The sequence below is a fragment of the Thermobaculum sp. T2p genome, assembly GCF_059335935.1.
In genome coordinates this window covers 1-57671 of sequence record NZ_JANZYQ010000007.1, presented here as the reverse complement: position 1 = coordinate 57671, position 57671 = coordinate 1, and the positions used below count along the sequence as shown (strand labels likewise).

Annotated in this window: 35 protein-coding genes (1 of these 35 running past the window's edge); 23 read left to right on the top strand and 12 right to left on the bottom strand. The window is 58.6% G+C overall.

What is annotated here, in order from left to right; translation table 11 throughout:
• The 5 genes from N2245_RS03570 to drmB form a co-directional block, all read left to right on the top strand.
• Positions 1-1335, top strand: partial view of an Eco57I restriction-modification methylase domain-containing protein gene (locus tag N2245_RS03570; RefSeq protein ID WP_494535359.1) — the end only. Its footprint begins 2718 nt before the window's first position; 1335 of the gene's 4053 nt are visible here — the last part of the coding sequence; the start codon falls outside the window, past its left edge; its stop codon occupies positions 1333-1335.
• Between the two features lie 1237 nt (positions 1336-2572).
• Complete coding sequence (locus tag N2245_RS03565; protein WP_494535358.1) at positions 2573-3592, top strand: hypothetical protein; 1020 nt, start codon at positions 2573-2575, stop codon at positions 3590-3592.
• Positions 3589-5115: a DISARM anti-phage system protein DrmE domain-containing protein gene (locus tag N2245_RS03560; RefSeq protein ID WP_494535357.1), complete on the top strand. Its 1527-nt coding sequence runs from the start codon at positions 3589-3591 to the stop codon at positions 5113-5115. The genes N2245_RS03565 and N2245_RS03560 overlap by 4 nt, the downstream gene beginning before the upstream one ends.
• Positions 5116-5132: 17 nt before the next feature.
• A complete protein-coding gene (locus N2245_RS03555; protein ID WP_494535356.1) occupies positions 5133-8714 on the top strand; it encodes a helicase-related protein in 3582 nt (1193 codons plus the stop codon).
• On the top strand, positions 8714-10588 hold the full coding sequence (drmB, locus tag N2245_RS03550) for a DrmB family protein (RefSeq protein WP_494535355.1): 1875 nt from the start codon (positions 8714-8716) through the stop codon (positions 10586-10588). Before N2245_RS03555 ends, drmB begins: the two co-directional genes overlap by 1 nt.
• A 145-nt stretch (positions 10589-10733) precedes the next feature.
• Here drmB and N2245_RS03545 read toward each other — a convergent pair whose 3' ends face one another.
• On the bottom strand, positions 10734-11042 hold the full coding sequence (locus N2245_RS03545) for a hypothetical protein (protein ID WP_494535354.1): 309 nt from the start codon (positions 11040-11042) through the stop codon (positions 10734-10736).
• A gap of 877 nt (positions 11043-11919) precedes the next feature.
• Here N2245_RS03545 and N2245_RS03540 point away from each other — a divergent pair.
• The 11 genes from N2245_RS03540 to N2245_RS03490 all read left to right on the top strand — a co-directional run bounded on the left by N2245_RS03540 (position 11920) and on the right by N2245_RS03490 (position 33748).
• Positions 11920-12735: a type I restriction-modification system subunit M N-terminal domain-containing protein gene (locus tag N2245_RS03540; RefSeq protein ID WP_494535353.1), complete on the top strand. Its 816-nt coding sequence runs from the start codon at positions 11920-11922 to the stop codon at positions 12733-12735.
• 75 nt (positions 12736-12810) lie between these two features.
• Complete coding sequence (locus N2245_RS03535) at positions 12811-16383, top strand: DUF8742 domain-containing protein (protein WP_494535352.1); 3573 nt, start codon at positions 12811-12813, stop codon at positions 16381-16383.
• A complete protein-coding gene (locus N2245_RS03530) occupies positions 16380-19928 on the top strand; it encodes a DUF1156 domain-containing protein (RefSeq protein ID WP_494535351.1) in 3549 nt (1182 codons plus the stop codon). Before N2245_RS03535 ends, N2245_RS03530 begins: the two co-directional genes overlap by 4 nt.
• Positions 19925-21475 carry a Cas10/Cmr2 second palm domain-containing protein gene (locus N2245_RS03525; protein WP_494535350.1) on the top strand — a complete coding sequence of 517 codons (1551 nt, stop codon included), beginning with the start codon at positions 19925-19927 and terminating at the stop codon, positions 21473-21475. The genes N2245_RS03530 and N2245_RS03525 overlap by 4 nt, the downstream gene beginning before the upstream one ends.
• Positions 21468-23423: an RAMP superfamily CRISPR-associated protein gene (locus tag N2245_RS03520; protein WP_494535349.1), complete on the top strand. Its 1956-nt coding sequence runs from the start codon at positions 21468-21470 to the stop codon at positions 23421-23423. The genes N2245_RS03525 and N2245_RS03520 overlap by 8 nt, the downstream gene beginning before the upstream one ends.
• A gap of 2 nt (positions 23424-23425) precedes the next feature.
• Complete coding sequence (locus tag N2245_RS03515) at positions 23426-25354, top strand: hypothetical protein (protein WP_494535348.1); 1929 nt, start codon at positions 23426-23428, stop codon at positions 25352-25354.
• Entirely contained in the window at positions 25354-27618 is a 2265-nt protein-coding gene (locus tag N2245_RS03510; RefSeq protein ID WP_494535347.1) for a hypothetical protein, read from the top strand. The genes N2245_RS03515 and N2245_RS03510 overlap by 1 nt, the downstream gene beginning before the upstream one ends.
• Positions 27615-29096 carry a hypothetical protein gene (locus N2245_RS03505; protein WP_494535346.1) on the top strand — a complete coding sequence of 494 codons (1482 nt, stop codon included), beginning with the start codon at positions 27615-27617 and terminating at the stop codon, positions 29094-29096. The genes N2245_RS03510 and N2245_RS03505 overlap by 4 nt, the downstream gene beginning before the upstream one ends.
• Before the next feature lie 3 nt (positions 29097-29099).
• Positions 29100-32585, top strand: coding sequence for a Swt1 family HEPN domain-containing protein (locus N2245_RS03500; RefSeq protein ID WP_494535345.1), 3486 nt, complete (start codon positions 29100-29102; stop codon positions 32583-32585).
• 45 nt (positions 32586-32630) lie between these two features.
• A complete protein-coding gene (locus tag N2245_RS03495; RefSeq protein WP_494535344.1) occupies positions 32631-32843 on the top strand; it encodes a hypothetical protein in 213 nt (70 codons plus the stop codon).
• A 695-nt stretch (positions 32844-33538) separates the two neighbouring features.
• Positions 33539-33748, top strand: coding sequence for a hypothetical protein (locus N2245_RS03490; RefSeq protein WP_494535343.1), 210 nt, complete (start codon positions 33539-33541; stop codon positions 33746-33748).
• 560 nt (positions 33749-34308) lie between these two features.
• On the opposite strand, the gene N2245_RS03485 is transcribed toward N2245_RS03490, so the two are convergent.
• Complete coding sequence (locus N2245_RS03485) at positions 34309-35052, bottom strand: tyrosine-protein phosphatase (protein WP_494535342.1); 744 nt, start codon at positions 35050-35052, stop codon at positions 34309-34311.
• 86 nt (positions 35053-35138) lie between these two features.
• Between N2245_RS03485 and N2245_RS03480 the strand changes: the two genes are divergently transcribed.
• Positions 35139-36110, top strand: coding sequence for a proline iminopeptidase-family hydrolase (locus N2245_RS03480; RefSeq protein WP_494535341.1), 972 nt, complete (start codon positions 35139-35141; stop codon positions 36108-36110).
• A gap of 33 nt (positions 36111-36143) precedes the next feature.
• Here the strand turns inward: N2245_RS03480 and chrA are convergent, their stop codons facing one another.
• On the bottom strand, positions 36144-37310 hold the full coding sequence (gene chrA / locus N2245_RS03475) for a chromate efflux transporter (RefSeq protein ID WP_494535340.1): 1167 nt from the start codon (positions 37308-37310) through the stop codon (positions 36144-36146).
• A 191-nt stretch (positions 37311-37501) separates the two neighbouring features.
• On the opposite strand from chrA, the gene N2245_RS03470 reads away from it, so the two are divergent.
• The 3 genes from N2245_RS03470 to N2245_RS03460 all read left to right on the top strand — a co-directional run bounded on the left by N2245_RS03470 (position 37502) and on the right by N2245_RS03460 (position 46175).
• Positions 37502-39481: an NHL repeat-containing protein gene (locus N2245_RS03470; protein WP_494535339.1), complete on the top strand. Its 1980-nt coding sequence runs from the start codon at positions 37502-37504 to the stop codon at positions 39479-39481.
• Positions 39482-39734: 253 nt separating this feature from the next.
• Positions 39735-44831 carry a DEAD/DEAH box helicase gene (locus N2245_RS03465; protein ID WP_494535338.1) on the top strand — a complete coding sequence of 1699 codons (5097 nt, stop codon included), beginning with the start codon at positions 39735-39737 and terminating at the stop codon, positions 44829-44831.
• A gap of 21 nt (positions 44832-44852) precedes the next feature.
• Positions 44853-46175: a glycoside hydrolase family 140 protein gene (locus tag N2245_RS03460; protein WP_494535337.1), complete on the top strand. Its 1323-nt coding sequence runs from the start codon at positions 44853-44855 to the stop codon at positions 46173-46175.
• Between the two features lie 43 nt (positions 46176-46218).
• On the opposite strand, the gene N2245_RS03455 is transcribed toward N2245_RS03460, so the two are convergent.
• The 6 genes from N2245_RS03455 to N2245_RS03430 all read right to left on the bottom strand — a co-directional run bounded on the left by N2245_RS03455 (position 46219) and on the right by N2245_RS03430 (position 50642).
• Positions 46219-46674, bottom strand: coding sequence for an arsenate reductase ArsC (locus tag N2245_RS03455; protein ID WP_494535336.1), 456 nt, complete (start codon positions 46672-46674; stop codon positions 46219-46221).
• An 11-nt stretch (positions 46675-46685) separates the two neighbouring features.
• The gene (locus tag N2245_RS03450; RefSeq protein ID WP_494535335.1) at positions 46686-47687 is read right to left on the bottom strand and encodes an inorganic phosphate transporter; all 1002 of its coding nucleotides are present in this window, start codon (positions 47685-47687) and stop codon (positions 46686-46688) included.
• A gap of 9 nt (positions 47688-47696) precedes the next feature.
• Positions 47697-48086, bottom strand: coding sequence for a hypothetical protein (locus N2245_RS03445; protein WP_494535334.1), 390 nt, complete (start codon positions 48084-48086; stop codon positions 47697-47699).
• A 105-nt stretch (positions 48087-48191) separates the two neighbouring features.
• Positions 48192-48554: an ArsR/SmtB family transcription factor gene (locus tag N2245_RS03440; protein ID WP_494535333.1), complete on the bottom strand. Its 363-nt coding sequence runs from the start codon at positions 48552-48554 to the stop codon at positions 48192-48194.
• An 89-nt stretch (positions 48555-48643) separates the two neighbouring features.
• Positions 48644-49765, bottom strand: a complete 1122-nt coding sequence (locus tag N2245_RS03435) for an ABC transporter permease (protein ID WP_494535332.1) — start codon at positions 49763-49765, stop codon at positions 48644-48646.
• A 19-nt stretch (positions 49766-49784) separates the two neighbouring features.
• The gene (locus tag N2245_RS03430; RefSeq protein WP_494535331.1) at positions 49785-50642 is read right to left on the bottom strand and encodes an ABC transporter ATP-binding protein; all 858 of its coding nucleotides are present in this window, start codon (positions 50640-50642) and stop codon (positions 49785-49787) included.
• 90 nt (positions 50643-50732) lie between these two features.
• Between N2245_RS03430 and N2245_RS03425 the strand changes: the two genes are divergently transcribed.
• The 3 genes from N2245_RS03425 to N2245_RS03415 all read left to right on the top strand — a co-directional run bounded on the left by N2245_RS03425 (position 50733) and on the right by N2245_RS03415 (position 54318).
• Positions 50733-51803: an ATP-binding cassette domain-containing protein gene (locus N2245_RS03425; protein ID WP_494535330.1), complete on the top strand. Its 1071-nt coding sequence runs from the start codon at positions 50733-50735 to the stop codon at positions 51801-51803.
• An 85-nt stretch (positions 51804-51888) separates the two neighbouring features.
• Entirely contained in the window at positions 51889-52662 is a 774-nt protein-coding gene (locus N2245_RS03420) for a cyclase family protein (RefSeq protein WP_494535329.1), read from the top strand.
• 3 nt (positions 52663-52665) lie between these two features.
• The gene (locus N2245_RS03415; RefSeq protein WP_494535328.1) at positions 52666-54318 is read left to right on the top strand and encodes a thiamine pyrophosphate-binding protein; all 1653 of its coding nucleotides are present in this window, start codon (positions 52666-52668) and stop codon (positions 54316-54318) included.
• A 299-nt stretch (positions 54319-54617) separates the two neighbouring features.
• Here the strand turns inward: N2245_RS03415 and N2245_RS03410 are convergent, their stop codons facing one another.
• The 3 genes from N2245_RS03410 to N2245_RS03400 all read right to left on the bottom strand — a co-directional run.
• A complete protein-coding gene (locus tag N2245_RS03410) occupies positions 54618-54833 on the bottom strand; it encodes a hypothetical protein (protein WP_494535327.1) in 216 nt (71 codons plus the stop codon).
• 78 nt (positions 54834-54911) lie between these two features.
• Positions 54912-55784 (bottom strand): cytochrome c oxidase assembly protein, encoded by an 873-nt coding sequence (locus tag N2245_RS03405; RefSeq protein ID WP_494535326.1) that lies wholly within the window; start codon positions 55782-55784, stop codon positions 54912-54914.
• 60 nt (positions 55785-55844) lie between these two features.
• On the bottom strand, positions 55845-57671 hold a 1827-nt coding region (locus N2245_RS03400), incomplete at its 5' end, for a chloride channel protein (RefSeq protein ID WP_494535325.1).

The window sequence follows — 57671 nt, the reverse complement described above, 5'->3', positions numbered from 1 at the left end:
TTCTGCCTGCTCACGCTCGCCGGCGACGAGCAGCGATCGCGCGCCGCGGAGTTCGCCTTCTTCCTGCACAGCGTCGAGGAGCTGGATGATTCTACAAGGCGCTTCACCCTCACGCCCGAGGACTTCGCGCTGCTCAACCCCAACACCCGCACGTGCCCGATCTTCCGCTCCCGCCGCGACGCCGAGATCATCCGCGATATATACCGTCGCGTGCCGGTCCTCGTCAACGAGGCGACAGACAAGAACCCCTGGGGAGTTACGCTGACAACGATGTTTCATATGGCCAATGACTCCCACCTATTTCGCACGCGGGAGGCGCTGGAGGCTAAGGGTTACACGCTCGTGGGCAACGTGTTCGTGCAGGAGGACGACCTGCGGGCGTTAGGGAAGATGACGGAGATCCCACCCCACCAGCTCCTGGAATGGCTGCGATCCAGGGAGGACGTCTACCTGCCGCTCTACGAGGCCAAGATGTTCCACCAGTTCAACCACCGTTGGGCCACCTACGAGCCCAAACACACATCGTCCCGTGACACTGCCCCCTACGGGACTGATGCTCCCAAGACCCGCTACACCGATCCCTACGAGCTATCTGACCCCAACTTCGTCGTCATGCCCCGCTACTGGGTCGCAGCCTCCGAGGTGGAGAAGAAGCTTTCAGGCCGCTGGCAACACCCTTGGCTGCTCGGCTGGCGTGATATCACAAACTCTACAAACGAACGCACCACCATCTCAAGCATATTGCCGCTTGCAGCGTGCGGAAACAAAGTGCCACTCATGTTGCCGGATGTCGAGCAGAAGTGCTTGATACCGTTGTTGGTTTCCTGCTTAGATAGCTTCGTCCAGGATTTCGCTGCCAGGCAAAAGGTAGGTGGCACTAGTCTGACATTCCATATCTTCAAGCAGCTCCCAGTGCTGCCGCCCGAGACCTACGATAGGCCCACGCCTTGGGCCGTGGAGGTCTCGCTGGCGGGATGGATCACGCCCAGGGTAATGGAGCTGGTATACACGGCGTGGGAGCTGCGGCCGTTTGCCCAGGACATGGGGTACAACTGCCCGCCCTTCCGGTGGGATGAGGAGCGGCGCTTCCTCCTGCGGTGCGAGCTGGATGCCGCCTACTTTCACCTCTACGGCATCCGGCGCGAGGACGTCGAGTACATCATGGATACCTTCCAGATCATCAAGCGCAAGGATCTGGGGAACCATGGTGAGTACCGCACGCAGCGGGTGATCCTGGAGATCTACGACGAGATGGAGCGCTGCATGCAGACGGGCACATCCTACGCCACCCGGCTCCAACCACCGCCTGCCGATCCATCCCTCACGCACTCCTAGGATCGGCTTGAGGGGAGGCGCTTGAGAAAGGTGCTCGAGGTGTGTTAGTCTCGCAGGGGGGAGGTCACCTTCACGCCCAGTCCCGAAAAATAATCCCCTGAAAGGTGGCCTCCCCCAGATTTTAGGCAACAGAGAGCCCGGCGTTTGGGATGTTTGAGCTCTGTTGCGGGGAGGATAGACGCCGGGCTCTACGTTAGGTGCGGGGATGCCTCCCTCCACAGCGTTAACTACGTCCCCTCCAGGAAGGTTACGAGCGCAACTTAGAGGTTGGTGCCCCTTTCCCTCAACACGACTTATATTAACACAACGTTGCAGTATATGGCATCAGAAATAATGTGCAATTAGCAGATGAGTATCGACTTGGGTCCAACGCTTGGGGGAGTCCTCGAGCACCGGACCCACAGCTACGGCAGGAAAGGCTCGACGCATACCGCCTGCGAGAAGTTATTGCCGGTGGATGTCTTGCTGTCTCAATTGTCGTTGGTGCTATCATCGCCCCCTGTCCCACTGTTTCCCAGGGCAGAGCCCCCCACAACCGCTACGCATAGCAACGCCAGGAACGTAGACAGAGCCGAAAAGATCTTACGCATGACGGTCCTCCTTACAAATACACGGTTTGTCCCCATGGAGTGGATCCTTGGAGGCTCGAGGGCTGGGTCAGGGCCCGCGGCGGCTCCGACGGCGAGCGCCGGGACACGACCGCGGACCCTTTCGCCCAGTCCCAAAACCAATATAGGAAGTGGTGTTGTCAGCTAGTGTGTCATAACATGTCAAAATTCAAGGGAAAACTTCTCAGCTAGTTGTTGGTGTGGGACCGCAGCAGCTCCAGGAAGACCTCCAGCGCTCGGGCACGGTACTTTGTTTCGTGTAAAACTAGGCAAAACCTGCGCTTGAATAGCCTAATTCCCCACCCGTAGTCCGCTGTGGCGATGGCCAACCAGCAAGTTGATCCACGGGTAGCCGACACCACTACACATACCAAAGGGCACCCTTGCTCGATCCTCTTACCGGAGATCTCTTTACCTCCTCCAGACCTACATCCTCACGAGTACCTCAGCGGATCTCTGAATAAATTGTCAGGAAAGTTATTACGAAATGACATATTAGCTGTCATAAAGGTCAACTTATTATGGTAGATAGAGGTTCCGACTGCCTATAGAAGCAAAACGTGAGGATAGGTATTCGTATGCTTTATAAATCGTGCTACAATCCAGTTCGACAGCCACGAGGTGCAGCAATGGGAATCGCAGCCGGTAGGCGGAAAGCCGGTCGTAGTGAAACCGTTGTCACAGATGTTGATCCCAGCTCCTGGCAGATCTTGGAGAGCGACGGCTGTGTGCACATGCCAGCATGGGCGCTGTTCTTCCTGGAGCTGGGGCAAGAGATCGCTTGCTACGAAGTCGGGGACTGCGTGCCGGTAGTCGCGGTCTCTTTGCCTACCAGAAGCTACGCGGCGCTGTTTGCAGCCGTAGGTGTGGTACGATCGCGCGCCAAGATCAACACCATAGCGGATAGCGAAGAGTACTTCGAGCAGCTATGGAATATGGCCGGCGGCCGTGACCGGATACCTGTGGAGTACAGGGAGGACATGAAGCGCATCCAGGGCTACCTGACAGGATGTAGCCAGGATGGAGAAGTGCGGCGGGTGCACCTCGACCTTGGAAAGGAAGGCGTGCGCAAGATCACCCCCCAGATCGCCCACAAGATATTTCTCAAGGAGAAGATAGGCAAGCAGGGGAGGGGCAAATCTAACCGCAACCCGGCACTGAGCGCAGTGCTTGCCCTATCAGACCTCGCCGACTTCCTCGGGCGCACTCGCTTGGACTGCGTCATCGTTGCCCAGAAGAACGAGATCAAGCAGGAGGCCCAACTCTGCATACGTCCTGGCCAATCTGCAGACATAAAGAAGGTAGAAATCAACAATGTCCTGAGGGTGCATGAATGGATCGCAGAGGGAAACACGTACCATACATGCATCATCTCCGACAGGCTGATGGAAGACGGCAAAGTGCCACAGAAGCACCTACGATACTCTCCAGTCGCGATCTTTGACGGCGCTAAGGGGTTCATCAAGCGGAGAGAAGAATTCTTTGGGCTGCCTTGGCTGATCCTTCTAGATCGTACGGAACAAGATTATAGAGATGCCGTCCAAGTGGTAGATGACCTAGACAGCACCCGCGTGGGCAACGCGGAGAAGCTAAGGATACCACACATACCTCAGGGAGTGGAGCTGGTCGCCTTCGAGGTGCGAAGATGATAGCACGGATAGCAGATATAGACCTGTTGTACGAGCTGGCGGGACAAGCTGAGATACATCGCCACAGGATATCCTACCAACCACTGCGAGACTACGCGCGCAGTGTAAGACAGCTAACGCGCGCGGTAGGTGGCCAGCAGGAAGGTTCGGCTTGGAGCGACTTCGTTCGTCGGGCAAGAAGCTACTACTACAAGTGCATCAGCACCCCACTGCCGTTTCATCACGAAGCCCTTGGAGGTGAGAGGACGCTCGCAGCTTTGAGGGAGATATTCAAAGAATCTCCCGAGATCAGATACTCGGAGCATGACCACAGGGCCTCGGAGGTGATACAGCGCCTAGAAGACCTTGTGACCCGTAGAGATAACCCTCTGCTGGAGAAGATCCTCGAGATAGCTGAATCTGAGCGAGGGAAAATGGCTCTGGTCACGAGAGAGGCTAATAAGATGCAAGAGCCCATCATCAAGGAACTGAACAATTATTCAGGAACACGCCAGATGAGGGTTGTATCCCCGGAACGGCTTCGAGATCTCATAGCCTTCGACGTCCTGTACGTGCTGGGCGCGGCATCCTGGTACGAGCTGTACAAGCAAGAATACATATTCACGGCTCCGAGAGCCAGGGAGATCCATCTCCTGCGCTATAGCTTCCAAAGAGACAGCTGGGAAGAAAAACAGTCGTTTGCTCGGCTCAGCAGGGACAGCAAGAAGAAGCTCAAACTGCTGTCGGACGAACCTGAGGAAGAGTACGTGGAGCTCGAGCCCGAGATACCCAGCACCAGCATAGCGGAGATAGCGCGAAGGTCCGCTGCCAGGGATAGCTTCGACGAAGACGTGCAAGCATTCGCGGTCTTCCTCGAGGGCAACAGGGCCACCCTGCTTGAGCGCGACGAGGATTCCGAGGTGTTCATCATCGACCCCAAGGAGGAAGGGGACGAGCGCGTCCGGAGGGTTTCATCCAGCAGCGTGGAGCCAGGAATTTTCCTCCTGCTGCGCATAGACTCGAAGGAGAAGGACTACATAGTGCCGGTAGCTGATTCCATACTTGGACCGGAAGCCGAGGAGCTCCGAAAGGCGCAGCGTATGTGGAAGGAGAAGCTACGCGAGCGGATCAAAGTGTACGGACACGCTTGGGTCGCTGAAAGAATAAAGGAGTTGGGATGTGAGATATCCAACCCCACGAACGTGCGCAACTGGGCTTCCGAGAGGTTCATCCGTCATAACAGCGAGCAGCACTTTGCAATCGTCATGCGATACTTGGGTTTCGGTCGCAAGACCGAGGAGCTGTGGGAGATGATGAGCCGGATCAGGCAAGCCCACCAGCATGCTGGGCACAAGCTGCGCAAGATGCTACTTCGGGATGTAGCGTCGATGGATCTGTCCGTCCTGCTGGACAAGGGTTACATGGAGTTTAAGCTGCCGGAGTACCAGGACTTCCGGATGGGGGCCTTCAGAGTGATAGAAGTGGACAGGAAACTCGAGGAGGTACCCGAGTCACAGATCGGCAGGCTGATAGATCTCGAGTAAACTAGCGGGAGGGAGTAATGGAAACATATCAACTGTGTGATCGCACATCCAAACAGCAGATGACCGGCAGGGAAGCTAGAGACCAGGTGTACGAGTTCCTTCGCAGGGAGCTGATGGGACCAGCTCCTTATGGGGATCCCCTGGACATTAACCAGCCGATCTCCTTTCAGTCTTGGGATGAAGCTGCCGGCCCTTGGCTACAGCAGGACACCGGCGAGGAGATCCTGTGGCGTGACCCACCGCTGGTACGCTACAGCGTAGGGGTGCTGTTCCCAAAGGGCATGCTCCGGGACGAGGTAGAGCAGCAGCTGGAAGAGACCGTAGAAGAGGCTATAGAAGAGCTCACTACACCGGAAGAATCCTTCGCGCAGCAAAATGGCAAATCGCAAAATGGTAAATCGAAGGAAGATGTCGATAAAGATGTCTATCAAGTGGCACATGATCCGTTAGAGGAGGAAGAGGGAGGCGAGATATCCCCCTCGAGGGGAAGACACCCCTCGAGCATGGGCATCAGCTTCCTGGCGAGACTCCGCCATGGCTCCCACTTAGTAGTCACTGTTACCGGGGCGCAGTACTCCTTCAAGGAAGTTCAAGTGAACGGCGAACAACGTCCCATGTACCTCAGGCGACCAGTCAAGCTGGTGGCCGAGGCGGGACATGAGGACGTAGCTCAAAGAGGTATCCACAAATTACGACCGACCACAAACGAGACCCATGGACTCAAGCTCGAGACGTTCGTTACCTCACGCCCTATGGGAGACAACCAGTACCTACTGACCGTATCATTAGTCAATAACACCCCCTACAAAAGCTCCTCCAAGGACGAAGATGGGCGCTTCAAGTCCGAGAGGTGTCTCTTCCAGTCACGTTTAGAGGTCGAGGTACAGGGGGATGGTGACTCAGGCATATTGCCCTACCCTTCCAAAAAACTGCAATCGATGGTCGATGATGAAGAGGAGTCCATTAGGCTGCTGTACCGCAAGCATCAGGTCTTCGGCGTGGGGCACGGCTGCGCTGCCGACTGGGAGATAGAAAGCTCAGGTGAGCGAGCGCGCAAGGTCATAGCCGAGTGCATGCCCAAGGTGGAGGTGCCGAGCGTCACTCCCGACATCCGGCTGGCAGATGGTTCGCTGCTGGAGATACCCATGACTTCGCTAGCGGGATTGGTGCCAGGCGACGACGGCCTGCGCTCACTGGAGAAGATGCTCGACCTCTACGCTAGATGGATCGCAGACCGCAAGCGGGAGATCGAGACGCTGGCTGCCGAATATCAGCAGGCAGCTCGCAGGCACATGGAGGAATGTGAGCGCTGCCTGGCACGCATGCGGGAGGGTCTGCATTACCTGCGGGAGAACAGCATGGCCAGAAGAGCCTTCCAGCTTGCAAACCACGCCATACTCCTCCAGCAGATAACGTCCCGCAGGCCGACGCGCACAGCCAAGATCACCGAGGATAATCGCCTGCAGTTCGAGGGTGAGTACACCCCTCCGGATCCTGCATCGCCACCGGAGGGTATAGGAAGGTGGCGACCCTTCCAGATAGCATTCATCCTGATGACGCTGCGCTCTATCGCCGAGGGGAACCATCCTGATCGCGAGACGGTGGAGCTGATATGGTTTCCCACCGGTGGCGGCAAGACCGAGGCCTACCTTGGGCTGACGGCGTTCTCGCTCTTCCTGCGCCGGCTAAGGGACCCGGAGGACCATGGAGTCCACGTGATCATGAGGTACACCCTGAGGCTGCTCACCACCCAGCAGTTCCAGCGTGCCTCGAGCCTCATCCTCGCCATGGAGAAGATCCGCAGGGAGAACTCCGGAGAGCTGGGGCAAGCACCCTTCTCCATAGGCATCTGGCTGGGCCAGAGCACAACGCCCAACACCCGTGAGGAAGCCGTCAATAGCTTAAATAAACTGCAAGATAAAAACACCGAGAACCCCTTCCTCCTACAGAAGTGCCCCTGGTGCGGCGCACAGATGGGGCCCATAGATCAGGGCAACTCCAGCAAGAAGAGAGAGAAGAACACCAGGCGCGTACCGGGCTACGAGAGGCGGGGCAATACCGTAGCCTTCCTTTGTCCAGATAACAGATGCGAGTTCTCGAATAGACTACCCATCTACGTCATCGACGAGGACATCTACGAGTACCGCCCGTCACTGGTGATAGGCACGGTCGACAAGTTCGCTATGCTGGCTTGGCGCCCAGAAGCCAGGGCCCTATTTGGGTTGGACGAGCAAGGTCAGAGGATCCTGTCTCCACCAGGACTTATCATCCAGGACGAGCTCCACCTCATATCCGGTCCCCTTGGGTCCATGGTAGGACTCTTCGAGGCCGTAATAGAAGACCTCTGCACCGACAGGCGCGGCGCTCAGCCCATCAAGCCCAAGATCATAAGCTCCACCGCGACCATACGTCGCCACAAGGAACAGATCAAAGCGTTGTACAACCGTGATCAGGTGACCCTGTTTCCGTCACCTGGGCTGGAAGTGAACGAGTCCTTCTTCAGCAGCATCGATAGACTGGATGACGGCAGCCTTGCACCCGGCAGGATGTACGTGGGGGTGTTCTCTCCAGGTACCAGGACCTTGGTCACCACCAGCGTGCGGGCATTTGGCTCGCTGCTGCAGGCAAGTTACGAACTGCCTGAAGACAAGCGCGACCCATGGTGGACCCTGATGATCTTCTACAGCAGCTTAAGGGAGCTGGGAACCGGTCTGTCCCTGTTCGATTTCAGAATTGGAGAGTACATCAGGGCGATGAACATGCGCCGCGGCCGGAAAAAGAGCACACGGTTCATCTACCGCAATAGAGTCATCGAGCTCACCAGCCGCATCCGCAACGACCAGGTCCCTCAAGCGCTCGAGGAGCTGGCCAGAAGCTACAGTCCTGCGGACATGAAGAGCGACAGGAATCGTGCCCTGGATGTCTGCCTGGCGTCGAGCATAATCGAGGTAGGGATCGACATAGAGCGGCTGTCGCTCATGGCTGTGGTCTGCCAACCTAAGGCCACAGCCCAGTACATTCAAGTGACCGGACGTGTGGGTCGCCGCTGGCGAGACCAACCAGGACTGGTCGTGATCTTGTACAATCCGGCACGTCCCCGGGATCGCTCGCACTTCGAGCACTTCCGTTCCTACCACGAGCGCCTATACGCTCAGATAGAGCCGATGACGCTCACGCCGTTCTCCCAACCTGCGATGGAGAGGTCGCTTCACGCCGCACTCGTGGCCTATGTGCGGCAGTACAGCAGGATCGACCAACCTCCTTCGCCTTTGCCGGAGGACCTCCTCGCCAGCTTCCAGTCCTTGATGCGAGAGAGGGTCAAGGCTGTAGACCCAGATGAGTTGCCAGCCATGGAGAAGATCCTGGAGAGGTGCCGCACGCAGTGGAGGGTCTGGGAGCCCGAGCGCTGGGAAGTAAAGCAGGGCGATCAGGGACTCATGTATCGTGCTGGAGAGTACATCGATCCCGAGATAAAAAGCATCTCCTGGGAGGTACAGCAGTCTATGCGCAGCGTCGATGCTGAATGTCAACTGAAGATCACGTATGCCTACATGAAGGACCACGAGTCCGAACTGCAGAACGTTTCGGAGGACAGCTAGTGAACCAAATACCTATACGACGATCCCAACTCATCAAGACTTCCGGCGTGGGCAGCATGGTCACGGGCACGGACGGCACATCCCTGCTGGTTGCCGGCCTGGACCACTGGTACGAAAGTCAATACGGTCAGCCCAACCCACAGGAATTCGAAGTCAGGGAATGGAGGCTGGAACGCATGCTAGGGGTCAGCCACTTCCGCCTGCCTCCAGACTTTCGAGAGAGCGGAGATAACAATCGCTACATCAGCATACCGGCGCTGCGCTTCCCAAGGTGGCATAGATGCCTCTTATGCAACAAGCTGGTCAAGCGCAAACTAACCGACTCTTCACAGGGCAAAAGCCTCAAATGCCCGAAGAACAGTGGCCGCCCATGCCGGCTTTACCAGGTGCCAATGGTCGCTGTGTGCTCCAATGGGCACCTGGAGGACTTCCCTTTCATGGAGTGGGTGCACAGAGACATGCACCCCAAATGCCCTGAAGATCTGGAGATGTGCGCTACGGGCAAGGGGTTCTCTCTAAGCTCTATAGAGATCAAATGCAAGAAGTGTGGCAAGGAACGTACCCTATATGGCTTGGTGGAATCGGACATCTACCATGCTATAAAGATCTCGGACGATGAATACTACGTGTGTCAGGGGCACAAGCCGTGGCTGGGGGATGAAGCCCCTACCAGCAAGTGTGAGAACCCCATGTTTCTATCCATGCGCACCGCCACCAACGTCTACTTTCCTAACACCATCGCCTCACTCTTCATCCCCGAGGACCTCAACACGGACTATCTCCGACATATACTTGAGTCTACTCAATACTTAAAAATTATAGAGACCCTGCTACGTACCGGGGTAAAGCCTACTGCGCAGGTGCTAAGAGATAACCAGCAAACCGATCCCCTCAAACCATACACGGACGAAGAGATAGACACAGCCCTGCAACAGGTCATTGAAGATATACTCTCAAAACCATCAATGGAAAAACCCAAGCTCGAAGGAGAGCAACTTCTGCTGGATGCAGAGTACAGTGTTCTCAGCGAAGCCAAGAGCAGAAAAACCTCCTCAAAGAGCCAGGATCTGATCACCGAAAGGATGGATCTAGACACCTACGACGCTAAGGTCGCGGAGTACCTCGAAAGCGTGGTATTGGTCAAGAAGCTACGTGTCACCAGAGTGTTCATAGGCTTCAGCCGTTATCAGTACTCGGAGGCCCCACTCGACCCAACCATGCTCTGGCGCAACCCTCCCGATCGGGAGAATATGTGGCTGCCAGCCGACGTCACGTACGGCGAGGGCATATTCCTTGCGCTCAACAGCGACAAGCTGCAACAGTGGGAGTCGATAGAGGCTATCAAGCAGAGGGTAAAACTGATCAAGAGTAACATCCCCGAAAGCTCAAACATATACCATCTCAGACGACTTGCCTATCCTAGGCACGTGCTCCTGCACACCTTGGCCCATCTGCTCATGCGCCGCCTGGCATTCGAATCTGGCTACAGCCTCGCATCCCTGCACGAGAGGATATACAGCAGGGGTAACATGGCCGGCATACTCATATATACTTCTGAGGGGGATGTAAAGGGAACGTTGGGAGGATTGGTGCGCATGGGACTCCCCCGGAAGCTAGAAGGAGTCTTCTTGCGCGCGCTGGATGAGGCCACATGGTGCTCATCAGACCCTGTGTGCATGGAGTCCGTAGGCAACGACAGTTCAGGACTAACAAGCTTCAACCTGGCAGCCTGCCATGCATGTGCGCTGTTGCCAGAAACATCTTGTGAGCACATGAATCACCTGCTGGATCGAGCCCTGGTGGTCGGTACCCCTAGGGACCCAGACCTCGGCTTCTTCAAGGACCTGGTAAGCGTTGCAGCAGCCGTTCCCTAGGATACGAGGCAGCCCATGAAAGTTGGGGCTGCCTTTCCCCAACTCCTGCCATGCAAACTGCAGAAGCGATATTTGTATGCAGGTATTGCATAAAGGGAAAGCCTCCAACTTCTGTCACACAAACTGCAGAATGAAATGATAAGACCTACATGAAAGGTATATCCCAAAAGGATGGGATCACTCCTAAATCACACAGCACATCCTGCACGTACTCCCAGAAGTCGCTGGTATCGACGAAATCAAATCCCTGGGTCTCTATATCTACCTGCTGGAGCACGCTGTAACTGCGATCGACGTTCACCCTGACGAGTATGTTGTAGTCTTTGAGGTAATCTAGCACCATATGCTGGAGCATCAGTAGCTGGAAGTCATCGATAACTCCTCCCACAACGGTAAGCGTCAAGATACCCTGAGGCTCATACATTATCACCAGGTCGTCCTCATGCCTCCACATAACGTACCTCCTCCAATAAAACCTGGACAGAACCAAACACTGGCCTAATTACCAATGTTTCCCACCCATGTGACAGCTATTATGTCAATGCACCCAAAATAGATCGACGTTTCGTACAAAACACAAAAGTATATGTACGGATCATATAAGTGCTGGAAGCTCCCAGCGCCAGATCTCGCCGCGGCGGGCAGTACCCAGCTGCCCCTCGCCCCCTCATAGGAGATCAGCTGTGAAGAACGCTCTAGCTAGAATCCGCTCTAACTCTGGCCTCACGTATTTTTCAAGAAATACGTCTTGCAAAGATAGTTCGTCACTAACTAATTGTTTTTGATACCACTTTGTTAGTATCCACTTAGTTAAGGTTTAAGCTATACTTGTGTTGACGTAGAACAAAAACGTCAAATGGTCGTGGTGGTTGAGGAATACTATAGACATCTACTTCTCCTATTTGTTGGCAACAAAGCTCGACGAGGTTAATTTCGCCGATCTGATTGGCAAAAGAGAGGGATTAACCTAAGACATAGAAAGTTGACCCATAAGACCCTGGATGGCTTCAACTCCAAATATAAACATTTCCAGAAAGTGATGAATAATTATCCATCTTTTAGAATATTCCCTATCTACTTAGGACACGTAGCCAGCGCCAAGGTTATTGGTGTAGTTTCTAGTTTTCAAAGTAGATCTAAGTGGCAATCAGTTATAAGCAAATACGGGCAACCTTTCCTGCAAAGATTGACCACAACGTGTAAAGACTTACCCTCCATAAACCCCACCCAAGCCACTTTGTGCTTTGCAATCAGTATTCTAAGTTATGGTGGTCGCCAGACTACCTATTTGGGGCCACCACGCTTGGAAAGACGAGAGTAGCGAGTTAGGAATGGCGAAACGGGAAGACGGCAACAGAACATTAGTGAGGAATACTGACACTAACCTCGGCTTCAAAGCCCAGGTCTGGCAGGCAGTCGATGACCGGCGTAGCAGTACGGATGCTGCTGAGTACAAACACGCCGTCCTCAGGTCAATATTCCCCAAATACACCTCTGAAGCCTTCGAGGAGCACCATGCCAAACTCGAATCTGAGAGCGGCCTGGGTGCCGATCCAGAAGATCCAGATGAATACCACGCGACTGACATCTTTTGGATACCACTCGAGACCTGCTGGGCGTACCTCAAGGCACAGGCCAAGCGGCCCACCATAGGCCAGATTGTGGAAGAAGCCATAACTGCCCTTAAGCGCGACAACCCCACCCTGGGCAGCGCGCTCCTCAGGGACTACACACGACCAGAGATGGACAAAATGCGTTTAGGTCGGCTCATAGAACTGATCAACAACATCCGAGTGGGCGATGAGGACACCCATACCAAGGATGTTTTGGGGCACGTGTATGAGTGTTTCCTGTCGCAGTTCGTCAGCGCTAAAGGCAATAAGAGTGGCAAGTTCTGCAACCCACGCTGCGTGTTGAAGCCACTTGCGGAGATGCTCGAGTCCTACCGCGGCCTGGTCTATAACCCGTGCTGCTACCCCACTGATATACACGTGCAGTCGTTAGCGTTCATCCTCACTCACGCTAGCAGCAACGGCAATTTTTTCAACCACTTTGAGGACGGGCTCCGGCAGGGCAAAAGCCGACGTCTCGATCTAGGACAGGAGAGCAACCAAACTGCCTGGCGTCTGGTCCAAAGGTGCTGTTAGTTAGTTTCGATGAGGAAGATTGCAGGTACACTACATTCAGATGAAACCTAATGGCAAGGAGAGAGGCTTGACACAATGAAGCTTGAAGATATCCGACCCCATATCTCTGTGCGTGGTATAGTTCCTGACGCTACCGTCACCGTTGTGTCTGTCCAGTGGTTTGGCTCTGACGTTCTCGAACTCACCTACAAGGATCCCGCTGGCCGGGTTGGGCAGATGCTACTCTACCGCAGCGATGAGCCGCGCCTGGAGGTCGTCGAACCAGGCCTCCCATGGAGTTTCGACGGCGACGGAGCCCTCTTTAGGCTGGTCTCGGAAGCCCATCGCATCCGACTGGCCTACCTCTTCGATCCTCTCATCGCCGTGCACACCTCCCTTATCGAACCATTACCCCACCAGATCACAGCTGTCTATGAGAAGATGCTGCCCCGCCAGCCGCTGCGCTTCCTGCTGGCCGACGATCCTGGGGCGGGCAAGACCATAATGGCCGGGCTGCTAATCAAAGAGCTCATCGTGCGCGGGGATGTGCAACGTTGTCTTATAGTCTGCCCTGGCAACTTAGTGGAGCAGTGGCAGGACGAGCTATCCCAGCGCTTCCAGCTCTCTTTCGAGATCATGACCAAAGACAAGCTAGAGGCGACGCACACTGGGAACTGGTTTCTGGAAAACGACCTTGCGATCGTGCGACTCGACAAGGCTGCTCGCGACGAATCCGTCCAGGCTAAAATGGCTGCCCCCGAGTGTCGGTGGGACCTGGTGATCGTGGACGAGGCCCACAAGATGTCCGCCACCTTCTTCGGCGGCGAGATCAAGTACACCAAGAGGTACAAACTGGGGCAGCTCCTCTCCAGCATCACCCGGCACTTCCTGCTTCTCACAGCTACACCGCACAATGGCAAGGAGGAGGACTTCCAGCTCTTTCTAGCGCTCTTGGATAGTGACCGCTTCGAGGGCCGATTCCGCGACGGCGTACACCAAGTAGACGTCTCAGACCTCATGCGCCGGATGGTCAAGGAGAAGCTGGTCCGGTTCGATGGTAGACCGCTCTTCCCCGAGCGCTTCGCCCACACAGTTCCCTACCGCCTGTCGGATCTGGAGGCGCGCCTGTACAAGGAAGTTACGGAGTACGTGCGGGAAGAGTTCAACCGCGCCGAAGAGCTGGACGACGAGAAGCGCAAAGGCACCGTCGGGTTCGCCCTCACAACCCTGCAACGCCGCCTGGCATCAAGTCCGGAGGCCATTTATCAATCTCTGCACAGAAGGCTGGAGAGGCTTGAGAGTCGTCTGCGGGAGGTGGAGCTCTTACAGCGAGTCGGTTCGGTAACAGTGCCCGCATCCCTAGGCCCTACAGTGGAGCCCGAAGAGTTGGAGGAGTTGGAGGAAGCCCCAGAAGCCGAGATCGCTAAGAAGGAAGAAGAGATCCTCGACCAGGCCACTGCAGCCCGCACCATCGAGGAACTGCGGGCGGAGATAAACACTCTGAAGCGGCTGGAAGCCCTCGCCCAACAGGTCCGCACCGGTGGTGAGGACCGCAAATGGCGCGAGCTGGCCAACCTGCTCAGCGAGCTCTTCACTCCGGCCGTCACTCAAAGCCGGCTTGCTGAGCATACAGCAACCTACGGGGAAGATCCTCCCCGGCCGGTGGCCTCGCCGCATCAGAAGCTCGTCATCTTCACAGAGCACCGCGACACCTTGAACTATTTGGTGGAGCGGATCTCCACGCTGTTGGGGCGCCCGCAGGCGGTAGAGTGGATTCACGGTGGCATGGGCCGCGAGGAGCGACGCAAAGCCCAGGAGGCATTCCTGCACGACTCTGATGTGCGTGTACTAGTAGCCACAGACGCCGCTGGTGAAGGCATTAACCTTCAGCGCGCGCATCTGATGATCAACTATGATCTGCCCTGGAATCCTAATCGCATTGAGCAACGCTTCGGCCGCATCCACCGTATCGGCCAAAGCGAACCCTGTCACTTGTGGAACCTGGTAGCCATCGAGACCCGAGAGGGCGACGTCTACCATACCTTGCTCAAGAAGCTCGAAGAGGCTCGCGCCGCCCTCGGCGGCAAGGTCTTCGACGTCCTAGGCAAGCTACAGTTCGAGGGCCGTCCCCTTCGGGACCTGCTTGTTGATGCGATTCGCTACGGCGAGCGGTCCGAGGTCAGGGCGAGACTGAACCAGGCGATCGACCAGGCCCTGGACGTCGAGCACCTGCAGAACCTAGTGGAGGAACGCGCCCTGGCCCAGGAGATCATCGACTCAGAGCGGCTACAGCGCATCCGCGAGGACATGGAACGTGCCGCAGCCCACCGCCTCCAACCGCACTACATCGAATCCTTCTTCCTCGAAGCATTTCAGCGTTTGGGCGGGAAGGTGCACCAGCGCGAAACCCGGCGTTACGAGGTCACCCACGTGCCCGTTACGATCCGTCAGCGGGATCGACTCATTGGAACACGGGATCCCATTCTACGCCACTATGAGCGCATCACTTTCGAGAAGGACCTCATAGCTCCAATGGGCCAGCCCCTGGCAGCTTTCATCTGCCCTGGACACCCACTCTTGGACGCTGTGGTCGACCTTACCCTAGAGTGCCATCGCGACCTACTGCGCCGCGGCGCAATCCTAGTGGACGACCGCGATCCAAGCGACCAGCCCCGAGTTGTAGCCTACCTAGAGCATGCCATCCAGGACGCCAGCACCACCCGCACCGGGGAAAGGCGGGTGATCTCCCGCCGCATGCTATACGTGGAGCTAAACGCCGATGGCCAAGTCCGCGACGCCGCCTATGCACCATACCTAGACTATCGGCCACTGCGAGACGATGAACCCGGCCCGGACGAGATCCTACGCCGACCAGAGTGCCATTGGATCGCGCAAGATCTGGAAGGCAAAGCTGTGGCCTACGCCGTGACGCAGGTGGTGCCGCTCCACTTGGAAGAGGTCCGACGCCGACGTCTGGAGTGGATTCAGAAGACCCGGGCCGCAGTGAAGGACCGCTTGACCAGAGAGATCGCCTACTGGGACCACCGTGCTGAAGAACTTCGCTTGCAGGAGCAAGCAGGCAAGCACAACGCGCGATTGAACTCGCAAGAGGCACGGCGCCGAGCCGACGAGTTGGAAGCCAGGCTCAAGAAGCGGATGCAGGAGCTAGACCTGGAGGCACAGATCTCACCCCTGCCACCTATAGTGATGGGTGGCTTCGTGGTGATCCCGAGGGGGCTGCTTGCCAAGATGCGGGGCGAGGGCATGACGGCAGCCACTTCCGCCGCGGACACTCAAGCCATCGCCGCCCGCGCCCGTGCCATCGTCATGGAAGCCGAACGCCGACTGGGGTACGAACCTGTGGACTGCGAGTTTGGCCACCTCGGCTACGATATCGAAAGCCGTGACCCCCGCACTGGACGGCTGCGCTTCATCGAGGTGAAGGGCAGGGTAGCCGGTGCGGATACCATCACAGTCACCCGCAACGAGATCCTGACCTCCTTGAACAAGCCCGAGGACTATATCCTGGCTATCGTCAAGTTTCTCGACGACGGAGGGCATCGTGTATACTATATCCGCCACCCATTCCATCGAGAGCCAGACTTCGGGGTGACAAGCGTGAATTACGAATTGTCTTCGTTACTTTCGCAAGCTGAGGAAATCTTATGAAACGACGCAAGAAACTCATCGAAGTGGCCCTCCCCCTCGAGGCCATCAACCAGGCCTCGGCCCGCGAGAAGTCCATCCGCCACGGCCACCCCAGCACCCTACACCTGTGGTGGGCGCGCCGCCCGCTGGCGGCAGCCCGCGCGGTGATCTTCGCCCAGATGGTGGACGACCCCGCGAGCGTGCCCGAGGAGTTTCCCACCCCCGAGGCGCAGGAGCACGAGCGCCGGCGGTTGTTTCGGATCCTCGAGCAGCTCGTGCAGTGGGAGAACACCACCAACGAAACCGTCCTGCAGGCCGCCCGCGAGGAGATCTGGAAGAGCTGGCGGCGCGCCTGTCGTGACAACGCAGGTCATCCACGTGCCGCTGAGTTGTTCAACCCGGACAAGCTCCCGGCGTTCCACGACCCCTTCGCCGGCGGCGGCAGCATCCCGCTCGAGGCGCAGCGGCTGGGGTTGGAAGCCTACGCCAGCGACCTGAACCCCGTGGCGGTGCTGATCAACAAGGCGATGATCGAGATACCGCCCCGCTTCGCCGGACAGCCGCCGGTGAACCCCGAGGCGAGGCACGAGCAGCGTCTGCTCGCGCGCGAGTGGCGGGGTGCGCAGGGCCTGGCCGAGGACGTGCGCTACTACGGCCAGTGGATGCGCGATGAAGCCGAGAAGCGCATCGGCCACCTATACCCCAAGATTGAAGTGACGCCGGAGATGGCCGCCGACCGCCCGGACCTCAAACCGCTGGTCGGCCAGAAACTCACGGTGATCGCCTGGCTGTGGGCGCGAACGGTCAAAAGCCCCAACCCGGCCTTCGCCCACGTGGACGTGCCGCTGGCTTCCACGTTCATGCTCTCCACCAAGCCCGGCAAGGAAGCCTACGTCGAGCCGGTGATCGAAAACGGCGGCTACCGCTTCACGGTGAAGGTCGGCAAGCCCAAGGACCCACAGGCGGCGAAGAACGGCACGAAGCTCGCTCGTGGGGCGAACTTCCGCTGCATCATGTCGGGGACACCGATCGCGGGCGACTATATCAAGGCTGAGGGCCGCGCCGGGCGCATGGGCGCGCGGCTGATGGCGATCGTGGCCGAGGGGCCGCGCGGGCGCGTGTATCTGCCGCCCACGCCAGAACACGAAGCGATTGCGCGGGAGGCGAAGCCTAAGTGGAAGCCGGAAAACGAACTCATCGGCAAGTGCCGCGATCAACTTCCGCTTTACGGCATGAACACTTTCGCTGACATCTTCACCCCCCGTCAGCTCGTGGCGCTCACCACCTTCTCTGACCTCGTGGGCGAGGCGATGGAGCGGGTCAAGCACGACTACCTGAGGGCGCGGCTGGGTGCGCTGGGTACGCGGGCCTCTGGCCCGCACAATGCGGACGAGACGTCCCTAAGTGCGCGAGCCTCTGGCTCGCTAGGCTCGCTAACTCCCGACGCCAAGCTACGCGAACGCATCGCGAAATACGAAGACGCTGGCCACGGCGCCTGCTGGCTTCGCGATCCGCGCATCGCAGCGCTGGTCGAAGAAGCGCTGTTGCATTTTGATGGTGAGCACTACCGACTGCTCGAATGGTGCATCATGCCCAACCATGTGCATGTGCTCATCGAGACCGTACCGGGGCATTCGCTCTCCGACATTGTCCGATCGTGGAAGACCTACACCGCACGCGAGGCCAATCGCATACTCGGCTGGGAGGGTCCGTTCTGGATGCCCGATTACTTCGATCGCTTCGTGCGCGATGAGTGCCATCTCGAGGCCGTGCGCGCGTATATTCGGGAGAATCCGGTCAAGGCGGGGTTGTGTGCAGACGCCGGAGAGTGGCGGTGGAGCAGTGCGTGGAAGGGAGAGCGGGGAGAGGAGCGGGCCGGAGGCCCGCGCACCCAGGAGGAAGAAGAGCGCGCCAAAAGCCCGCACACCCAGGAGGTGCGCACCCAGGACGCCCCCCTCCGCGACGGCGGCACCGGGGCCACCGCCTACGCCGAGGCCGTGGGGGTGTATTTGGCGTTTGCAATAAACAAGCTTGCAGACAGAGGCTCAACGATTTGTGGCTGGGATTCCTCTAGGGATAGCCTGAGAAACACTTTTGGGCGACAAGCCATACCGATGGTATGGGACTATGCGGAAGCAAATCCTTTTTCCAAGTCTTCCGGAAGCTACGACAACGCGGTTGATCAATCCGCAAAAATAATTGCCGAATACTTGCCTGCTATGGTAGGCGGCACTTCATCTCAAGCTGATGCAGCGCTTCAATCAGTATCTGCTGGGAAAGTTATCTCCACCGACCCGCCCTACTACGACAACATCGGCTACGCCGACCTCTCGGACTTCTTCTACGTCTGGCTGCGCCGCTCGCTCCGGCCCGTCTTTCCGGACCTGTTCGCCACGCTGGCCGTGCCCAAGGCCGAGGAGCTGGTCGCCACGCCCTACCGCCACGGTAGCAAGGAAAAGGCCGAGCAGTTCTTCCTCGACGGCATGACGCGGGCGATGCACCGCCTGGCCGAGCAGGCGCACCCGGCCTTTCCGGTCACCATCTACTACGCCTTCAAGCAGCAAGAAACCCTGGGTACGCGGTCGGGTGTGCGGCTGGGTGCGCGGGCCTCCGGTCCGCATGAACAAGTTGCAGACGAGACGTCCGCGCACCCAGGGACGACCTCCACCGGCTGGGAGACCTTCCTCGACGCCGTGATCCGCGCTGGCTTCGCCATCAGCGGTACCTGGCCGATGCGGACCGAAATGAAGGCCCGCCAGATTGCGATGGGCACCAACGCCCTGGCCTCGAGCATAGTCCTGGTCTGCCGCCCGCGTCCGGCGGATGCGCCCACCGCCACCCGTCGCGAGTTCGTGCAGGCCCTCAAGGCCGAGCTGCCCGCCGCACTCGCCGAGCTGCAGAAGGCCAACATCGCGCCAGTAGATCTAGCGCAGGCAGCCATCGGGCCGGGCATGGCAGTCTACACCCGCTACGCCAAGGTGCTCGACGCCGAGGGGCGGCCTGTCTCGGTACGCGAGGCGCTCGCGCTCATCAACAGGACCCTCGACGAGGCGCTGGCCGAGCAGGAGGGCGACTTCGACGCCGACACGCGCTGGGCGCTGGCGTGGTTCGAGCAACACGGCTTTAGCGAGGGCGAGTTCGGGGTGGCTGAGACGCTCTCCAAAGCTAAAAACACCAGCGTGCAGGGGATGGTCGAGGCAGGTATCCTCGAGTCCCGGCGTGGTAAGGTACGCTTGCTTACGCCCGGCGAACTCCCGGCGAATTGGGACCCCGAGCGCGATGCGCGACCCACAGTCTGGGAGGCGGTGCATCACCTCGTGCGCGCACTGGAAACCGGCGGTGAAAGTGCGGCGGCGGATCTTGTGGCCAAGCTCGGCAGCCACGCCGAGATCGCACGCGAGCTGGCCTACCGGCTCTACACCATCTGCGATCGCAAAAATCGTGCTGCCGAGGCCCTTTCGTACAATGCCCTGGTGCAGAGCTGGCCGGAGATTGTGCGGCTGGCACGGGAGAACGATATGCCACACGCCGCACAGACGACATTGTTTAGAGGAGATGAAGTATGACAGCCGATGTTTCTCACTCGAATCAAGAGTTAGAGGCAGCCCAACGTGTGCATATCGAGCTACGGCGCGTGCAAACGTGGCTCTTTGCAGTTCCTCGGCTCCGTGCGATGGTCGGTGCGAACACAATGCTCGGCGAGATGCTTCGCATGAAACTGCCAGAACTGGCACGTGGCGGAGAGGATAAGTGGCAATTGAAGCCGCTTACAGGTTCATATCCCGCGGCCGACACTGCTGACCCCCTGCAGCAACACGACGATCCGAGTGCCGACGCGAGATATGGCATCCTCTCGCGCGACGGTGGGCACTTCGAGGCACAATTCGAGCACGGTGCCGACGAGTTTGCTCGTGCTGCCGCAGAACTTTTGCGCCGTAAACTACCGGGTTTGCGTTTTCACATCTGGATTGATGACAAGGAATGGTCGCAAAGCCGTGCGTATCTTTCCAACGAGCTGCCGATCCTGGCACCATGCGAATGGACGGGGCGCGGCTTAGCATCGGTGGTCATCTCGCAAGGGAACGAGCAGGCTGGAGTATCGCTCAACGTTGCTCGACGACATGAGGCAGCAAAACGTGCAGAAAATCGCCAGGCGAACGATCTTGCGAGCCTGCTTGAAGCAAAGACGGCTCTGGCCAAACTGCAAAGGCCACAGGACTTGGACGATCTGGCCGGTTCCGGCTACCTTGCGCTTATTTACGCAGATGGCAACGGAGTAGGAAGTAGTGCGGGCACAACCGACGAAGAGCGAGCACGCTTCTTTCATCGCAATCGCGTGCTGCTGCGGCGAGCGCTGAAAAAGGCTATCGAAGATGTATGCAAAGACGCGACCGGCATGGCGCCGCTGGTCCTCCTTATGCTTGGCGGCGATGACCTGCTTGTCATGTGTCGTGCCGAAAAAGCATTGCCGTTTGTCGTCTCGCTGTGTGGGGAGCTGGAGAGGATTCAAAGAGAGGGCAACAGTGGCTTCGAGCTGACGCTTGGCGTGGGTGTTGTCATCGCGAACCCAACTGTCCCTATTTACCGTCTGCATAACATCGTTGAGCAGCTGGCCAACTCCGCCAAACGCCGCTTCCGTGGCCTTAAAGAAAACGGTGAGAAGGCGCAATCGGTGGTAGATTGGGCAGTGTACACCACGTATTGGGTTGATAACCCTGAGGAAATTCGGCGCCGCAACTGGGTTTGTGGCATAGGGGATGACCAGCGCGTATTGTCGCAGCGTCCAGTTGATGTGCTTGGTGATGGACTACACACTCTCCAGGGTCTCCTCAGGGGCGTGGAGAAGCTCCAAAATGCACCGCGTTCGCAGCTCCGTTATCTCGTAGAGCAGCTCCCGCGCGGGCGGGCCCTCGCAGAGCTTGCCTTCGCGGAGCTGTCAAAAGAAGCATGCGAGAAGCTGAGTCAGGCAGGCGTTAAGGAGGTGTGGCAGCGTTCACTAAACGGAGGACCCTGGATTACACCGCTGCTCGATCTCGTGGAGATCATGGAAATCGAGCGACTCGGAAGTCGCAACGAGACGTCACAGACTATGCAGGAGGTTGCCGATGGATGAAAAGTGGGTTCGCTGTAAGATCACGGCTGAGTTGCTCGCAGACGCGCATTTCGGCAGCGGTTCGGGTAGAAGTGGTATCGATGCGCTCGTCGCTCGCGACCGGCACGGCCGGCCGGTCATCTGGGCTTCGCATATTGAGGGCGTGTTGCGCGACGCAGCGCGCAGGCTACGCGGCGATCAAACTGCGGATGACTTTTTTGGACGAGCAGGAGGCCAACGGCAACGGGCGATCTTTACATCGTTATACACTGCGGACACTCCCGAGAGTCATATCTGGCGTTCTGCTGCGCGGCAGTCCTTCGACAACCGAGCGCCGAAGGATGACTCGTTGCGCACCGTGGAGTTTGTCCCCAAGGGGACTAGATTCGAGGGATGCGTCGAGCTGCCAGAGAAGGACTTGTCGTTTTTGGAGCGTCTGTTTAAGGAAGTGGATGCACTCGGCAGCGGACGCGCTTCGGGTGCCGGCCGGTTAAAGCTTTCACTCGAGAATCTCCCGTTATCGGAGCGGACTGTCGCTGCGCCAACCGAACACCTGCGACTTCTGCTCAGGAACATAGACCCCTTGTGTATCACCGCCACAGCCACACCTGACAACCTAATCCCAAGTCTCGCGTTCGTACCCGGGCGGGCGTTGCTGGGCGCGTTGGCTAGTTGGCTAATAGAAGACGGCAAGACTACAATTGCTTTGTTACTGACAGCCGGGCACATCTCGGTGAGCGACGCACTACCAGTACCGCAAGCACCGGAAAATCTCGCCTCAGTCGAAGTACTACCGGTGCCGCTTTCGTTGCAGAGCGAGAAGCCCAAAGGTTCCGCTGGACCTGTCCCCTGGTGGGCCCAGCCAAAAGCTGCGGTGAAGAGGATTGACGCGTGGACAACAACCGAGAATCTGAAACGCCCGGAAGATGACCTCTTTGTCTATCGGGAACACGCAAGAGCGGACTGGATAGCGTTCCGTCCAGCGCTGCGTGTGCGGCTGCGCAACGGGCGACCTGATCCAAGGCAGCCAGAGCCTTCGCTTTTTGCAGTCGAGGAGATCGCCGAAGACACGTACTTCGTGGCGGAACTTCGGGGTGATCTCGAGGGAATGAGCCAGCTAGCGCAAGGCCTCGAACCGGTTCTCGAAGGCCATCGCTGGCTGCGCGTTGGCCGATCTGGAGCACCAGTGGAAGTCGTGGATATTGCCTGGATGATGGATACGACGCAAGCACGCTCGACGTCAGATCCGGCGATTTCCGAAAAGACCTTCCGGCTCACGCTGACTTCGGATCTACTCGTACGCGACGAATTTCTGCGCTGGCGCACGTCGCTGGATGAAGAAGCGCTTCAGGAGTTGCTTGGGACAAATAACATTCATCTCAAAAGGTCAACCCAAGATTGGGTGATGGTCCACGGATTCAACGGCACCTCGCGCCTGTGGCGAATGCCGGCTGCAGCTATTCGGCGAGGCTCTGTATTCGAGGTTTCAGGACAGGGAGTAGCGGCGCTCGCATCTCGAGTGGTGCAGGGCCGGTGGTTGGGTGAACGCACGCACGAGGGGTTCGGGCGTTTTCGTCTCGACGAAGCGCTTCCGGGGGTTACGAACGGCATGGTCGCCAATGGTAAGGCCGATTCGACCGAAGATGTTACAGACGAGGCCATTGCGGCTGAGACGCACAATTGGTTCAAGGATCATAAAGAGCTTGCCACGCCTGCAAGCGGCAAGGATCGCAAACCTAGTCTATCCCAATGGTTCGACCTTGTTACCGAACTCGAACGCGGTGATGCGAATGCCATCCCCGATCGCCTCAATCCAACGACGGCGGGCGCGCAAAGTTGGAAACATCCTAAAGCAAAGGCGATCTTGGAGAAGCTCCAAACGATTCCGAATCTCGAGATGCAGGCACGTCACGCACGTTTCTTCGTACGTTGGCTGCGCGCGGAGATGCGTAAACGGGAGGAGGTATAAGGATGCGATTGACGTTATTCACGGCCATACTGGTACAGGACTCAGCCTTGACAGTATCGGGGCTAGACAGAGAGGGCAGTGCCGATCATCCTTTCACGCTGGTTGACGGTGTTCCCACACTTGTCGGCCGTGGCCTCAAGGGGGCTGCCGTCGCTATGGCTAAGCGGTTCTTTGATCCCTTGCCTCGCGCGGTCTCGGACGATATCAAACACGGTGCGCTTCGCCGATCAGTGTGGGAATTTGCGAACGCAACACCGATGGATTCGGATGTGATCCCGCGCCTTCGTGCAGGTGTCGGTATTCGGCACAAGACTGGCGCCCGCGCGAAAGGCGTGCTCTACGATCGCGAAGTCATCCCCGCAGGGACGAAATGGGCTCTCCATTTTCGAGTCGACTGGTCCTACGCGGAGAACGAGAACGAAGCCAGAGAAGCCGAGGGCATCCTTGGCTACGTGCTGGCCGAGCACTGGGCGAAGGGACGCTGCTGGCTAGGAGGCGATGTGGCGCGCGGCCTTGGCTGGTGCCACTTGGAAGATCTGAAGGTCTATCGCCTCGACGAATCGAGTTATGAACGCTGGGTGCAGTCAGACCGCAAGGAGCTTCCTCCGCCCCTTGAGACAGTGCCGACCGTCGAACCGACTCGCTCGTGGTGTTTCCGCACACTCGATGTGGAATTAGTTTTCGGCGAATACCAACCGAATCCAGGCGAGCCTGCATGGGGGCTTGACATGCTCGCCATTGGCCCGCACGACGCAGAAGGCATGGTCCAACCAACTGGCGATGGTACCTGGGCAAAGCCATCCTGGGTTGCTTCAGAGACGCCGGCCCCAGAGGCAATATTCACCGATCGCCCAATCCTGATGGATGGCCCTCGGCCGCTGATTCCCGGCGCGAGCGTGCGCGGCCCGTTACGACACGCTTTCTCCCGTGCAGAACGAGCGGCAGGCCGCCGCGTTGAAGATCCGCACCTGGTGCAAGGAAATGTCGGAGACGACGACCCTGCCGGTCAGGCATTCGGCACGGTGAACAGGAGCAGCCGCATCCTCATCCGCGACGCCCACGCCGAAGGCGAGTGGGCGGCGGCCAAGCTGCATATGCATGCGGAGGACGAATTCTCCGCAGGCTCTTACGGCACCGCCAAGCGCGACGCCGTGCGCCTGCTCAAAGGCGTCTTTCCGGTACGTATCGTGGTGGAGGGGCCTACTCCGCAGGAGGTCGAACCGCTGGTCGAATTGATCGATCGCCAGATAGCACTGGGGGCGCTGGGACACTTGCCTATCGGCGGCCACAAGACGCGCGGATCGGGGTGGGGGCAATGGCGGTCTAAAGGTTGGCGTATTGACGACGTAAAAGCAACGAGAACCTGGACGCCTTCTGAGATGTCACAGCAGGCGACTCATGAGAATGCGCACGGAATGCGGGATTTTCTCGATGCGCCAGAGCCTGAGGATGCTTGTGTTCGCATTGAATCCGGAACGGTGAGTGCTGTTCAGTTCACACTTGGTGAGGCTGTCAGCTTGGCGAGGAATGCGCTTCGAAATAAGACACTCATTGCATGGTGGTGTGACCCTTCGATCGATCTCAATGTCAGCCAACCCCCGGAGACGTTCGGTACCACTTGGCCGGGCGCTGACCCACTGCAGGTGGACGAGGTAGCATTCTACGCTAAGCAGGAGGACGAGACTAAGCACGCTGTTTGGCGCGCTGTGCGCACTTCCAGCGGCGCGCGATGGGTGCTTATCGAGGAAGTTGCCCCTGATACCTCCGATGGCAAAAAGGTCAAGGTCGTCCACGTACCCGCACGTCTGCACGGCTTCAAGCGCTTCTCGGCAGCTAACACCGGGCGCGGGAAGGTGTTGCTGCGTCAATGGTATGAGGGGGATGAGATACTCGGCTTTACGATTGAGCAAATCGCTCAGGAGGCAGACTGATGTCAGAGAAACCTTATTGCATTCGCGTTCGCGTACTCGATGGTAAACCTCGCGACATAAAGGCTCTCAACAAACTAAAGAGCAATCAGCTTGGGATGCCGCATCTGGACATCATCAACGCCAAAGATGGAATCGAGCTGATCATTTGCGCGGCGAAGGAGACGCATCTCGCTCAAGTACGCGAAAAACTCCGCGCTGCCGGTCTTGAGGAGATCGAAGGGGGTGATACCACTATCACAGCGCCCGCGTCCACGACGCCTACGCCTCGAAGCATGCGTCAAGGCGGCCCTCAACAACGCAACCAGGCGCAAGGCGGACGGCAAAAGCCTGATCGCGGGTCACCAGCGCAATCAGACCTTCGTAAAAAGCCATACGGCTTTGTCTCCCTACCCGATAATTTCAAAAGCGCCGCTCCCATCTGGCACGACGGAACGAGCAGCAAGGAGCATCTCTCCGGTGAGATACGCTTTGAATTGGAGACGCTCACGCCACTCCTGGTCGGCTGGGAACGTGGAATCGTCGGCGATAGCGAGGCCGAGTGGCCGGTTCCAAACAGCCTGGACGGGGCTGGTCAGCTCACGGCCAACAAGGTCGTGCTTTGTCCACTACGCGCGCCATGGGGAAAGGGTCCGGTTATTATCCCTGGCGATACGCTTAAAGGTCTGCTCCGGCACGAGCTGGGAGCGCTTCTTGGCGCGCCGATGGAGCGCGTGGCGGAGCGCTCGTACTCGTATCGGCCGAACGCTATGTACCCGCGCGAGCTCGCGAACCGCTTCTTGGTTCCGCGGCTCGCGCGTGTGCCGAAAGACGGCGTCGAGATGAAGGCGCTCGACGACCAGACGCAGGTGCGCGTTCCGACGAAGCTCGAGCTACTTCCGACCAACCTTCGTTACGACAAGAGGTTCGAGCAGACTTCGAACTACTACCGATTCGACGACCCAAACGGCGCGCCCTACCGTGGGGGGCTGGGAGCAGGCGAGAGGCTCAACTCGAAGCGAAACCTGCACAAGAAACTGGCCGCGAATCCCGACACGGCGACCGAGACCGTCGAGGTCCCGAACGTCGTGCAGGAGGGCTACCTCGCGACACTACGTCATCTCATTGATCTCAACCATGGCCACTTCTCAGCACGGCATCCCGACGTCCCCAGTGTGGTAGATGGTGAGGCGGCGCGCAAGCGAATCCTCGAGGCAGCACAAAATGAGGTGTTCCAGCCCGGTGACATGATCTGGGTAGAATGGGACACCGAGAAAAAGCAGATTGTCTCCTTTGGCTGGCACTACTACTACCGCTGGGCATACGTGGACACAGTGCGCCGGGACGCAGATGCTCCAAATGGCGAACGGCACGGCCTTTTCCCGCTCGACAAGGAGCGGCAGAAGGATAGCGACGGCGCTCCGAAGGAACTCTCGCCGGTGCGGCGGCTTTTCGGCTACACCGGCGACAACGAGGGCAGTGCCGGGATCGGCGAGGATGATTACGCACAGCTCATGGGCCGCGTCTCGATCAACGCCGCCCTAGAGGTTGTAGGCGACGATGAAAGTGATGAGCAGCGCTTTCTGCCGCCAACCTTCCTCAAGGAGCTGGGCATGCCGCGGCCGAGCGCGGTTGAGTTCTATTTGCAGCAGCCTTACTATCCCAACTCCCGCCCTTGGGATCAGGCAACACTGGTGACGTACGGCGATGCTGCTGGATATGACAAACCAGGCGAGCTCGCTGGTCGCAAGTTCTACTTCGATCGACCGGACGCCTACACGGGTGAGCCGTGGAAGGATGACTCGCCTGACAATCGTGCTAACGAGAGAAGCACCTTAGCTTTGGAGGCCTCAAAGCCCGGACGAAGGTTCCGCTTTACTCTGCGCTTCCGCGATCTAGATCCGGCCGAGCTGGCAGCTGTGCTCGTTGCGCTCAGCCCCAACCAGTTCAAGGACATACTTGGTGGTACGCACCCCGACGGCTACTGCACGAAGCTCGGCTACGCGCGTCCGCTCGGTTGGGGCAGCGTGCGTATCGAGGCCAAGCAGCTCCTGCTGCTCGACGAAGTGGGCGACACGCCAACGCTGAAGCCCGAGGCCGACCTCGTTGCCTGGGTGAGACAGCATTACCAAAGGACGGTGACACAGAATGAGTGGCTCGCCATTCATCGGCACAAGCATCCTGACGCAGCCGACTATCCGAGGCAAAACGGTCAAATATACACCTTCCACACGAATCTTCGTGCTCAACATTCGCGCAAGCGTCGGTATCGCGAGGGTAGACGATGACCAAATTACTCATCACGACCACTGGTCAGACCGACGTTCAGCTAGTCATAAACGGCGTCAGAAAAGAACTCGATGCCAAGACGTGTGGGAAGCTTCATGACGAGATTAAGAAGCGGCGGTGGACGGTCGTGGATGCTCCGGCCCAAAAGGACAATCAGCGTGCATCGGAGCTGCCCGATGGCGATTTAAGCCTTTGTACGCCGAAACTCGACGCAGTGCTCAAATACTTTGAGGCTAAGCTCCCCTCCGCCGCGCTTCTCCTCGAGACCCGCCGCACGATCGACAGCGATCCGCGATTTGCAGGTGCAGTGCTCGAGCAACGGCTACGTGACAAGGGTGTTTCCGAGATACAACGTCATGCCTTTCTCGAGGATCAGGAAACGCTCGAGGATCAAACAAACGATGTAGATGCTGTCGTCCGAGGAAGCGTCGTCCTTTCTCTGTCACGGGCTATCGCGAGTGCGGTTGAGCAAGTGAAGCCTAATGAGATCATTGTGGCAACAACCGGCGGACTGGCGGCAGCGAACGCGGTGATCGAGGAGCTGGCCCGCTTGTATGCGGAGGCCAATGAAGCCACAGTAAAAGTACTGGAAGTGCCGGATGCTGCAATCGCCAACCAGATCGACCGCGCTGTGGAAGAGAAATTCCACCCCGCAGCGGGCATACGCGCCCGCTGGCAAGCGCTGTCACTCATCCAGAAGGGAAACCTGCTTGCTGCTTGGGGCGCCGTGAGTCACCTCGAAAACCAGCCGGGGCAGGACTGGACGAAGGTCGTGCGCTGGCTGGCCGACTTCGCCGCCTCCCTACCCCTCGCGAACGAGTGCGACATCGAAGTTCTTAAGCATTCGAAGATGGCTGTTCGCGTCGCTCTCCGTGTCGAGTTGGCGCTCCGTGCCAGAGATGTTCCGCGTGCAGTACATGGTACCGTGGCATTCTTCGAGTCGGCGCTATGGGACCATCTGCTTGAACGCTTCAAACGAACATGCAAGAAACAGAGGGGATTGGACGTACTTCGTCCCAAAGAGGGCGCTAAAGTGCCAGAAGGCGAGAAGCTTCTACGTAACGACGCGACCGATGAGGAAGACAAGCGGAATTGTCCTTTCGAGCGGTTGGATGACGGCACATATCTTTTTTTCGAGGATGGTGCCGGTCGCTTCGCTAAGTACTACTTGGAAAGTCAGCCTCTCAAGAAGCTTGTTGACGCCATCGGCAAGGTGAAGTATCTTCGCAACGATGTCGCCCATAATGAGCCGACACCTGAACTTATGAAAAGTGCCCGTGAAAAAATGCAGGACGCGAAATTATGGTCAGAAGACGATCCACCCCAGTTTCTGAAGCAGCCCCTTGTCCAAGCAGTGCTGACGGAACTCGGTGTGGAAGAACCGGATCTGTTATGCGAGAGGTTATTGGAAACAGTCCGAGCTCGTCTGCTTCTTTCGCCACAATCAGCAAGCGATGCCAAGAAGGAGGAGAACTAACCCATGGCCATGACCAATCGAGATCGAGTAGGAAAGGCGCTCGAGCTTCTGCGCGAGGGGCTGGCGCCTTACGTTGAGCGCGAAGTACAGGAGGCCGTGCGGGCAGGGGCGGTGAACATGGAGACGGTGCGCCGCTTTGCCGAGGATCCGCTGCTGAAGAATAAGCTCATCACCGAGTGGGACGCGGCGAGTCTCCTCAAGCTGATGTGGGAAAGTTGGAACGACGTCTTCCGCAAGACGCTGGGATTTGCCGAACGGTCGCTGGTGAGCGAGCTGCGGGAGTGGCGCAATCGCTGGGCGCATCAGGAAACGTTCTCGAGCGACGACGCCGACCGCGCGCTCGACTCGGCAGAGCGGTTGCTGGCCGCACTCTCAGCACCCCAGGCGGAAGAGGTGCGCCGGCTCAAATTGGAACTCCGTCGGCAGGTGTACGACGAGCAAGTGCGCAGCGAGAAGCGACGGCTGGGCGGCTCGCTGATCGAAAGCAGCGCCACCAGTAGCCTCAAGCCCTGGCGCGAAGTGGCCGTTCCACATCCCGACGTGACCAGCGGCCGCTACCAGCAGGCAGAATTCGCCGCCGACCTGTGGCAGGTGTACCTGGGCGAAGGCAGCGATGAATATCGTGACCCGGAGGAGTTCTTCCGGCGCACCTACCTCACCGAGAGCCTGCGACAGCTCTTGGCCAACGCTATCCTGCGGCTGACCGGCCAGGGGGGCGACCCCGTGGTGCAACTGCAGACCAATTTCGGCGGGGGCAAGACGCACTCCATGCTGGCACTCTTCCATCTGACTTCGGGGAGGTCGCTGGACGATCTGCCGGGCGTGGAGGGGGCGGTGGAGGAAGCCAGGCGTCGCGTGGCTGGGTACGCGGGCCTCTGGCCCGCACAAGGCGGACGAGACGTCCGCGCACCCAGGAGGGAAAACTACCAATCCGGTGGCGTACTCGAGGAGGGCGTGGGTATGCAAGATGCGCGCGTTCCCAAGGTACTTTCCGTCAAGCGGGTGGTGCTCGTGGGCAACCGTCTTTCGCCGGGCAATCCTTTGCGCAAGCCCGACGGCACCGAGGTGCGCACGCTGTGGGGCGAGCTGGCCTGGCAACTGGGCGGGCGCGAGGCCTACGAGCGCATCCGCGCCGACGACGAGCGCGCCACCAACCCCGGCGATCGCCTGCGCGAACTGTTCCGTGACTATGGACCCTGCCTTGTTCTCATTGACGAGTGGGTAGCCTACGCCCGCCAGCTCCACGACGCGGCCGATTTGCCAGGCGGTTCGTTCGAGACGCAGTTTTCCTTTGCGCAAGCGCTCACCGAATCGGCGCGGGCGGTCAGTCATTGCCTGGTAGTGGTCAGCTTACCAGCGTCGGAAGGGCCGGGATCACCCCAAGCCGAAGATGTCGAGGTAGGTGGCCTGCGAGGGCGGGAGGCCCTGCATCGCCTGCAAAATGTGATCGGTCGGGTGGAGTCGTCGTGGCGCCCCGCCTCAGCCGAAGAATCCTTCGAGATCGTGCGGCGGCGGCTGTTTCAGCCCTTCACTGAGAATGAACAGTACAAAACCCGCGATGTGGTGGCGCGCGCCTTTGCCGAGCTTTACCGTACGCAGGCCGGGGAATTCCCATCCGAATGCGCAGAGCGCGCCTACGAAGAGCGGCTCAAAGCGGCTTATCCCATTCATCCGGAGGTGTTCGAGCGGCTCTATACTGACTGGTCCACGCTGCTCAAGTTTCAGCGCACGCGGGGAGTGCTGCGGCTCATGGCGGCGGTGATTCACTCGCTGTGGGAAAAGGGCGACCGCAGCCCGCTCATCCTACCGGCCACGCTGCCGATGGACGATCCGCGCGTGCAGTTCGAGCTGACGCGTTACCTGCCCGACAACTGGGCACCGATTCTCGAGAAGGATGTGGATGGGCCGGACGCCCTGTCCGTCCGGCTTGATCGCGACCACCCGAATCTGGGCAGGTACTCGGCGTGCCGACGGGTGGCGCGCACGATCTTCCTGGGTTCGGCGCCGGTGACGAGCGCGCCCCACAAAGGGCTCGAAGATCGCCGCGTCAAGTTGGGCTGCGCCTTTCCCGGCGAGCCAGTGGCGGTCTTCGGGGATGCCCTACGCCGGCTGGCCAGCGAAGCCACCTACCTCTACCATGACGGCACGCGCTACTGGTACGCCACGCAGCCGACGGTCACCAAGCTAGCCGAGGACCGCGCCGAGCAGCTCAAGCGCGACCCGGACAAGGTGCAGAGCGAAATCGAGAAGCGGGTGCGGCAGGCGCTGCGCGAGCGCGGCGATTTCTACGGGGTGCATGCCTTTCCGCAGTCTGGCGCTGACGTGCCCGATGGGCTGGAAACCCGGCTGGTAGTGTTGGGCCCAGCAACGCCGCATGCCAGAGGCAATCCGGACAGTGCCGCTCTCCGCAAAGCAAAAGATATTCTGGAAATGCGCGGCTCTGCGCCGCGGCTCTATCGCAACGCCCTCGTTTTCCTGGCGCCGGACGAGACCCGGCTTTCGGATCTGGAGGAGGCTGTGCGGCTCTACCTAGCCTGGGAGTCCATCCTCAGTGATCGAGAGGCGCTGAACCTGGATCCGCAGCAGGTCCGCCAGGCGGAGACCCGAAAGCAGTCAGCTGACAAAACAGTGGAGGCGCGCCTGCCGGAAACCTACTCCTGGCTGCTGGTGCCCGTCCAGCAGGACGCACAGGGGCGGCCGGACCCGATCGCGACGGTGACCTTCGAGGCTCTCCGCCTGCAAGGAGAGGATTCGCTCGCAGTACGAGCCAGCAAACGCCTGCGCCGCGACGAACTCCTACTTGTGAGCCTTGCCGGCACGCGCCTGCGCATGGAGCTCGACCGTGTCCCACTCTGGCGAGGCGATCATGTAGAAGTGCGGCAGCTGGTGGAGGATTTCGCTCGCTATGTGTACCTGCCGCGCCTGAAAGAGCCGGCGGTGCTTGTACGCGCTGTGCGCGACGGGGTGAGCCTGCTCACCTGGGAACAAGAAGGCTTTGCCTATGCCGACAGCTACGACGAGGCCACGGGGCGCTACCGGGGCTTGCGCTACAGTCAGAACCTCTCCCTGTCAGACTCGGACCCTCAGGGGCTCCTCGTCAAACCCGAGGCCGCACGACGCCAGATCGAAGAGGAGCAACAAACCGTCCCAGCTACAACAGGAGCAGTGCCCAGCGTTACGGCGGGAGGGACTGCCCCTGCCGGGGGAGGGCCTACCCCCCATACACCTGAGGAGTCACTCAGCACCACCAACCCACCCAAGCGCTTCCATGGCAGTGTGGTGCTGAGTCCCCTTCGCCTCGGGGCAGAGGCAGGACGCATCGCCGAAGAGGTTCTCGCGCATCTCTCGTCGCTTCCGGGCGCCCAAGTCTCGGTGACCCTGGAGATCCAAGTCACGGTTCCCGACGGTGTGCCTGATCAGGTCGTCCGCGTCGTGACGGAAAACTGCCGGACGCTGAAGTTCACTAGCCACGGCTTCGAGCAGGAGTGATGGCACCTGCCCATCATTGGGACGGAATCCATAGGGCAACCATAAATGTTGCCCTATGGATTCCAGTACATATCATATTTTTGTCTTTCGGTCGCATTGGAGGAAATCCGACAGCACGGCTACGTGCTTACTCCTAACCGCTACGCTGGCGCCGAGACCCAGCAGGACGACGAGCAGTTCGAGGAAAAGCAATTCCCTTGGCAATATTCCATGTTTGGCTCGATGTGTATAGGGTCGGTGCTAATTCAGAAGCTGTGACCTCTAGGCCAACGGTTTACTACCGGACGGGAGGGAGCCATCGGCGCTGTGCACTACAGCGAGAAGCTATGCTAGAATAATGTTTTCTACATCGCCCACACCCTCGGCACACTGGGCGACAAGGTTGAGCTCAACGGGCAGATGAACGAGACGCTAGAGCAAATGACGCGGGCGCTCTTCAACGCGTAGTTCGTGGACTTCGAGTCCGTCCACACCAGATGAGAGGTGGCTAGAAGCGCGACAATTCCTGCCAGGCCTTCACCCTAACCCTACTATCTCTCCCTCGACCACCTGTTGGACTCCGAATTGATAGAGATCCCAGATGGGTGTGACAGCATCGCTCTGAATATAACCTATATTGAGCTAGAACGTACACTAAAGCGATTAGGATCTCGAAACCAAGAAATTCAACCTTAGGAAGAGCGAGATCTGGTTCTGAAAGCTCCGCCCACACTCCACGGGGTCACACGAGACATATAGCTCACCGGCTTGGATTACCCCAGATGCATTCCCCTCGCCTGACAAAACCATGTACGGCTACAGGCCCATGCAGTCCACTGACGAGCGAGCAGGGTCTTCTGCAACAAGCCCAGCGGCTTAGCGATGAATTACCTAGGTCTGTTACACGAACTCAAAACAGCACTAGCAACCTACACCAAGAGTAGTGACGCTGTACAGACCACCATCGAGTAGGAATGTGCGATGCCGATGATGCAGGAGAAGTACGGGATCTGCTAAGATATCTGCTCTGGCGTTGCAGCACGACGTGGCGCTGGCTAGCCGCGATGATGTGGACTTCTTTCAGGCCGTGGCTGCATCGCTCACCAAGCGGGCGCCGGAGGGAGTCCCTTCCCCTGGAAACTAGTGATCGTGCAGTCAAAGTCTTAGGCGACGAGACGCTCTGAACCATCGCGCGGCAGCTGGTCGCAATCGCACGAAATAACGTGACCATCGGCTGGACTCTGCACGAGAACGTGTGGGCATAGTTGCGTGTGTCGGTCAAATGGATTCTTCGCAAGTATTGCTACCTGCCGAACAAGCAAGATAGGACGATCCAGAGGTGCTAGAGCAGGCAGAACTGCTGTCAAAGATATAGGCTTCAGCGTGATCGGTTAGAAATTTCTTCCCAGTAGGAATCGACGATATGATCAACTCGAGATTCGTCTTCTGAGAAGTACGTCCGCAACGCCCATTAGTGATCATCTATCCAGCAGGAATCACTCCTACCTGGTCAGGACGCAGGTCCGCATGGAACCTGAGACCGCAGCAGCTAAGCGGCTAGCTGCGCCGTCCGCAGCACCTTCTCTGGGTCAGAAACAAGCCACTAGCTTCTAGAAAGAGCAAGCTGCCCGGCCTCAACACGCCATCTTGCAAAGAGATCCCACGTGGTAGCGCCATGGTCAGAGGACTCCGTCTGACCATGGCGGATAGGGTAAATGGCAGCCACTGATAGAAGGTCTCAGGACTAGGTAGTCAGGAGCCTGGCGCGTATGCGCTCTATCTCCTCTTCGGAGATGCCTACCTGCCGCAGATACTCTATCGGTCCACCGTAGCGCTCGTCCATATATTCGAGGACCTCGAGCATGACCTCCTTGGTGGGCATGTACTTGGCCAGCTCGCGCTCCCGCTCTTCCCGCTTGTTGGGCTCGCTCTCCAACCACTCCTCCCACTCCGGCGCGAGGCACTCCTGCGTGAGCGCGTAGTCGGCAGCTATCGTTTCGCGATCCACTCCGGCCACCTCGAGAAGAAGCGCGGAGATCAGGCCCGTACGGTCCTTACCCCCCATGCAGTGAAACAGCACCGCCCCTTCGGACGCGTAGGCGATCAGTCTCATCACCTGGGCGACCGAGGCGCCGAAGGTGTCCAGCATCCACTTGTAGTCGTTAGCCAGGGTCGTGAAGTCCTGCCTGGGAGCAGAGGGATCTATGAACGATACGTTGTGGTATCTCACCCCGTGCTCGCCTTCCTTTGCGAACGGGTTGGGGTGTAGTCTGACCTCCTCGGGCATGCGCAGATCTATCACTGTGCGCACTCCATAGTCTAGCAGGGCCTTCCTGCCAGCTTCAGTCAGACGAGCGAGGTTGTCTGCTCTGATCACGGCTCCCCAACGGGTCTCCCCGCCGTAGCAGCTGCTGTAGCCTCCCAGATCCCTGACGTTGAGGCAACCTTCCCATCCAAGCACGCGAACTCTCTCCTCACCTATCGCCATGATCAACTCTCCTCACACAGCTTACAACTCCCATGATTCCATGATATCATGACCTACAATCTTCATCGGTAAGGAGACTTAGGCAGATGGCAGAGATCCAGCCCATAACCCCCTACTTGGACTATCGAGGCAGGGACGACGTCCTCTCCGGGGGCGTCAAGCTCATCCCTATAGACACTCCCAAGGGCCGGTTCAAGGTCTGGACTAAGCGGGTCGGCAACTCCCCCTCGATGCGCCTATTGCTGCTGCACGGCGGTCCTGGTGCCACCCACGAGTACTTCGAAGCTTTCGACTCCTACCTGCCCGCCGCCGGTATCGAGTACTACTACTACGATCAGCTAGGATCTTTCTACAGCGACCAGCCGGACGACCCCGACCTATGGGAAGTACAGCGCTTCGTGGAGGAGGTGGAGCAGGTGAGGAGGACCTTGGGGCTAGACAGAGACAACTTCTATCTCTTGGGGCACTCCTGGGGAGGCATCCTCGCTATGGAGTACGCCCTCCGCTATCAGGAGCACATCAAAGGGCTCATCATCTCCAACATGATGGCCTCTATCCCTGCGTACAACGAGTACGCCCACAACGTGCTCATGCCGGCGATGGATCAGGAGGCACTGGCAGAGATCCAACGCTACGAGTCGGAGGGGGACTACGAGAACCCGCGGTACATGGAGCTGTTGATGCAGCACCACTACGTGTACCACGTCCTCCGCATGCCCTTAGAGGAGTGGCCCGACCCCGTCAACCGGGCGTTCGCGCACATCAACCCCAAGATATACGTCCCCATGCAGGGCCCGAGCGAGCTGGGAGCTAGCGGCAAGCTCGAGAGATGGGACCGCACGGCGGACCTGGGAAGGATAGAGGTCCCGACGCTGGTCATAGGCGCCCAGCACGACACTATGGACCCAGAGCATATGAGGTGGATGGCTACCCAGATCCCACAGGCACGCTACCTGCACTGTCCCAACGGCAGCCATATGGCAATGTACGACGATCAGGAGATCTACTGCTACGGGTTGATAGAGTTCATCCTGGACGTCGACACCGGCCGGTTCTAGCACCCGTCAACCAGACCCATCTCGTGGGCTGGCTCAAGTGCCCAGCAGATGGGCCGCCAGCCCCAAGAGCCCTCCCCCCAGCACGAGCCAGGCGGAGTTTACGCGCCAGCGGATCAACATCACCGCCGCGCCCAAGGCCATAGCAGCAGTCAGGGGATCCACTACTGCCGAACGCCCTAGCTCCAAAACGACGGCCGCCATCAGTCCCACGGCAGCCACGTTCACGCCATCGAGCAGGCCACGCATCCAAGGGGATTGCCGTAGCTTAGGGATTATCGGGTTGGTGATGGCCACGAACACGAACCCCGGCAGGAATATACCCACGGTGGCCAACAACGCCCCAGGCACTCCGCCCAGTACATAGCCGATGAAGGTGGCAGTAGTGAACACCGGGCCAGGTGTTACCTGCCCCACGGCCACGGCGTCCAGCAGCTGAGCATTGGTCAGCCACCCTAGACGCTCCACGAAGTCGTTGCGCAGGAATGCCAGCAGCACGTAGCCACTACCGTAGAGCACCGCACCTATCTTGAGGAAAGTCAGGAACAAGCCCGCTAGACTGAAGGTCGTACCCGAGGAGATGACCACCGGCAACCAAACGAGGGGCATCACCCCCAGCGTCGCGCGACGCAGCTCCCACAACCGTCGAGAGTTCTCGATCACCATCACGAGCAAGCCCGCGCCAAACATAAGGGCTATCTCGTTGACCCCCAGCAGGTACAGCGCTACCACCGCAACGCCCAACACCGCCAGCAGAGGGCTCTTGATCGCTGTACGTGCGAGCCCCCATAACGCCTGCAGCACCACCGCGATGATCAACGGCTTGATGCCGTACAGCAACCAAGCCGCCTGAGGGGTAGTGCCCCAGCGGACGTAGACCCAGGCTATCGCCAGGACTACCAGCATCGCCGGGAGTATGAAGGCCACGCCCCCCACTATCAGGCCGGGCCAGCCGGCTCGCCTGTACCCCAGATGGATCGCCATCTCCGTGGAGTTGGGACCAGGGATGAGGTTGGTGGCGCCTAGCAGGTCCAGGAACTCCTGGTCTGTCAACCAACAACGCCGCGTTACCACCTCGTCCCGCATCATCGCTATGTGGGCCGCTGGTCCCCCAAACGCTACGCAGCCCAGCTTGAAGAACAGGCGGGCGACCTCCAAGATTACTCCGCGGCGGTCACTCCTCGCCACCTCCGTCGCGGCCAAGCCTTACCTCCTAGCCGGTCAGTTTACAGGTCACGCTATTATCCCATACATGTATGGTGTACGCACATTCCAATAATGTGTATTACAAATATTGCATAATTGCTATATTTATAATACAATAGTAGTCGACAGGAGGGTCTGCGGCCGCAGAGTAGTCGCAGTAACATCAAGGAGGAGAGCATGGCAGGCAATTGGAGGGCACCAAGAGGCTTACTCGTAGAGAGTTCCTCAGGTTCATCCCCGCCACCGGGCTGGCTCTAGGATTCCTTCCGGGTACATCGATCTTAGCCAAGGGGCGGCCATCACACCCCAAGGGAAGGCGTAGGCGCAGGGCGCTGGCGCCCAACGAAAACTACACGACCTCCTGGCTGGGCAACACCTTCAGTGGGGCCGACAACAAATGGGTCCAGGACTACATCGATGAGATGGAGGTATCCCCCGATGGTGCGGTATACACTGCTGCGGCATGGGATGAGGCAGGCAGATGCTGTGGAGTTTATAAGGACGGCGACGTCAACTCCAAGCTCATCCAGCAGTACAACGGCCAGGGAGGGCACACAGCTTGGGGCTGGGGAACCGCCGGGGAAAGCGTGGCCATAGACGACCAGAAGATATACCTCATTAACACCTCGGGAGAGCTGGTGACATTCGACCGGGCGAATCTCTCCTATCTATCTACTCATCAGATAGGAGAGGCCGTGGGTGCTACCGTCAAGGGGAGCGAGCTGTACGTCGTGCGCCAGGACGGTACCATCGACATCTACGATAAGGTCACTTTAGACCACCTGCACTCTTTCCAGGTGGATGGAGCGAGGGACCTGGCGATCGACGATCAGGGCAACATCTGGGTGCTGGCAGGCGACCAAATCCAGGGGTACAACTATGATGGCAATCCCCTGGGCATGCAGATCCCCGACCCGGGTAGGCCTAGGGCTTTGTCCATCGACCACGTAGGTCGCCTGGTGGTGGCCGACAATGGTCCAAGGCAGCAGGTGCTGTTCTACGAGCTCTATCCGCAGCCCAGGCTGGTGCAGACCTTTGGAGATGAGGGAGGACTGGCTTCTGGAAGGCCGGGGGAGGTCACTCCGTCCAAGCTGTTCAACCTGGCGGGAGCGGGCACCGACTCTCAGGGCAACCTGTACGTCGGGCTCAGCGGCGGCCTATGGGACGGCACGATCATACGCAAGTACGGCACTCAGGGCGATCTGCAGTGGGAGGTGATGGGGCTCCATTTCCTAGACCTAGTGGCAGTCGACCCCAGGTCCGACGGGGCACACGTGTACGGCGCTGAGGAGCACTACATACTTGACCTGGACGCGCCACCGGGAAGGGAATGGAAGCTCAAGGGCTACACCCTGGACCCGATAGCACAGGCGGACGATCCTCGCGCGAGCTCAGAGGACGTTACCGTGCATGTGGCCTTTGCGCGCAGGGTGAATAACCAGCTACTACTTTTCATGAACGCTCAGCTAAACAGTCCCATCTATGTGTACAGACCGAAGCCCCACACCGAGTTCTTCACCCTGGCGTACACCTATGAGAGGCAGCTGGACGGATGGGGCACGTTCGCCGACTCCCAGGGTGCTATCTGGGAGTCCGGGAGCAACAAGGTGGCCAGAACCCCGATCGTCGGATGGGACGATCAAGGCAACCCAGTGTATGGAACTCCCATGGTATGGGAGGTGCCCACGCCTTATGAAGTCGTGCAATGGGTCAACTATATCCCCGAGACCGATACTCTGTATGTGGCCGGCTATACTCCTGACAAGCAGGAGGAGACCTGGGGCATCATAGGCAAGGTCATGTCCCGATTCGATGGCTGGCTAGCAGGCAACAGAACCCCTACCTGGACCATAGACGTGCCACACGACTTCAGAGAGGATGCCGACCCGAGGGTGATCATCAAGTCCGCCTACGTGGAGGGCGACTTCATTTTCATGCACGGTGTGTTCACTGCGGGCAGGGTGTGGATCTATAAGGCAGAAGATGGCACGTTCTTCCAGTACTTGGTACCGGGCGACACAGTGGGAGGCCCAGGACCAATAGGGTGGGGAGATATGGTCAACTCCATCAACGCCTACAGGCGACGCAACGGAGAGTACCTGGTGTTCGTCGAGGAGGATTATCGCGCTAAAGTGCTGATGTATCGCTGGCGACCTAACTATAGCTGAACTCACCCCACACTACCCCATACTCCTGCACCCTGGGGCGGCCTAGGCCGCCCCAGAGCCATATACCCTTTATTCACAGGGTCTCCACAGGCTTCGAGCTAGCTCCTCGGCTCTTGAAAGGGCTGTGCCTTCGTCGCTTACCCAAGACCAAAATTGAGAAGTGGTATCTTACAATCCAGATATATTTATTTATACAATCTTCCACTAGTCTTATAATAGGTAATCGTTCTACTCTAAGCTTGGGGAAAGTTGCATGGACATATTCGCGCTAAGAGACCAGATAATCGATAACTACCAGCGCTACTATAAAAGCCTGATCAAGATCCAAGACGCGTGGATCGAGCGGTTCGTGCAACAGGAGCTTGACAAGGGCTTGGTGTGGCCAGATGCAGTCCTGCAACTCAACCCTTCGTACGAGCCGGCCCACACCCTAGAGGAGTTGGCCCAGCAGGGGATCATCACCTCGGAGACGGCACGATTCTTTGATCCCCAACTCAGGTTGTATCACCATCAGGAGGCAGCGGTCCACAAAGCGGCTAGAGGAGAGTCTTATGTGGTGAGCACCGGCACGGGTTCCGGGAAATCCATGACCTACCTAGTCCCCATAGTGGATTACATATTCAGGCATAATCCCCAGGAACGCTCAGTGAGGGCCGTGATCATCTACCCCATGAACGCCCTGGTGAACAGCCAGTTGGAGGCCCTTAGACGCTTTAAGAACAGATGGCCCGATTGCCCTGTGACCTTCGCCAGATACACAGGACAGGAGAGCGAGGAGGACCGCAACGGGATCATCAACAACCCTCCCCACATCCTGCTGACCAACTACGTGATGCTGGAGTACATGCTGCTGCGACCGCAGGAGAGGCCTATACTAAGCCGGACCACATCTCAATTGGGGTTTATAGTAGTGGACGAGCTCCACTACTACCGGGGTAGGCAGGGAGCGGATGTGGCTATGCTGCTGCGGAGGCTAAGGGCCAAGAGCGCGAGGGACATCACGTTCATAGGCACCTCTGCCACACTGACCACCAGCGGCAGCCGCGCCGAGCGCAGGGAACAGATAGCCCAGATAGGAGCCCGCATCTTCGGCGTCAAACTAGGGCAGGACGCGGTGATAGAGGAGAAGCTGCAGCGCATAGCCCTCTCTTCGGTACCTCGCACCCAGCAGGAGCTGGTCGAGGCTGTGCTGTCACCTACGCCACCAGCGGAAGAGGCCAGTGTGCGTGCTCATCCCCTCACCGCCTGGGTGGAGCACGCCTTCGGCATCAGGGAGGAAGAGGAAGGCTGGCTCGTGCGGCGCGAGCCCAGGAGCTATCAGGATGGTCTGCAAGAGCTGAGTAGGAGCTCGGGGCTGCCCGAAGATCAGTGCAACAGGCAGCTCAAGGCGTTGCTGGACGCCGGCAGCAGCGCGCAGACCCCGTCGGGTGATCCCGTGCTCGCGTTCCGCCTACACCAGTTCTTATCATCCGGTAAGACGCTCTATGGTCCCATAATGCCTCCCTCTACCAGGCTGCAGCACCTCACTTTCGATGGTCAGCAAAGATCCCCAAGGGATCCGCAGGTAGCCCTGTTCCCTATGGTCTTCTGCCGGGAATGCGGCCAGGAGTACTATATGGTCACCAAGCTGTCCTCGAGCGCTGCTGGTGAGCTGGAGCTTAGGCAGCGCTCGCCCAGGCTACTGCCGATCACCAGTGAGGAGGAAGAGGACGGCGAGGAAGGTTATGTCGCCATAGCGAACGACGAGCTGTGGAGCGGGCACGAGGAGGACCTGCCCGATGAGTGGCTCGAGGATGGTCCATACGGACCGAGACTCAAGTCCAGCTACAGGAAATACAAGCCTCAGCGGATATGGATTCACCCAAACGGTAATGGGTATAAGCTGGAGGGGCTCGATGACGCCATGGCCTGCTGGTTCATCCCCAGACCCTTCGTGCTGTGCCTGCGCTGCATGACGACGTTCGACCCCAGGGAGGGTGACTTCGCCAAGCTGTCCACTCTGAGCCAGGTGGGGAGGTCCACCGCCACCACCATCCTTACGAGCGACGCCGTGCTCTACATGGCTGACTTGGGAGAGGAGCCAGAGGCCCAGAAGATCCTCAGCTTCACCGACGTTCGTCAGGATGCCTCGCTGCAGGCAGGCCACCTCAACGACTTCGCCCAATTAGTCACAGTGCGCGGAGCCTTACTGAGGGCGCTGGAGCAGCACGGTCGTCTGGAGGCTTCAGATCTTGGGCGAAGGATCTTCGAGGCCCTGGACCTCCAGCCAGAGGAGTTCATGAGGAGCGAGGCCCAAACACAGACCGCTTACTCAAGAGCTCGGGATGCGATGATTAACCTACTGCAGTACCTGGCGCTCACCGACCTGCGATCTGGCTGGCGCTTGTCCCTGCCTAATCTGGAGCAGTGCGGGCTGGTCAGGATCACCTACAGGGACCTCGAAGGGATCAGTGGGGAGGAGCAGGCCTGGCAAGGACTGCCTTTCTTCGAGGAAGCATCTCCCCAAGAGCGGCAGGCGGTGCTGCGCCACGTCCTGGACTACCTGCGCCAGAGATTGGTCATTCGCTCCGACCACCTCCAACGCGAATGGCTGCGCAGCAAGCTCTGCACCAACACCACAGAGTACCTGAAGGACAACTGGGCGCTGACCCCCGAGGATATCTACATTACATCCAAGATCGCCCTGCTGCCGGGCGCTCAGGTGCCCAAGTCCGGAGAGAACGGCAGAGACACCATAAGCCTAGGCGCGCGATCGAAGGTGGGCAAGTACCTACGGAATAAGGTGGGCAATCACCTGGAGGTCGAGGAGCTCGAGGGGGTGATAAAACAGCTATGCCTCCAGCTGGACGGCAGCCTGTTCTACGTCCTCAAGTCGGGTGGCGAGCCCTGGGGCGTCATGATTAACCTGGACCAGCTCCTGTGGGAGCCCGGCGATGGCACTCCGCCCTCACCCAATCCCATAAACCAGAAATCAGTGCACAAGGTGCGCACAGAGCATCTCAAGGAGCGCACAAGCAACTACTTTACCCACCTATACAAGCAACGTGCCCAGAGCATGAAGAAGATTCGCGCCGGCGAACACACCGGACAGGTGGACCCGGAGCGGAGGCGCCTGAGAGAGGACCAGTTCAGAAGAGGTGAGCTGCCCATCCTGTACTGCTCGCCCACCATGGAGCTGGGCATAGACATAGCGGATCTGTCGGCGGTGCATATGCGCAACGTGCCACCCACTCCCGCCAACTATGCTCAGCGCAGCGGACGTGCCGGCCGAGGGGGCAAACCAGCCCTCATCCTCACATTCAGCAGCGAGGGCAATCCGCACGATGCCTTCTTCTTCCGCAGGAAGGACAGGATGATCCACGGTGCGGTGCTGCCCCCGAGGATCGACCTCTCGAACCAGAAGCTGATCGAGTCCCACATCCACTCCATATGGCTGAGCACGATACAGGTGGGCTTGGGCAAGAGCATAGGTGACGTGCTCAACATAGAGCAGGAGGGTTACCCCATACAAGCACAGCTGTGGGAGGACATAGAGCGTCTCACGCGTAACCACCTGGAGGAGATAGTGCGCACAGCCAAGAAGATGGTGGAGCACACTCCAGATGCCCCTCCAGAATGGTTCAAAGAGGACTGGATACGGGACATAGTTATCAACTCTCCACAGGCATTTGACAGGGCTTTCGACCGCTGGAGAGATCTGTACGGCACAGCCCAGAGGCAGCTGCAGGAGGCTCTAACCAAACAGAGCTTCCCAAGGTTGAGCAAGAAAGAGAGGGATAAACTGGAGAGACAGCAGAGGGAGGCCAATCGCGAGATCGATCTGCTGCTCAACCAGGCCGAAGAAGAAGACATGTCCGAGTTCTACCCCTACAGGTACCTGGCCTCCGAGGGCTTCATCCCATCCTACAGCTTCCCCAACCTGCCGGTGCGGGCCCTTGTACGCACCGAGGACAAGTTCCAGGTTATAGAGAGGCGCAAGAGCCTGGGAATCACGGAATTCGGACCGCTCACCTTTATCTACCACGAAGGGAAGAAGCACAGAGTGAGGTACTGCTTTGTACCAGCAGGAGGTATAGAGAGGTACATCAGCAGGGTCCTGGTCTGCAAGGCCTGCGGCTACCTATACGACACGGAGGTGGACACCAGGCAGGTCTGCCAGCAATGTGGTACTCTCCTGGACGGCACCAGCTCGCAGCTCATCGACCATTTCATGGAGCAGCCCACTGTGCGGACGGTGCCCGAGAGCCACATAAGCTCCTCGGAAGAGTACAGGGTCAGGAGAAACTTCCACGTGGAGACCTACTACCAGGTCGCCGAGGACAAACGATCGCAAAGGTTCATCGTGAAGGACAGGAACGGCGATACCCTCTTGGAGCTACAGCACATCCCGCAGGGCGAGATCTATAGAGTCAATATGGGATCCACCCCGCGGAGAAGGGAGCAGGGCTTCAGGATAGATAGCCTCTCCGGTGAGTGGCAGCCACCCGACGACAACGGTCACCAGAGCGAGCAGAGGGGCAACTTGATCACCGGCGTGCACCCGTATGTGCGCAGCACCAGCGACATCCTCCTAGTGGCTCCCTCGGCACAGGAGGACGCGAACGAGGTCCGGATGTACACGCTGGGCACGGTCCTTCACAGAGCCATACAGATCCACTACGAGCTGGAGGAGGAAGAGCTAGGGCTGAGCTTCATTGGGCAGCAGGAGCACTCCAAGATCCTGCTGTACGACCCCTCCGACGTTGGGGCAGGTGTGTGGGAGCGCCTGCTGAGCTCGCAGGAGGACCTGCGAGCGGTTGCCAGGCTGGCGCTGGAGATTTGCCACTACGACCCCGATACGGGAGTTGAGATACCAGAGTGGGTCAAGCGCTGTGCCTTGGCGTGCTACGACTGTCTGCTGAGCTACGGCAACCAGCAGTATCACCACATGCTGGACCGAAGGAAGGTGCGCCAGACCCTCCTGGCGCTCGCGGGCAGCACGGTCGAGCCCGTGGGCGCCGTGTCCCGGGAAGAGCAGTACAGGCAGCTGCTGCAGGTAGCAGACTCCGAGCTGGAGGGGCAGTTCCTTACCTACCTGTACAAACATGGCTTCAGGCTGCCCGACCACGCGCAGTACAGGCCTTCCCGCGACGTCTACGTCCAGGCGGACTTCTACTACGACCGTGAGGGGATACCTGGGATATGCGTGTTCGTTGATGGGCCGCATCATGACAAGCCCGAGCAGGCTCAAAAGGACGCCCAAGTAAGGGCCCAGCTGCGGGACCTGGGCTATGCAGTGGTGACCATCAGGTACGATCGCCCCATGAGCGAGCAGATAGAGGACTACCCAGAAGTATTCGGCAGAGGATAAATACCCCTGGAGGATATAAAGTTGATCAGGGTCAGTGACAACCGCAGGTTTTTGGTACAAGACGACGGCTCTCCTTTCTTCTACCTGGGAGATACCGCCTGGGAACTCTTCCACCGCTGCACGCGCGAGGAGGCAGAGATGTACCTACGCGATCGTGCCGCCAAGGGCTTCACCGTTATCCAAGCAGTGGCCCTCGCTGAGCTGGATGGCCTCACCGTCCCCAATCCCAACGGCGACCTGCCATTGCTGGACAAAGATCCCACTCGCCCCAACGAGCCCTACTTCAAGCACGTGGACTCTATAGTCGAGCTCGCCGCCTCCCTGGGATTGTACATAGGCATGTTACCTACCTGGGGCGATAAGTGGAACAGGAAGTGGGGAGTCGGTCCCGAGATCTTCAATCCAGAGAACGCCAGGAATTACGGCAGATGGCTTGGACAACGCTACAAGGACGCCCCCATCATCTGGATCCTGGGAGGCGATCGACCGATCGAGTCCGAGTCCCACAGGCAGATAGTCCGGGCTATGGCGGAGGGACTGCGCGAGGGGGATGGCGGTAACCACCTAATGGGGTTCCACACTTGGGGACAGCACTCCTCCTCCGACTACCTGCATGAGGAAGAGTGGCTCGACCTGCACATGTGCCAGAGCGGCCACGTACGCAACATCGGCAACTGGCGATGGATAGAGAAGGACTACTCTCTACAGCCCACTCGCCCCTGCATGGATGCCGAGCCCGGCTACGAGGACATGGCCTCCCAGTTCAAGCTGGAGGAAGGCTACCTAGACGATTACGATGTGCGCAAGGCCCTCTACTGGGCACTGTTTGCAGGCGCGCACGGTCATACCTATGGCTGCAACCCCGTGTGGCAGATGTGGCTGCCGGGGAGAAACCCCATGCTGGCCACCCGTAGATCCTGGTACGAGGCGCTCCACCTGCCGGGATCCTCTCAGGTGCAATATGCCCGCTGGCTCCTACTGTCCAGACCCTACCTCTCGCGCATACCGGATCAGTCCGTCATCCTGTCGGAGGTAGGCGAGAACACCCATCACGTTAGAGCCACCCGCGATGCTCATGGTTCCTACCTCATGGTGTACATTCCATCCGGCAGGACCGTGGACATCGATCTGGCCCCCCTGCGAGGGGAGAGGGTGAGCGCCTGGTGGTACGACCCCCGCAGGGGCACCGCCCAGCACATAGGCATCATGCCCAAAGGCCCCCATATGGCCTTCTCCCCACCAGGAGGGGGACCCGACTGGGTGCTGGTGCTGGACGACGCTGAGGCCCACTTCCCACGTCCCGGACAGCCCTGGCCAGCCGCTAAGGACTCCTCGGGAAGATGATGATCCCGCAGGCAGAAGACCACAAGAATCTATCCCAGCCTCCTCAGGAAGACTGGGAGGTTAGCTCCTGGCCCTCAGGCCTACCGAGTATCTCCGACTCTATCCTCTCCCTGATCATGTCCCGAGCCCTTCTGTAGGCTTGTAGCCTCTCTTCCTCACTACCTTCGGCGCTAGAGGGATCAGGAATGGACCAATGCAGTCTTGTACCCCCACCAGGGAAGTACGGACATGACTCCCTGGCCTGGTCGCAGACGGTGATTATGTAATCCCAGCGATCGCCGAGATAGCGATCTAACGCCTTGCTCTGTTGCCCAGATATATCCACCCCAACCTCGGCCATGGCCCTGATAGCTAGCGGACTCACCTTGGTAGCAGTTGTACCAGCGCTGTGGGCCTCGAATCTGTCTCCAGCCAGGTGACGCAGCCAACCTTCCGCCATCTGGGAGCGTGCCGAGTTGTGAGTGCACAGAAACAGGACCCTAAATCGACGGTCAGACATTTCTCTCCTCCTTAGCTAAGCAGCGAGCGCATCACCACCAGGTAAAGCCACCCAAGCGCTATCGTGGCCGGCACGGTCAGCATCCAGGAGAGCATTATGTTACCCGCGAGACCCCAACTGACCGCGGTGGTCCTGCGCGTGACCCCCACTCCCACTATCGAGGAGGTGATCGCGTGCGTAGTGCTGATGGGAATGCCTAGCTCCGAGGCCACCTGGATGACGGAAGCCCCGGACACCTCCGCAGCGAAACCCTCAACTGGTTTGAGGTCCACCATCTTGATACCGATGGTGCGTATGATGCGCCAGCCGCCATAGGCTGTACCTATGGCAGCCACCGTGGCTGCGGATGCCGCCACCCACAGCGGCACCACCAGCTCCTCCCACCCAAAATGCAGCGTCATCGCCAGCGCGAGCACTCCCATGGGCTTCTGCGCATCGTTCCTCCCATGGCTGAAGGCCATGTACGCAGCCGATAGCCTCTGCAGATGGGCAAAGAGCCTGTTGGCCTGCCTTCTTCTCATACCCCTACAGAGCCAGTAGATCAGCGTGATGAGCAGCATACCTCCTATGAATCCGAGGCTAGGGGAGGTGAAGATTGCCAGCAGCACCTTCGTCACTCCCTGCCACTGTACTACATCCAGACCAGCGGTGGCGATGCCAGCCCCCACCAGCCCTCCAACCAGACCGTGCGTCTCGCTCACAGGTATCCCGAAGCGGTAGGTGATAAGGCTCCAGGACATGGCACCAGCGAGAGCGGCCACCACCGTTAGCAGCGTGAGCACCCCCGGGTCCACGATCCCCCTACCGATCGTCACCGCCACGGCCGTGCCGGTCATACCACCCAGCAGGTTGAAGGCGCCAGCCATGAGGACCGCGGCTCTGGGAGAGAGCACTCTGGTCCCCACAGAAGTAGCGATCGCGTTGGCGGCATCAGTGAACCCTCCGACGAAGGCGTACACGTAACCCAGGCACATCGCAAGCAGAAAGAGCACTATGCCTTCGCTCAAGAGCATCCTCCCAACCTATCTTCTCACCGCCCCCAGCACCCATATGGTCACCAACACGCAGGTGATGATAATGATCATAAGCTCCCCTCCACCAGACCTGATGACCGGATACCACTTGCTGAGCCCTAGAGAGATGGTTATCCCCAGCAGAGCCCCAAGGCTCACTATCAGGACCAGTAGACCGACCGCCCCCCTCAGTCCTCCCAACCTGTCTATGAACCCAGGATCCATCCAACGACCCTCCCAAGTACAGGACACATCTTCTCTAGATGATAGCAGGAAAACACCTTGTCGAGCATCTAGGGCCCGCGGACGCTCGCTAGGAGAGGAAAAGCGTCCGCGGGCCTGACAGTAGCGATGCCTAGCAGCAAGGCGGGCAGCATCCGCCGCAACAGCCATCGTCACAGCAGAAATCGTACATGGCGCACCTCCTTTCAGCAGGGATCACGGGAGCTCCAAGCACGGACATTACATCGATGTTTATCGATATAAAGGGTCACAAAATACACCTCACTTATCCATGGATACGAGCTCCCCCAGGCATACGAGGGCATCCTTCACTCTGGGCCTCTGGATCTTGTAGTACATCCACGTGCCTTGCCTATGGGCAGTCACCAGCCCAGCCTTGCGAAGGATCCCGAGGTGGTGCGAGATGGTGGGCTGCCCCAAGGGAAACCTGTCGACCAGCTCGCAGACACATACCGGTCGCTCGCTTGCTGCCAAAAGCTTGAGTATGCCCAGGCGAGTGGGATCGGCCAGCGCACGTAGCAGGGAAGCCTCCTGCTCGAGCTCCTCCCTCTCCAACAGGTTCTGGGGATCACCCCCAACGCAGATGCACTCGCGATCGTCTTGTCCAGTGGCCACGTACTCCATAACGTCCTCGCTTGGCTGATACTAACACAAATATCGAAGTTTGTCAATATAGTGACACACGACATCTGGGTCGTCTCAGAGGTGGCCGCTTACAGCGTAGCGGCCACCTCTGCCTGCCGCCTCATGTAGTGCACGGCGGCCACCCCGAACAGCAGGGCAAATCCCAGCGATATCAGGAGATCTACCACCAGGCGGGTGCCCACCGACGGGCTCCGCAGCACGGAGGCTGTAATGCCGTCCATCAGCCAGTACGTCGGCAGTATCCGGATCCAGCGACCGAGCTCCCCCTGCGAATTGGCGGTCAACAACGGGTTGGCCAGGAACACAGGTAACATGTAGGCGAAGACGCTCAGCCCAGAGAACGCTTGCACCGCCCCTTGCGAGCGCAGGATACTGCCCACCAGTAAACCAAGGACCACGCTGAAGAGCGTGCCCGCCAGGATGAACAGCAGCAACCATGACAGGTACGTACCGGTCTGCCACATGATGACCAGCACCAGGAGAGACATGACCAACTGGTAGGCGCCCGCCACGAGCGCCTTAGCTAGCACTATATCCCACCAGGAAGCCGGTGAGACCATTAATACCTTAATGGTCTTCTTCTCGACCTCCTCCACTAACAGCCACGGTGCCAGCATGGACCCCAGCACGAAGGAGAAGGCAAGGGCAGTGACCAGGTAGAACTTGTTGATATCCGCCACTGGGCTGGAGCGCGGAGGGTTGACCACCTGAGCCTCTATCTGGATAGGATCGGGCGCTAGCAACCCCCTCGCATAGTTCACCAGAGCGGCCTGCAGGAGCTGGGCCCGAGACTCACCCACCTCATCTCCATCCAGGTACAGGCGGACGATCGGGCGCTCTCCGGCTCGCACGGCCTGCTCGAAGCCCTCCGGCACCACCAGGCCGACCGCGTAGGAACCGTCACGGTTCGGCCCAAATGCCCCGGCGACCTCCTCGGGAGAGTCAGCAAGCGTCACCCTGACGTCGCCGAACCCTTGGGACACCACTCCCGCGAGGCCCGCATCGGCGCCCTTGTAATCCGGGTCGTACACCAGCAAGTTAGTCACAGTCTCCCGACCTATGATCCTGCCCATGAACAGGAAGAAGGCCGACATGACCGGTACCATCAGCACCACTATCAGCAGCTGCTTGTTGAGCAGCACCTCCAGGACGTCTTTTCTAGCTATAGCCAGGATCGCACGCGAGTTCATACCCACACCTCCAGATCGATCATTCTAGCTTAGCACCAGCCACCCGAAGGAACACGTCCGCCAGGGAGTCCTCCATCGTGTGCGCCGACCGCACACGCCCTCCAACTATCCAGCTCATGAGTCGGCTCACCTGCCCTGGATCGTCCAGATCCAACACCTGCTCTTCAAGATCCTCATCCAATAAAACCCGCATCCGCCGCTGTGCATGCTGCAGGCGCAGCTCGAGGGGCGTACCGATCGCCACCACTCGCCCTTCCACCATGAACCCCAGGCGATCGCATAGCTTCTCGGCCTCCTCCATGTAGTGGGTAGTTAGCAGGATGGTGGTTCCCGATCTTCTGAGCTCGAGAACGGCTGCGTGTACCACCGCGGTCGCAGCAGGATCCAACCCCCTGCTGGGCTCGTCCAGGAAGAGCACCTGTGGACGATGGATCAGCGCCCGTGCTATCATCAACCTCTGCCTCATGCCGCTGGAGAAGCTAGCGACCTTGTCTGCAGCACGATCCTTTAAACCCACTAGCTCCAGCACCTCATCTACCCTGCTGAGATCGACCCCATACAAACCACAGGCAAACTCCAGGTTCATCCGAGCCGACAGGCGCTCGTAGAGCAGCTGCTCCTCGAACACTACGCCTATACAGCGCTGCAGCAGAGCCCTGTCCCGAACCACGTCGCAACCGGCTACCCTGGCATCACCCTCCTGCGGTGCGATCTGGCCGGTCAGGACCCTGATGATGGTAGTCTTGCCAGCGCCGTTGGGACCCAGCAGCCCGAATATCTCCCCTCGGCGCACTTCGAAGCTGACACCGTCCAAGGCGCGCTTGGGCCCGAAACACCGCACCAGACCCCTAACCTGTATCGCTGACTCCTCTTCCACATTGCACCTCCGACTCCGTAGCTACAAGCTAGTGTAAGCTTTGGCGAGCGTCGGGACCATAAGAAAGCCATGAGAGGAGCTATTCAGGACGTGACAGGATCATATGTCGGGCCAAATGGAGCAGCTACAGGCTGTGCTAGAATAGTGCACCGAGAGCAGAGGGTGGCCATGCTGTGCTTGGAAGGGCTTGAGAAGATAGATGGAGGCCGCACCGTGTTGGCGATCGACTCCCTGCAGCTCGCCGACGGTGAGGTGTTGGCCGTGGCCGGGCCCGGAGGCAGCGGCAAGACCCTGCTCATACACCTGCTGGGGGGGCTAGTGATCCCAAGCAGGGGCAGGGTGCTGTTGGACGGCGAGGACGTCCATAGATCTCCAAGGGCTCGCTCCAGGATAGGCTTAGTGTTCGAGGAAGACCTCCTGTACGATCGCCTGAGCGTAAAGGCCAACGTGCTAATGGCCTGCAGGCTGCACGGCGTGCCGGACCAACAGGCGATGGAGGCGCTCAGCCAGCTTGGGCTAGACGATCAGGCAGGAACCACCGTAAGCAAGCTCTCCGCCAGCGGTAGGAGAAGATTAGCGCTGGCCCGTGCCCTGGCGCTCAGACCTAGGTTGCTACTGCTCGACCAGCCCTCGCTGCGCACCGACTTCGACACCAGGGAGTTGCTGTCCCAGCTGCTGAGGCAGCGAGCTGCAGAGGGGGGCATAACGATCATAGCGGAGGAGGATGTCTCCTGGGCGGGCAAGCTTTGCACCCAGATACTGGAGCTTTCTAATGGTAGGATTGTAGCGCGCTCCAGCACAACCGACACCAGCAGAGAGCGACATGTGCCCTACAGGATACCTGGACGTAAGGGAGACCACATCATGTTCTTCGATCCAGCCGACGTGCTGTACATCACCACGCGGGATGGCCAGACCATCCTGCGCACGGACACTGACGAGGCGTACACACAGCTGACGCTTCAGGAGCTTGAGTCCAGGCTAGTGGGTAGGGGGTTCTTCCGTGCCCACAGGGCTTACCTAGTCAACCTACAGCACGTCAAGTCCGTGGTGCAGTACACCCGCAACAGCTTCAGCCTGCAGCTGGACGACCCGGCGGGCACGATGGTGCCCCTCAGCAAGCAGTCCGAGAAGGAGCTCCAGGATCTCCTGGGGTACTAGCCTCCAACATCCTGGACAGCTCTTGACACCATACCGATGCATCTCTATCATGCCCTCTAGCATCAACACCTTCTAGGAGGATGGTATGTCCTTACTGCAACAGCTTGTCGATAGCCTATCAGGGGGGAGCGTGGAGGTGATCGATCTCACCTCGCCCCTCTCGGAGAACACGCCGGTCATCCAGCTGCCCCCACCTTTTGCCAACACCCAGAGCTTCACACGACGGGTGGTCAGCAAGTACGATGACAAGGGCCCGGCCTGGTTCTGGCATGACATAAGCTTGGGCGAGCACGTGGGAACGCACTTCGACGCTCCGATCCACTGGATCACAGGTAAGGATGGCGCGGATGTGGCCAGCATACCATTGCGCCACCTAGTGGCGCCTGCCGTAGTAATCGACAAGAGCAGCGAGTGTGCTGAGAACCCAGATTTCTTGCTGGAGGTCGAGCATATAGAGCAATGGCAGGAAGAGCACGGTCCCCTACCTGAGGGATCATGGCTGCTCTTCCGCTCTGGCTGGGACGCCAGAGCAGGTAGCCCGGAGGCTTTCCTCAATGTGGACGAGAGGGGATCGCACACCCCAGGCGTGTCCGTGGAATGCGCTAGATGGCTTGCAGAGAGATCTCCCATTATCGGTATAGGGGTGGAGACCGTTGGTACGGACGCCGGGCAGGCAGGTTCGTTCGACCCTCCTTTTCCCTGCCACGCATTCCTGCTGGGAGCAGGCAAGTACGGCCTAACACAGCTTGCTAACTTAGCGAAGCTTCCTCCCAAAGGAGCCTTATTGGTAGTGTGTCCACTGCCCATAGTTGGAGGTACGGGTAGTCCCGCTAGAGTACTGGCGTTGGTCGAGAGGTAAGATATGGAGAGAAGGGTCTACGACGCAGTCGCTGAGACGCTAGCACAGCTTGGGGTACATACCTTCTTTGGGCTAATCGGTAGTGGCAACTTCCACGTTAGCAACTCACTATGTTCCTGGGGCGCAGACTTCGTAGCGGCTCGCCACGAGGGCGCAGCGATCACCATGGCGGATGCTTGGGCTAGGTGCACTGGGCAGGTAGGGGTTTGCACGGTCCACCAGGGACCTGGACTAACCAACGTAATGACAGGACTAACGGAAGCTGTCAAGAGCCGCACGCCGCTCTTGCTGTTGGCAGCGGACACCGCAGCATCCGCGATCCGTTCCAACTTCAAGATAGACCAAGAGGCCCTTGTGCGCTCGGTAGGCGCTATCGCTGAACGGGTGCACGGACCAGCCACGGCGGTGGAGGATACTGTGCGGGCGTGGTGGAGGGCACAAGTGGAGAGGCTTCCCGTCGTGCTGATGCTGCCGCTGGATGTGCAGTCCAAGGCCTTCGAGGGGAAGGTAACCATACCTCCCATACCTCCCATATACCCCGTACGCCCCTCCAGAGAGGCCGTAATGCGAACCCTCTACGCTGTCGAGGCCGCTAGGCGCCCGCTCATCCTAGCCGGTAGGGGAGCGGTAACCTCAATGGCCAGGGACGCCCTAGAAGCGCTGGGAGAGCAGATAGGAGCGCTGCTGGCCACATCGGCAGTTGCCAACGGGCTCTTTTCTGGTAACCCTTGGTACCTCGGCATATCAGGGGGATTCGCCTCTCCTGTAGCCGCCGAACTCATTGCCGGTGCCGACCTAGTGCTGGCGTTTGGCGCATCCCTAAACATGTGGACCACTCGCCACGGTAGGCTCCTCAATCCAGGGGCCACGGTAGTACAGATAGACAACGAGCCTCAGGCGTTGGGGGCACACCACCGGGTGGACATAGCTGTACTAGGGGATGCCAGACAAGCAGCACTGGACATCCTAAGGGAGCTAATTGACCAGGGAGTAACCCTGCAGGGTTGGCGTAGCCAGGAGATCCAAGAGAAGATAGCCCATGGAGCATGGAAGCACGCGCCTTACCAAGATGCCAGCGGTGATGGCCGGATAGATCCACGCACCCTTTCCCGATGCCTCAATGAAATCTTGCCCGAGGAGAAGGTATTGGTCACAGACTCCGGCCACTTCATGGGCTACCCCGCGATGTACATCGACGTCCCAGACGCACAAGGATTTGTGTTCACCCAGGCCTACCAGTCTGTAGGTCTAGGAATGGCCACCGCGATTGGGGCGGCGATAGCCCAGCCAGATAGGCTGACTGTGGCGGCGCTGGGCGATGGAGGAGCTTTCATGGGGCTATCCGAGCTGGAGACCGTGGCGCGCCTGGGCCTTAGGATGCTGATCGTGATCTACAACGACTCCGCCTACGGCGCCGAGGTGCACCACTTCGCCCCCGAGGGCGCGCCTTTGGATATAGTACGCTTTCCTGAGTTTGATTTCGCCCCGCTGGCAGAGGCGGCCGGCCTGAAGGCGACCACAGTAAGGCGATCGGAGGACCTGCAGGCCGTGCAGGCATGGATAGATGAGGGCATGGAAACGCCTATGCTCGTGGATGCCAAAGTAGTGCCAACGGTAGTAGCCGAGTGGCTGGAGGAAGCTTTCAGGGGACACTAACGGGCAGGGTTCTCCCTGCCCATAGAGCACCGGCAGGAACAGCACCTTCCTGCCGTTCCCGGCTAACCCTTACACCTTGTAGGCAAAGCGCGTTGGGTATAGGTCTAGGCAGCCAAGCAAGAGCGTCGTGACAGCGGCACGATAGGCTCTCGGGCTCTGCGTCTCGCGCAGGTATCTGTCGCCGCGGACCCACTGAAACCTCACTCCCTATAGAAGCCCGTACCACGACCAGAGCACCTTAGCCCAACATAAACCATACGTATCTGCTTTGGTAAGAACACCTAGCCCACGATCCCGAGCTACTCTAGGGCGACAGCGTACGCACAACACCTAGAGAAGGGCGCTTTGGCTCGCAGCTGTAACCTACTGTACTCGATAAGAGCATAGACCTGCAGCAAGGTGTTGGGTTCGCGACGCGCAAGAAGAGGGTCGAGCGCGAAGGCTACGCGCGGTAGGGGGTCTGGCGACAAACCAATGGATAGTAGAAGCACCGCCTGATAAATCCCTCTATCCATCGTGATCATCCATCAGAAGCCTCTCTAGAGCGCCAGGATACCTCGTGAGCAGAGAGGCTGGAATGGAAGCCCCTTCCCCTAGCGTCGTAGGGGTATAGGTCCATGCAGGTGAGCATTGTGACTATTGACCTCACGCTCTTCTTGTAGAAGGGACAACACGAGCAAGACGAAGGCCCAAGTAAGGTATATCACCCCTCCAAACGCCCACATGACTATACCTCCCAGCTGCTGATCAAGCAGGGGTGTGAGTCCAAAGGGGTTATGGGGATCTGCGTACACGACGTACACTACATGATCATAGAAAGTAAACAATCCTCCTAAGAGCCCCCCTTCGGCGGCAGCCAGAAGTATGTAAGGGACAACAGCCACCCTGCCCAACCTACGCCGCCCACTTGCAGGATGCAGTACCGGCCACCAGAAGAGCAACCCTGAAGCAAGAAACATAGCATGCTCAAGATAATGGACTATCCCCTCTCCTTGTGCACTATCGTACAACGCTGGTAGATGCCAAACTCCCACAACAAAGATGTATACCGTCGCCGTCACGACAGGACTGGTAACGAAGTGGAATAGGGCCCTGATCCGCGTTTTTGGACGAAAGAGTCTGGGTAGAATTCTACGTGCTGAGTAAGGAAGCGACCATAACAATGGCAATATGGGACGAGATGCCCATATTAGTGGTGGAGCTACTTCCAGCAAGAAGATATGCTCAACCATGTGTACGGAAAACAACTGATCGCTATAAACCTCGAGGGGAGAGAGAAGAGCGATCGCAACAGCGCCTGTGCCCAGCAGATAGCTACACAATTGGAGGCGGGAAGGGGGCTCGATCCTTGCACGGGATCTAAGCTTAGTCCAACCAACGATGTACAACAAGACACCAACAATAAGGGCAATAACTATCCTGAGATCCCACTCCCATGAAACCAACAAAACACTCAGATAGGACATGATCTATACAAACTCCCTTCCAGCCCATAGGGTCTTCACAAAAGCCCAATCGAGCCCTCTCTACTTGCCAGCTAGCAAGGATCGCAGCTCTTTCTCGCTAGCGTACGTAGTGGTGACCACTACAAGATCCCCAGGCTCTAGACGCGTGTCGCCACGCGGGAAAACAACATCTCCAGAGCGATTGATGGATATGACGAGGGCCCCTGCAGGTAGACTAACCTCTCGCAGGCGCTTGTTGGCAAGTGGCGAGGAGGCGCTGATCTTAGCTTCCAGCAGCATAGTTCCAGGAGGCAGATCAGTCGCTCGCCTGACACCCCTCTCCAGAAATCTCCGATAAGCCCTGATAGCGTCACGCACGGTCACCTGCCCCACAACACCCTCGGCAGATACTACCGGAGCCCAGCCCAAAGGCTGGGCTGCAAGTTGTTCCATAGCCTGATCCAGAGGAGCGTTCGGGCTAACAGGCAAGATGTCGGGATCAACCAAGGATTCCATCCGCAAATCTCCCTGGGCATCACCAAGCGCCTCTAGCCGATCACGCGAGACGGCCCCCAGGTATCTACTGCCATCCACAACGCATACTCCGATATAATCACAAGACCGTAGGTGCATCCTAACATCCCTAACCTGCTCACTAGGACCCACCAATGGAGGTACACCCGATACAGCATCGCCAACCACCAACGAGGATAGCAGAGGAAAGCTCATCTGGATGCGATGCGTGGGAGAGCTAGCCCTGTTAGGTAGCTGGCTAGAGTAGATGGTAACGTCCCCAACAACGCTGTAGGACACGGCTACCGCGATCATAGCTGGAGCCAAAAGCGAGAGGTTGCCGGTCATCTCGGCAACCATTAGCATCACGGCTAAGGGCGCGTGGGCTACGCCTCCAAACAGCGCCATCATCCCAACTATGACAAAAGGAGCAGGGGTGATCGGCATATGCGGCAAGAACATGACTCCTAACCTCCATAGACCTGCCCCCACCATACCGCCTATGAACATTCCTGGAGCGAATATACCCCCCGATCCTCCACTACCAATAGATAAAGAAGTGGACAGGATCTTTGCGAAAGGAAGCAACAAAATAAGCCACAATGGTATGGAACGTAGCGAGGGGGTCATAGCTATCTGTAACCATCCATACCCCATATGGAGCACCTGCGGCAACCTAATACCCATCAACCCAACCACGAGGCCACCAACAGCAGGCTTTAGCCAGTTCGGTAGAGACAAGAGTTTGAAGATATCGGATACACCGTAGAATATACGGGCATACAATATACCTACCAAGCCACAAACCATCCCAAGGATAGCGTAGTACAACAGCTGTATAGGAGACGTGAGCGCCAGATCCGGCTGAGAACCAAATATGGGAGTAAATCCAAATAGAGAACCATATATGGTATAGCCTACTATGGAAGCGATAAGTGCCGGCAGCAAGGCCTCGACCTCCAAATCGTGCAGGTACAGTATCTCGGCGGCCAAGACCGCCCCGCCCAGAGGAGCACGAAATATCGCCCCTATGCCAGCTCCTATACCAGCCGCCACAAGTATACGCCGATCCTGAGGGCTCAAGCGCAACCATCCGCCAAGCATCGAGCCAAAACCCGCAGAGATCTGTGCTGCTGGGCCCTCGCGACCAGCCGAACCACCAGTACCTATGGTGATGGCCGAGGCCACCAGCTTGATCAAAGGCACCCTACCCCTCATCCTACCCTGTTTGTGATGAATGGCGGCTATGGCAGCATCGGTGCCATGACCTTCCGCCTCCGGGGCCAGACTAAAGACTATAACCCCAGACAGCAGCCCCCCGGCTGCAACGACCAAGGGAAGCAGCCAAGGACGATGAATCATATGTATCAAAGAAGGAATAGCGCTACCTCCTTC

Bases quoted from the DNA above. Each gene is read 5' to 3' on its own strand.
- N2245_RS03535 (WP_494535352.1), top strand. From the start codon at position 12,811: ATGAAGCTTGAAGATATCCGACCCCATATCTCTGTGCGTGGTATAGTT.
- N2245_RS03420 (WP_494535329.1), top strand. From the start codon at position 51,889: ATGTCCTTACTGCAACAGCTTGTCGATAGCCTATCAGGGGGGAGCGTG.
- N2245_RS03405 (WP_494535326.1), bottom strand. From the start codon at position 55,784: ATGTCCTATCTGAGTGTTTTGTTGGTTTCATGGGAGTGGGATCTCAGG.
- N2245_RS03500 (WP_494535345.1), top strand. From the start codon at position 29,100: ATGGCCATGACCAATCGAGATCGAGTAGGAAAGGCGCTCGAGCTTCTG.
- N2245_RS03440 (WP_494535333.1), bottom strand. From the start codon at position 48,554: ATGGAGTACGTGGCCACTGGACAAGACGATCGCGAGTGCATCTGCGTT.
- N2245_RS03495 (WP_494535344.1), top strand. From the start codon at position 32,631: ATGTTGCCCTATGGATTCCAGTACATATCATATTTTTGTCTTTCGGTC.
- N2245_RS03540 (WP_494535353.1), top strand. From the start codon at position 11,920: ATGGCGAAACGGGAAGACGGCAACAGAACATTAGTGAGGAATACTGAC.
- N2245_RS03450 (WP_494535335.1), bottom strand. From the start codon at position 47,687: ATGCTCTTGAGCGAAGGCATAGTGCTCTTTCTGCTTGCGATGTGCCTG.
- N2245_RS03435 (WP_494535332.1), bottom strand. From the start codon at position 49,765: ATGAACTCGCGTGCGATCCTGGCTATAGCTAGAAAAGACGTCCTGGAG.
- N2245_RS03545 (WP_494535354.1), bottom strand. From the start codon at position 11,042: ATGTGGAGGCATGAGGACGACCTGGTGATAATGTATGAGCCTCAGGGT.
- N2245_RS03530 (WP_494535351.1), top strand. From the start codon at position 16,380: ATGAAACGACGCAAGAAACTCATCGAAGTGGCCCTCCCCCTCGAGGCC.
- N2245_RS03410 (WP_494535327.1), bottom strand. From the start codon at position 54,833: ATGGATAGAGGGATTTATCAGGCGGTGCTTCTACTATCCATTGGTTTG.
- N2245_RS03555 (WP_494535356.1), top strand. From the start codon at position 5,133: ATGGAAACATATCAACTGTGTGATCGCACATCCAAACAGCAGATGACC.
- N2245_RS03565 (WP_494535358.1), top strand. From the start codon at position 2,573: ATGGGAATCGCAGCCGGTAGGCGGAAAGCCGGTCGTAGTGAAACCGTT.
- N2245_RS03510 (WP_494535347.1), top strand. From the start codon at position 25,354: ATGTCAGAGAAACCTTATTGCATTCGCGTTCGCGTACTCGATGGTAAA.
- N2245_RS03480 (WP_494535341.1), top strand. From the start codon at position 35,139: ATGGCAGAGATCCAGCCCATAACCCCCTACTTGGACTATCGAGGCAGG.
- N2245_RS03505 (WP_494535346.1), top strand. From the start codon at position 27,615: ATGACCAAATTACTCATCACGACCACTGGTCAGACCGACGTTCAGCTA.
- N2245_RS03560 (WP_494535357.1), top strand. From the start codon at position 3,589: ATGATAGCACGGATAGCAGATATAGACCTGTTGTACGAGCTGGCGGGA.
- N2245_RS03490 (WP_494535343.1), top strand. From the start codon at position 33,539: ATGTGCGATGCCGATGATGCAGGAGAAGTACGGGATCTGCTAAGATAT.
- N2245_RS03465 (WP_494535338.1), top strand. From the start codon at position 39,735: ATGGACATATTCGCGCTAAGAGACCAGATAATCGATAACTACCAGCGC.
- N2245_RS03415 (WP_494535328.1), top strand. From the start codon at position 52,666: ATGGAGAGAAGGGTCTACGACGCAGTCGCTGAGACGCTAGCACAGCTT.
- N2245_RS03515 (WP_494535348.1), top strand. From the start codon at position 23,426: ATGCGATTGACGTTATTCACGGCCATACTGGTACAGGACTCAGCCTTG.
- N2245_RS03525 (WP_494535350.1), top strand. From the start codon at position 19,925: ATGACAGCCGATGTTTCTCACTCGAATCAAGAGTTAGAGGCAGCCCAA.
- N2245_RS03485 (WP_494535342.1), bottom strand. From the start codon at position 35,052: ATGGCGATAGGTGAGGAGAGAGTTCGCGTGCTTGGATGGGAAGGTTGC.
- N2245_RS03455 (WP_494535336.1), bottom strand. From the start codon at position 46,674: ATGTCTGACCGTCGATTTAGGGTCCTGTTTCTGTGCACTCACAACTCG.
- N2245_RS03520 (WP_494535349.1), top strand. From the start codon at position 21,468: ATGGATGAAAAGTGGGTTCGCTGTAAGATCACGGCTGAGTTGCTCGCA.